The sequence below is a fragment of the Rhodopseudomonas sp. NSM genome, from assembly GCF_052445935.1.
Lineage (GTDB): Bacteria > Pseudomonadota > Alphaproteobacteria > Rhizobiales > Xanthobacteraceae > Rhodopseudomonas.
Map to the genome: position 1 here is coordinate 1 of NZ_JBQTCH010000012.1, position 55,830 is coordinate 55,830.

Annotated in this window: 53 protein-coding genes (1 of these 53 only partly in view); 18 read left to right on the forward strand and 35 right to left on the reverse strand. The window is 67.0% G+C overall.

All coding sequences use genetic code 11. From position 1 onward, the window contains the following. Positions 1–226: 226 nt before the first annotated feature. On the forward strand, positions 227–1,849 hold the full coding sequence (locus ACTZWT_RS23310; RefSeq protein ID WP_444772066.1) for an ABC-F family ATP-binding cassette domain-containing protein: 1,623 nt from the start codon (positions 227–229) through the stop codon (positions 1,847–1,849). Positions 1,850–2,072: 223 nt separating this feature from the next. Here ACTZWT_RS23310 and ACTZWT_RS23315 read toward each other — a convergent pair whose 3' ends face one another. Further along, positions 2,073–3,266: a DUF2125 domain-containing protein gene (locus ACTZWT_RS23315; RefSeq protein WP_444772067.1), complete on the reverse strand. Its 1,194-nt coding sequence runs from the start codon at positions 3,264–3,266 to the stop codon at positions 2,073–2,075. Positions 3,267–3,425: 159 nt separating this feature from the next. Between ACTZWT_RS23315 and ACTZWT_RS23320 the strand changes: the two genes are divergently transcribed. Continuing rightward, positions 3,426–4,004: a gamma-glutamylcyclotransferase gene (locus ACTZWT_RS23320; RefSeq protein WP_444772068.1), complete on the forward strand. Its 579-nt coding sequence runs from the start codon at positions 3,426–3,428 to the stop codon at positions 4,002–4,004. Between the two features lie 243 nt (positions 4,005–4,247). On the opposite strand, the gene ACTZWT_RS23325 is transcribed toward ACTZWT_RS23320, so the two are convergent. From ACTZWT_RS23325 to ftsE, 4 genes are all read right to left on the reverse strand, one after another. Then, positions 4,248–5,060, reverse strand: coding sequence for a lysophospholipid acyltransferase family protein (locus ACTZWT_RS23325; RefSeq protein WP_444772069.1), 813 nt, complete (start codon positions 5,058–5,060; stop codon positions 4,248–4,250). A 13-nt stretch (positions 5,061–5,073) separates the two neighbouring features. After that, on the reverse strand, positions 5,074–5,796 hold the full coding sequence (locus ACTZWT_RS23330; RefSeq protein ID WP_444772070.1) for a YdcF family protein: 723 nt from the start codon (positions 5,794–5,796) through the stop codon (positions 5,074–5,076). Between the two features lie 157 nt (positions 5,797–5,953). Beyond that, positions 5,954–6,934 carry a cell division protein FtsX gene (locus ACTZWT_RS23335; RefSeq protein ID WP_444772071.1) on the reverse strand — a complete coding sequence of 327 codons (981 nt, stop codon included), beginning with the start codon at positions 6,932–6,934 and terminating at the stop codon, positions 5,954–5,956. Further along, positions 6,927–7,586, reverse strand: coding sequence for a cell division ATP-binding protein FtsE (ftsE, locus tag ACTZWT_RS23340; protein ID WP_322514582.1), 660 nt, complete (start codon positions 7,584–7,586; stop codon positions 6,927–6,929). Before ftsE ends, ACTZWT_RS23335 begins: the two co-directional genes overlap by 8 nt. Positions 7,587–7,729: 143 nt before the next feature. Between ftsE and ACTZWT_RS23345 the strand changes: the two genes are divergently transcribed. Then, entirely contained in the window at positions 7,730–8,611 is an 882-nt protein-coding gene (locus ACTZWT_RS23345; protein ID WP_444772072.1) for an MJ0042-type zinc finger domain-containing protein, read from the forward strand. After that, positions 8,611–8,988, forward strand: coding sequence for a response regulator (locus tag ACTZWT_RS23350; RefSeq protein WP_444772150.1), 378 nt, complete (start codon positions 8,611–8,613; stop codon positions 8,986–8,988). Before ACTZWT_RS23345 ends, ACTZWT_RS23350 begins: the two co-directional genes overlap by 1 nt. A gap of 180 nt (positions 8,989–9,168) precedes the next feature. Here ACTZWT_RS23350 and ACTZWT_RS23355 read toward each other — a convergent pair whose 3' ends face one another. Beyond that, on the reverse strand, positions 9,169–11,715 hold the full coding sequence (locus tag ACTZWT_RS23355) for a TIGR02302 family protein (RefSeq protein WP_444772073.1): 2,547 nt from the start codon (positions 11,713–11,715) through the stop codon (positions 9,169–9,171). 155 nt (positions 11,716–11,870) lie between these two features. Between ACTZWT_RS23355 and ACTZWT_RS23360 the strand changes: the two genes are divergently transcribed. Next, positions 11,871–12,251: a carboxymuconolactone decarboxylase family protein gene (locus ACTZWT_RS23360; protein WP_444772074.1), complete on the forward strand. Its 381-nt coding sequence runs from the start codon at positions 11,871–11,873 to the stop codon at positions 12,249–12,251. Between the two features lie 17 nt (positions 12,252–12,268). On the opposite strand, the gene ACTZWT_RS23365 is transcribed toward ACTZWT_RS23360, so the two are convergent. The 4 genes from ACTZWT_RS23365 to argH all read right to left on the reverse strand — a co-directional run bounded on the left by ACTZWT_RS23365 (position 12,269) and on the right by argH (position 16,220). Next, a complete protein-coding gene (locus ACTZWT_RS23365) occupies positions 12,269–12,829 on the reverse strand; it encodes a cytochrome b (RefSeq protein ID WP_444772075.1) in 561 nt (186 codons plus the stop codon). A 377-nt stretch (positions 12,830–13,206) separates the two neighbouring features. Beyond that, positions 13,207–14,472 carry a diaminopimelate decarboxylase gene (gene lysA / locus ACTZWT_RS23370; RefSeq protein ID WP_444772076.1) on the reverse strand — a complete coding sequence of 422 codons (1,266 nt, stop codon included), beginning with the start codon at positions 14,470–14,472 and terminating at the stop codon, positions 13,207–13,209. Between the two features lie 6 nt (positions 14,473–14,478). Beyond that, complete coding sequence (gene lptM, locus ACTZWT_RS23375; protein ID WP_416221089.1) at positions 14,479–14,730, reverse strand: LPS translocon maturation chaperone LptM; 252 nt, start codon at positions 14,728–14,730, stop codon at positions 14,479–14,481. 92 nt (positions 14,731–14,822) lie between these two features. Next, positions 14,823–16,220: an argininosuccinate lyase gene (argH, locus tag ACTZWT_RS23380; RefSeq protein WP_444772077.1), complete on the reverse strand. Its 1,398-nt coding sequence runs from the start codon at positions 16,218–16,220 to the stop codon at positions 14,823–14,825. A 106-nt stretch (positions 16,221–16,326) separates the two neighbouring features. Here argH and tlpA point away from each other — a divergent pair, with 106 nt between their 5' ends. Further along, positions 16,327–16,992, forward strand: coding sequence for a thiol:disulfide interchange protein TlpA (gene tlpA / locus ACTZWT_RS23385; protein ID WP_444772078.1), 666 nt, complete (start codon positions 16,327–16,329; stop codon positions 16,990–16,992). A gap of 110 nt (positions 16,993–17,102) precedes the next feature. Then, positions 17,103–17,450, forward strand: a complete 348-nt coding sequence (locus ACTZWT_RS23390; protein ID WP_444772079.1) for a DUF1428 domain-containing protein — start codon at positions 17,103–17,105, stop codon at positions 17,448–17,450. Positions 17,451–17,465: 15 nt separating this feature from the next. Here the strand turns inward: ACTZWT_RS23390 and ACTZWT_RS23395 are convergent, their stop codons facing one another. Together ACTZWT_RS23395 and ACTZWT_RS23400 are read right to left on the reverse strand one after the other, a co-directional pair. After that, on the reverse strand, positions 17,466–17,666 hold the full coding sequence (locus ACTZWT_RS23395) for a hypothetical protein (protein WP_444772080.1): 201 nt from the start codon (positions 17,664–17,666) through the stop codon (positions 17,466–17,468). Positions 17,667–17,745: 79 nt separating this feature from the next. Then, a complete protein-coding gene (locus tag ACTZWT_RS23400) occupies positions 17,746–18,543 on the reverse strand; it encodes an NAD(P)H-dependent oxidoreductase (protein ID WP_444772081.1) in 798 nt (265 codons plus the stop codon). A gap of 93 nt (positions 18,544–18,636) precedes the next feature. Between ACTZWT_RS23400 and ACTZWT_RS23405 the strand changes: the two genes are divergently transcribed. Further along, positions 18,637–19,590: a LysR family transcriptional regulator gene (locus ACTZWT_RS23405; RefSeq protein ID WP_444772082.1), complete on the forward strand. Its 954-nt coding sequence runs from the start codon at positions 18,637–18,639 to the stop codon at positions 19,588–19,590. On the opposite strand, the gene ACTZWT_RS23410 is transcribed toward ACTZWT_RS23405, so the two are convergent. From ACTZWT_RS23410 to ACTZWT_RS23430, 5 genes are all read right to left on the reverse strand, one after another. Next, a complete protein-coding gene (locus ACTZWT_RS23410; RefSeq protein WP_444772083.1) occupies positions 19,557–20,438 on the reverse strand; it encodes a 3-hydroxybutyryl-CoA dehydrogenase in 882 nt (293 codons plus the stop codon). The genes ACTZWT_RS23405 and ACTZWT_RS23410 overlap by 34 nt on opposite strands. Positions 20,439–20,602: 164 nt before the next feature. Beyond that, positions 20,603–21,553 carry an electron transfer flavoprotein subunit alpha/FixB family protein gene (locus ACTZWT_RS23415; protein ID WP_444772084.1) on the reverse strand — a complete coding sequence of 317 codons (951 nt, stop codon included), beginning with the start codon at positions 21,551–21,553 and terminating at the stop codon, positions 20,603–20,605. Continuing rightward, positions 21,553–22,302: an electron transfer flavoprotein subunit beta/FixA family protein gene (locus ACTZWT_RS23420; RefSeq protein WP_444772085.1), complete on the reverse strand. Its 750-nt coding sequence runs from the start codon at positions 22,300–22,302 to the stop codon at positions 21,553–21,555. The genes ACTZWT_RS23415 and ACTZWT_RS23420 overlap by 1 nt, the downstream gene beginning before the upstream one ends. Before the next feature lie 124 nt (positions 22,303–22,426). Next, complete coding sequence (locus tag ACTZWT_RS23425; RefSeq protein WP_444772086.1) at positions 22,427–22,999, reverse strand: cob(I)yrinic acid a,c-diamide adenosyltransferase; 573 nt, start codon at positions 22,997–22,999, stop codon at positions 22,427–22,429. A gap of 57 nt (positions 23,000–23,056) precedes the next feature. Beyond that, entirely contained in the window at positions 23,057–23,251 is a 195-nt protein-coding gene (locus ACTZWT_RS23430) for a twin transmembrane helix small protein (RefSeq protein ID WP_444772087.1), read from the reverse strand. A gap of 126 nt (positions 23,252–23,377) precedes the next feature. Between ACTZWT_RS23430 and ACTZWT_RS23435 the strand changes: the two genes are divergently transcribed. Beyond that, entirely contained in the window at positions 23,378–24,271 is an 894-nt protein-coding gene (locus ACTZWT_RS23435; RefSeq protein WP_444772088.1) for a YihY/virulence factor BrkB family protein, read from the forward strand. Here the strand turns inward: ACTZWT_RS23435 and ACTZWT_RS23440 are convergent. Continuing rightward, positions 24,198–25,412 carry an ATP-binding protein gene (locus ACTZWT_RS23440; protein WP_444772089.1) on the reverse strand — a complete coding sequence of 405 codons (1,215 nt, stop codon included), beginning with the start codon at positions 25,410–25,412 and terminating at the stop codon, positions 24,198–24,200. The two genes, ACTZWT_RS23435 and ACTZWT_RS23440, sit on opposite strands and share 74 nt — an antisense overlap. Before the next feature lie 108 nt (positions 25,413–25,520). Further along, the gene (gene gluQRS / locus ACTZWT_RS23445) at positions 25,521–26,402 is read right to left on the reverse strand and encodes a tRNA glutamyl-Q(34) synthetase GluQRS (protein WP_444772090.1); all 882 of its coding nucleotides are present in this window, start codon (positions 26,400–26,402) and stop codon (positions 25,521–25,523) included. A gap of 123 nt (positions 26,403–26,525) precedes the next feature. On the opposite strand from gluQRS, the gene ACTZWT_RS23450 reads away from it, so the two are divergent. From ACTZWT_RS23450 to ACTZWT_RS23460, 3 genes are all read left to right on the forward strand, one after another. Further along, on the forward strand, positions 26,526–27,197 hold the full coding sequence (locus ACTZWT_RS23450; protein WP_444772091.1) for a DNA-3-methyladenine glycosylase family protein: 672 nt from the start codon (positions 26,526–26,528) through the stop codon (positions 27,195–27,197). A gap of 485 nt (positions 27,198–27,682) precedes the next feature. Then, entirely contained in the window at positions 27,683–28,036 is a 354-nt protein-coding gene (locus ACTZWT_RS23455; RefSeq protein ID WP_444772092.1) for a PRC-barrel domain-containing protein, read from the forward strand. A gap of 267 nt (positions 28,037–28,303) precedes the next feature. Next, a complete protein-coding gene (locus ACTZWT_RS23460; protein WP_444772093.1) occupies positions 28,304–29,611 on the forward strand; it encodes a TadE/TadG family type IV pilus assembly protein in 1,308 nt (435 codons plus the stop codon). A 369-nt stretch (positions 29,612–29,980) separates the two neighbouring features. On the opposite strand, the gene ACTZWT_RS23465 is transcribed toward ACTZWT_RS23460, so the two are convergent. After that, positions 29,981–31,597: an alpha-amylase family glycosyl hydrolase gene (locus ACTZWT_RS23465; protein WP_444772094.1), complete on the reverse strand. Its 1,617-nt coding sequence runs from the start codon at positions 31,595–31,597 to the stop codon at positions 29,981–29,983. Positions 31,598–32,260: 663 nt separating this feature from the next. Between ACTZWT_RS23465 and ACTZWT_RS23470 the strand changes: the two genes are divergently transcribed. Further along, positions 32,261–32,776 (forward strand): hypothetical protein, encoded by a 516-nt coding sequence (locus ACTZWT_RS23470; RefSeq protein WP_444772095.1) that lies wholly within the window; start codon positions 32,261–32,263, stop codon positions 32,774–32,776. 250 nt (positions 32,777–33,026) lie between these two features. Further along, the gene (locus ACTZWT_RS23475) at positions 33,027–33,464 is read left to right on the forward strand and encodes a hypothetical protein (RefSeq protein ID WP_444772096.1); all 438 of its coding nucleotides are present in this window, start codon (positions 33,027–33,029) and stop codon (positions 33,462–33,464) included. Positions 33,465–33,555: 91 nt separating this feature from the next. Here the strand turns inward: ACTZWT_RS23475 and ACTZWT_RS23480 are convergent, their stop codons facing one another. From ACTZWT_RS23480 to ACTZWT_RS23490, 3 genes are all read right to left on the reverse strand, one after another. After that, the gene (locus ACTZWT_RS23480) at positions 33,556–33,699 is read right to left on the reverse strand and encodes a hypothetical protein (RefSeq protein WP_444772097.1); all 144 of its coding nucleotides are present in this window, start codon (positions 33,697–33,699) and stop codon (positions 33,556–33,558) included. A 164-nt stretch (positions 33,700–33,863) separates the two neighbouring features. Then, the gene (locus tag ACTZWT_RS23485) at positions 33,864–36,407 is read right to left on the reverse strand and encodes an NAD-dependent epimerase/dehydratase family protein (RefSeq protein WP_444772098.1); all 2,544 of its coding nucleotides are present in this window, start codon (positions 36,405–36,407) and stop codon (positions 33,864–33,866) included. A gap of 457 nt (positions 36,408–36,864) precedes the next feature. Then, positions 36,865–37,359: a hypothetical protein gene (locus tag ACTZWT_RS23490; protein WP_444772099.1), complete on the reverse strand. Its 495-nt coding sequence runs from the start codon at positions 37,357–37,359 to the stop codon at positions 36,865–36,867. A gap of 534 nt (positions 37,360–37,893) precedes the next feature. On the opposite strand from ACTZWT_RS23490, the gene ACTZWT_RS23495 reads away from it, so the two are divergent. Then, the gene (locus ACTZWT_RS23495) at positions 37,894–40,278 is read left to right on the forward strand and encodes a polysaccharide biosynthesis tyrosine autokinase (RefSeq protein ID WP_444772100.1); all 2,385 of its coding nucleotides are present in this window, start codon (positions 37,894–37,896) and stop codon (positions 40,276–40,278) included. 131 nt (positions 40,279–40,409) lie between these two features. Here ACTZWT_RS23495 and ACTZWT_RS23500 read toward each other — a convergent pair whose 3' ends face one another. The 9 genes from ACTZWT_RS23500 to ACTZWT_RS23540 all read right to left on the reverse strand — a co-directional run bounded on the left by ACTZWT_RS23500 (position 40,410) and on the right by ACTZWT_RS23540 (position 51,364). Further along, on the reverse strand, positions 40,410–40,916 hold the full coding sequence (locus tag ACTZWT_RS23500) for a helix-turn-helix domain-containing protein (protein WP_444772101.1): 507 nt from the start codon (positions 40,914–40,916) through the stop codon (positions 40,410–40,412). Between the two features lie 276 nt (positions 40,917–41,192). Beyond that, on the reverse strand, positions 41,193–42,674 hold the full coding sequence (locus tag ACTZWT_RS23505) for an undecaprenyl-phosphate glucose phosphotransferase (RefSeq protein ID WP_444772102.1): 1,482 nt from the start codon (positions 42,672–42,674) through the stop codon (positions 41,193–41,195). Between the two features lie 154 nt (positions 42,675–42,828). Further along, on the reverse strand, positions 42,829–43,878 hold the full coding sequence (locus tag ACTZWT_RS23510; protein WP_444772103.1) for a peptidylprolyl isomerase: 1,050 nt from the start codon (positions 43,876–43,878) through the stop codon (positions 42,829–42,831). Next, a complete protein-coding gene (locus ACTZWT_RS23515; RefSeq protein WP_444772104.1) occupies positions 43,875–44,465 on the reverse strand; it encodes a hypothetical protein in 591 nt (196 codons plus the stop codon). Before ACTZWT_RS23515 ends, ACTZWT_RS23510 begins: the two co-directional genes overlap by 4 nt. 2 nt (positions 44,466–44,467) lie before the next feature. Next, positions 44,468–46,327, reverse strand: a complete 1,860-nt coding sequence (locus ACTZWT_RS23520; protein ID WP_444772105.1) for a putative porin — start codon at positions 46,325–46,327, stop codon at positions 44,468–44,470. A 65-nt stretch (positions 46,328–46,392) separates the two neighbouring features. Then, positions 46,393–47,124 carry a TonB C-terminal domain-containing protein gene (locus tag ACTZWT_RS23525; protein WP_444772106.1) on the reverse strand — a complete coding sequence of 244 codons (732 nt, stop codon included), beginning with the start codon at positions 47,122–47,124 and terminating at the stop codon, positions 46,393–46,395. Positions 47,125–47,143: 19 nt separating this feature from the next. Beyond that, positions 47,144–47,548 carry an ExbD/TolR family protein gene (locus ACTZWT_RS23530; RefSeq protein WP_444772107.1) on the reverse strand — a complete coding sequence of 135 codons (405 nt, stop codon included), beginning with the start codon at positions 47,546–47,548 and terminating at the stop codon, positions 47,144–47,146. A gap of 4 nt (positions 47,549–47,552) precedes the next feature. Further along, the gene (locus tag ACTZWT_RS23535; RefSeq protein WP_444772108.1) at positions 47,553–49,562 is read right to left on the reverse strand and encodes a DUF2341 domain-containing protein; all 2,010 of its coding nucleotides are present in this window, start codon (positions 49,560–49,562) and stop codon (positions 47,553–47,555) included. Continuing rightward, on the reverse strand, positions 49,562–51,364 hold the full coding sequence (locus ACTZWT_RS23540) for a ShlB/FhaC/HecB family hemolysin secretion/activation protein (protein WP_444772109.1): 1,803 nt from the start codon (positions 51,362–51,364) through the stop codon (positions 49,562–49,564). Before ACTZWT_RS23540 ends, ACTZWT_RS23535 begins: the two co-directional genes overlap by 1 nt. 372 nt (positions 51,365–51,736) lie before the next feature. Here ACTZWT_RS23540 and ACTZWT_RS23545 point away from each other — a divergent pair, with 372 nt between their 5' ends. Both ACTZWT_RS23545 and ACTZWT_RS23550 read left to right on the forward strand, forming a co-directional pair. After that, positions 51,737–52,390 (forward strand): RNA polymerase sigma factor, encoded by a 654-nt coding sequence (locus ACTZWT_RS23545; protein WP_444772110.1) that lies wholly within the window; start codon positions 51,737–51,739, stop codon positions 52,388–52,390. Beyond that, complete coding sequence (locus tag ACTZWT_RS23550) at positions 52,341–52,826, forward strand: FecR/PupR family sigma factor regulator (RefSeq protein WP_444772151.1); 486 nt, start codon at positions 52,341–52,343, stop codon at positions 52,824–52,826. The genes ACTZWT_RS23545 and ACTZWT_RS23550 overlap by 50 nt, the downstream gene beginning before the upstream one ends. A gap of 120 nt (positions 52,827–52,946) precedes the next feature. Here the strand turns inward: ACTZWT_RS23550 and ACTZWT_RS23555 are convergent, their stop codons facing one another. From ACTZWT_RS23555 to ACTZWT_RS23565, 3 genes are all read right to left on the reverse strand, one after another. Then, complete coding sequence (locus ACTZWT_RS23555) at positions 52,947–53,720, reverse strand: Hint domain-containing protein (protein ID WP_444772111.1); 774 nt, start codon at positions 53,718–53,720, stop codon at positions 52,947–52,949. 151 nt (positions 53,721–53,871) lie between these two features. After that, positions 53,872–54,747 (reverse strand): lytic transglycosylase domain-containing protein, encoded by an 876-nt coding sequence (locus tag ACTZWT_RS23560; RefSeq protein WP_444772112.1) that lies wholly within the window; start codon positions 54,745–54,747, stop codon positions 53,872–53,874. An 80-nt stretch (positions 54,748–54,827) separates the two neighbouring features. Next, positions 54,828–55,316, reverse strand: a complete 489-nt coding sequence (locus ACTZWT_RS23565) for a hypothetical protein (protein ID WP_444772113.1) — start codon at positions 55,314–55,316, stop codon at positions 54,828–54,830. A gap of 265 nt (positions 55,317–55,581) precedes the next feature. On the opposite strand from ACTZWT_RS23565, the gene ACTZWT_RS23570 reads away from it, so the two are divergent. Continuing rightward, positions 55,582–55,830 carry the 5' portion of a hypothetical protein gene (locus ACTZWT_RS23570; RefSeq protein ID WP_444772114.1) on the forward strand. Its footprint extends 60 nt past the window's final position, so 249 of the gene's 309 nt are visible here — the first part of the coding sequence; the start codon lies at positions 55,582–55,584; its stop codon lies off the right edge, out of view.

Below are 55,830 nucleotides of genomic sequence, written 5' to 3' on the forward strand. Positions count from 1 at the left end.
CCCCGCCGCCCCCCCCCCCCCCCCCCCCCCCCCCCCCGCCTCGACAAAGCCGAGCCGCTCAGACTCGCGGAGACGCCCCCTCACCCCAGCCCTCTCCCCGCGTTCGGGGAGAGGGAGCGCGCTGCACGGCGCTGGATTGCTTCGCTTCGCTCGCAATGACGGAGTCTGGCGCGCCCAGCCGGTTTCGGCTAAACGCGCCGCAGCATTTTCCTCGCTTTGTGAGCCCATGATCCGTCTCGACAACATCTCCAAGCAAAACGGCCACCAGATCCTCTACATCGAGGCCTCCGCGACGCTGCTGCGCGGCGAGAAGATCGGGCTGGTCGGGCCCAACGGCAGCGGCAAGACCACGCTGTTTCGGATGATCAAGGGCACCGAGACCCCCGACGAGGGCCAGGTCTCGGTCGATCGCGGCCTGACCATCGGCTATTTCAGCCAGGACGTCGGCGAGATGGCCGGGCGCAGCGCCGTCGCCGAGGTGATGGAGGGCGCCGGGCCGGTCAGCGAGGTCGCCACTGAATTGGCCGAACTCGAACACGCGCTGGCCGATCCCGACAGGGCCGACGAGATGGAGCAGATCCTCGAGCGCTACGGCGAGGTGCAGCACCGCTTCGAGGAACTCGACGGCTACGCGCTGGAGGGCCGCGCCCGCGAGGTGCTGGACGGCCTGTCCTTCACCCAGGAGATGATGGACGGCGACGTCGGCAAACTGTCCGGCGGCTGGAAGATGCGCGTGGCGCTGGCGCGGATTCTGTTGATGCGCCCCGACGTGATGCTGCTCGACGAGCCCAGCAACCATCTCGACATCGAAAGCCTGATCTGGCTCGAACAATTCCTGCGCGGCTTCGAGGGCGCGCTGCTGATGACGTCGCATGACCGCGAGTTCATGAACCGCATCGTCAACAAGATCATCGAGATCGATGCCGGCACGCTGACCAGCTATTCGGGCAATTACGAATTCTACGAACAGCAGCGCGCGCTCGCCGACAAGCAGCAGCAGGCGCAGTTCGAGCGCCAGCAGGCGATGCTGGCCAAGGAAGTCGCCTTCATCGAGCGCTTCAAGGCGCGCGCCTCGCACGCCGCGCAGGTGCAGAGCCGGGTCAAGAAGCTCGACAAGATCGAGAAGGTCGAGCCGCCGCGCCGCCGCCAGACCATCGCGTTCGACTTCCTGCCGGCGCCGCGCTCCGGCGAGGACGTGGTCAGCTTGAAGCGCGTATCCAAGCGCTACGGCAGCCGCGTGATCTATGACGGGCTCGACTTCCAGATCCAGCGCCGCGAGCGCTGGTGCGTGATGGGCATCAACGGCGCCGGCAAGTCGACGCTGTTGAAGCTCGTCACCGGATCGACGCCGCCCGACGACGGCAGCGTCGCGCTCGGCGGCAGCGTCAAGCTCGGCTACTTCGCCCAGCACGCGATGGACCTGATCGACGGCGAACTCACCGTGTTCGCCTCGCTGGAAGAGTGGTTTCCGCAAGCCGGACAAGGCTCATTGCGCGCGCTCGCCGGCTGCTTCGGCTTCTCCGGCGACGACGTCGAGAAGAAGTGCCGGGTGTTGAGCGGCGGCGAGAAGGCGCGGCTGGTGATGGCGAAGATGCTGTACGACCCGCCGAACTTCCTGGTGCTCGACGAGCCGACCAACCATCTCGACATCGCCACCAAGGAAATGCTGATCAAGGCGCTCGCCGAGTACGAGGGCACCATGCTGTTCGTCTCGCACGACCGGCATTTTCTCGGCGCGCTGTCGAACCGCGTACTGGAGCTGACCCCCGACGGCATCCACAAATACGGCGGCGGCTACACGGAATACGTGGCGAGGACGGGCCACGAGGCGCCGGGGCTGCATGGTTAGTCGTCAGCGAGCTGATTAGTTGGGCGCGAGGCGGCGCGTTGGGCACCTCTCCCGCTTGCGGGAGAGGTCGGATCGCGCAGCGATCCGGGTGAGGGCACTCCTCTCCGAGCTTGCTGAGTCAGTGCCTGGGGCGCCCTCACCCCAGCCCTCTCCCGCAAGCGGGAGAGGGGGCGCACTGCGACGAGGGGAGACGCTTACTTCAAACAATCAGCGCCATACGTCCTCAGAACAGCGGCTTCATCTGCGCGACCTTGATCGGCCCCAGCATCACCGCGCCGTCGACGAAGCGCAGCGGGAAGGCGCGGGCGGGGCGGCCTTCGAGGGTGGCCTCCTGGCCGAGCGCGCTGATGCCGGCGGCGACGCCGACATTGGCGTTCTGGCGGACCACGCGGCCGAGGCCGGGAATGGCGCGGTCGAGCGCGCCGAGCACGTTGTTGACGTCGTTCGCACGCACGCCGGGCGCGAGGCGATCGAGCGTGGACTGCGACACGCCTTCTTCCAGCACCTTGTCGATGCCGAGCTTCGGGATCACCTTGTCGAGCCCCGCGACCACCATCTGCAATTCACCGTCGACATTCCCCGTCGGCGTCAGCCCGAGCGCGCCGATCGCGGTCGCGATCATCTCGCCCTGCTGGATGCGGGCCTCCCGAAACTCGATCCTGCCGCCGGCCGCCTGCAACTCACGGAAACGCTCCGGCCACGGCTTCGGCCGGAAATCCTTCAGTCCGCTCAGCACCACGCGCAGATGCGCGTCGAACAGCTCCGCGAGCAGCGGATGCACGTCCTGAATGCTGGCGCCTTCGAAGCGGAAATCCGTCTCGATCCGCGGCTGCCCCGGCGTCGGTCCCTCGACCTGGCGCGCGTGCATCTCGGCCTGGCGGGCGCGGGCGAGCGGCACCTGCGTGGCGCCGTCGACGCGGTCGAGCGCCGGGGCATCGAACACCAGCGCGATACGCTGCGGCGGCCCGGGCAGGCCGGCGACGCTGCTGCGCGCGGTGGCCCAGTTCAGCACCATCGAGGTCGGCTGGCCGCGATCGGCGAAGCTTGCCGGGCCCTTGAATTCGGCGATCAGCAGCCTCGGATCGTAGATCTGCGACACCACCAGGATCTCGGCGAGCTTCGCCGTCACCGGCGTCCGGCTCGCCACCTGCTCGGCGGTCTGCGAGGTCAGCGCGACGCTGGCGTCGGTGCAGCGCACTTCGAGGCGGAACGGGAAGCCCGCGACCGAACGGTCGCCGCAATCATAGACCCGGCCGGCGGCGGCCTCGCGCGCCCGCCATGCGTCGACGATGCGGTCGACCTGCGACGCGGAAATGAACCAGAACAGGCTCCAGCCGATCGCGGCGATCAGCAGCAGCGCCGGCATCAGGAACAGCGGCCACAGCCGGCGGCGGGGGGGCAGCGGGAGGTTTGTCATCGAGCCTACTTAGAGTGTGCGCCTGAAAAGGCAAATCGGGGCAACCCCGGCGGCGGCGCCATGCCGGAACCGCGCAGCGGATCAGCGGCGAAATCGCTGACATCCGCATGGCTCTTGGGGTACAGACGGAATTTGTCATTAGAGCGATAGCCCGCCGTCATGTCCGCCAAGACCCTGTCCGATTCCGAGCTGTCCGACGGCGATTTGTGGGTGTTCGGCTATGGTTCACTGATGTGGAGCCCCGGCTTCACCTTCGTCGAGCAGGTGCCGGCGCGGCTGATCGGCGAGCACCGGGCGCTGTGCGTGTATTCGTTCGTGCATCGCGGCACGCCGGAACAGCCGGGGCTGGTGCTCGGGCTCGACCGCGGCGGCGCCTGCCGCGGCATCGCCTTCCGGGTCGCCGACGAACACCGGATGCAGACGGTGGCGTACTTACGCGAGCGCGAGCAGGTCACCAGCGTGTATCGCGAGGTCAAGCGCTCGGTCTGGCTCGAGGACGACGCGCGACGGCGGATCAGCGCGCTGGCCTATGTGGTCGATCGCGGCCACGCCCAATATGCCGGCCGCCTGACGCCGGCCGAGCAGCTCCGGCTGGTCCGGCAGGGACACGGCCGCTCCGGGGCCAACCGCGACTACGTGCTGTCGACGGTGCATTCGCTCGAAGCCCAGGGCTGCCGCGACCCGCATCTGCACCGCATCGCCGAGGGCCTGCGCGACGAAACGCCGCCGCATCGCTGACCAGCAACCGGCAAGGCGCAACCTCTCCCGCTTGCGGGGGAGGTCGGATCGCGCAAGCGATCCGGGTGGGGGAAGGGCTCTCGGCGAATCGCAAAGACAGTGCTCGGCTCGCCCTCACGCCAGCCCTCTCCCGCAAGCGGGAGAGGGAGCAGTCGGCGGACGACGCAAACTCAGTGCTCGGCGCGCCCTCACCCCGGCCCTCTCCCGCGAGCGGGAGAAGGCTGCGATCAGTTGAACCTGGCTTTACTGATTGCCGATTTCGCGCTTGGCGACTGCCGGGGCGGACGGCTGGGCGTTCGGTGCGCTCGGCACCCGGCCGAACAGCGCTTCCTGCTCCTTGCGGCCGGCTTCGATCAGCCGGTTGCTCGCGGACTCGATCAGTTCGCTGACGGTGTCGATGAATTCCCGTCGCGACAGGCCGACCGGCAGCGGATCGAGAAATTCGACGACGATCGTGCCCGGGTAGCGCATGAACTGGCGGCGCGGCCAGAACAGCCCGGAATTCAGCGCCACCGGCAGACACGGCACGTCGCAGTCGACATAGATCTGCGCGACGCCGGCCTTGTAGTGCGGCGGCGCGCCGACCGCCGTGCGGGTGCCTTCCGGGAAGATGATCAGTTGCCGGCCGCGGTTGACTTCCTCGCTGGCGCGCCGCGCCATCTCCATCAGGATGCGGCCGCCCTTGCGGCGATTGATCGCGATCATGTCGGCCTTGATCAGAAACCAGCCGAAGAACGGGATCCAGGTCAGCTCGCGCTTCAGGATGTACAGCGGCGCGTCGAAGAACTGCAGCAGCGCGAAGGTCTCCCACATCGACTGATGCTTCGGCGCGACGATCAGCGGGCCTTGCGGAATCTTCTCGAGGCCGCGGAATTCGACCTTGGTATTGCAGACGACACGCATCAGCCAGATGCTGCTGCGGCCCCACAGCTTGGCGACCCCGATCAGCGCCTGGCGCGGCAGCACGAAGGTCGGCACCGCGACCAGAATCCAGAACACCAGCAGCAGATAGAACAGCACGTTGAAAATCAACGAACGGACGAAAATGCTCGTCATCGAAACGATCCGGTCAGTTGGCGAGCGCCGTCGCGGGTTTGTGGGCCACCGACTCGGGCGACTGCTCCGCGGCTTCGGGCACGATGTCGATGCCCAGTCGCGCCAGCCGCACCCGCGCTTCGACGGCGACGTATTTGGCGTATTCGGATAGCAGCAGCCGCAGCGTCGCGCCACTGCTCCACCACGCCTCGTCGCGCCACTTCTCGCCGATCACCGAGAACGGGATCAGCTCGACGTCCGGCATTGCGTGCGACATTTCGGCGATCGCGCGCGGCATGTGGTAATTGGAGGTGACGACGATCAGCGAGCGGAAGCCGCGCTCGTGCGCCCAGCGCCTTGTTTCGGCGGCGTTGCTGCGGGTATTGACCGCCGAGCGGTCGAGATCGACGCAGCAGCCGAGCCAGTCCTTGCTGTCCGGCACCGAGCGCGAGATGTCGCTGGCGCCGTTGGTCCGGTGCACGCCGGAGATCAGCAGTCGCTTGCCGTAGCCGGAGGCGAGCAGCTCGACGGCGTCCGACACCCGCGACGAGCCGCCGGTCAGCACCACGATGCCGTCCGCGGCGCGGGCCGGCCTGGCCTCCTCGACCCGCAACTGCAGCAGGAAGGCGACGAAGCCCCCGACCCCGAGCACGCCGAGCCCGAGCACGGCCGCGAAGGCCGCGCGCAGCAGCCCGAACCGGCGAATCGGTCTGGCCTGGCGCTGGTCGGGCGGAAACTGGGCAGAGCGCGGATCCATCGGATGCCGATATACCTCGATTGCGGGCCGCCGGTGCGGCTTCTTTCGGCGGACCTCGCTGGGCGAAAGACGACCGGACTCTAGTGCGTTTTCAGGCGAAAGGGAGTCCGGCGGGCGTCCGAATTGGGTCCGGCCGGCCGCGGCTGTGGCGGCGGCGTCAATCGATCGCATTCAGCGTGCTGAACAGCGTGCGGCGCGACGCCAGCGCGGTGATCGCCGCGATCAGCGCCGCCTGCCCCGCCAGCGCCAGATAGCCCGTGGGGCGCAGCGAGAAGGTTCCGAGCAGCGCCGCGAACTGGTCGCCGACCGGCGTGCCGGAGAACCAGGTCGCGACCGATTCTGAGAAGCCGAACACGAACACCGCCGCGCCGCCGCCGATCAGCCCGCCCTGCAGGCCGAGCATCAGGAAGTGACGGAAGAAGCGGTCGGCGATGAAGCGGTCGCTGGCGCCGACGAAATGCAGCACCTCGACGATCGGCTTGTTGGCCGCCATCGCGCCGCGGGTCGCGAACGACACCGAGATGATGGTGGCGACGATCACCAGCGCCAGCACGCCGATGCCGGCGAACACCGTGGCGCCGGTCATCGAGCGCATCCGCTCGATCCAGGCGCGGTGATCGTCGACGGTGGCGCCCGGCGCCGCCTGAGCGATGCGGCCGCGCAGACCGGCGAGATCGAGCGCGGTGCCCGGCGCGATCCGCGCCACGATCACCCGCGGCACCGGCAGATCGTCGAGCGACAGCCCGGTGCCGAGCCACGGCTCCAGCAGTTTGGCGGATTCTTCCTTCGTGAACGGTCGCACCTCGACGATGCCGGGCTGGTTGCGCACCACCTCGGCGACGGTGGCGACGTCGCGCTCCAGGCTGCGGCCCTGCACCGAGCGGACCTGAACGGTGATCTCGCTGGATACGTCGGACTGCCATTCCGCCGCCGATGCGCTGACCAGCAGCACGACGCCGGTGGTCATCGAGGCGAGGAACGTCATGATCGCCACCACGGCGACCAAGGCGCGGCCGGCGATCGAGGCCCGCGGCACGATCGGCGACTGGTTGCGCGCCCGCGCCGGCACCTGCGGGCGCTCGTCGCCGAGATCGACCAATACGTCGCGCGGATCGCCCTGTCGCGGTTGCCTATTCATAGATGTGCAGCCGCCCCTGATGCAGAACCATGCGGCGCGCCTCGTACTGATCCATCAGGTTGATGTCATGAGTCGCGATCACCACCGCGGTGCCGGATTTGTTGAGTTCGATGAACAGCCGCAGCAGGCGGCGGCCCAATGTCGGATCGACGTTACCCGTGGGCTCGTCGGCCAGCAGCAATTGCGGCCGGCCGATCACCGCGCGGGCGATCGCGGCGCGCTGCTTCTCGCCGCCGGACAGCACCGGCGGCAGCGCATCCATCCGCTCGCCGAGCCCGACCCATTTCAGGAGATCGATGACCTCCTTGCGATAGCTGGATTCGTCGCGGCCGGTGACGCGGAACGGCAGCGCGACGTTCTCGTAGGTGGTCATGTGGTCGAGCAGGCGGAAGTCCTGCAGCACGATGCCGATCCGCTGCCGCAGCGCCGAGACCTCGTCCTTGGTCAACAGCGAGACGTCGTTGCCGAACAGATTGACCAGCCCGCGGGTCGGACGCAGCGACAGGAACAACAGCCGCAGCAGCGAGGTCTTGCCCGCGCCCGAGGGGCCGGTCAGGAACTGGAAGGAATGCGCCGGGATCGCGAAATTGAGATCGCGCAGGATCTCCGGACCGAGCCCATAGCGCAGGCCGACATTTTCGAAGCGGACCAAATTCAGCTCCGATCGCGATCGGCGCAGCGGGAAAGGGCACGCCACGCCAAATGCCCGTGCCTCGGTTGTGGGGCGGTTATGGTTTCCGGTTCGTTAACGGACGCCGGCTAGGATCGGGCGAGGACCATAGCCAGCGATTCGTCATGCATATCGTCTGCCCCCATTGTACGACATCCTATGCGATCAATCCGGCAAAACTGGGTGACACCGGCCGGACCGTGCGCTGCTCCCGCTGCAAGGAAGTCTGGCTGGCGCGTCCGGAGGACGTGATCCAGAGCGAGGCGCGCGTCGCGGCGATGACGGCCGAGGACAAGCAGCCGACCGACGATCTCGCCGCCGACGCCGGCTGGGGTCTGACCGACGACGACCAGGACACGCCGGTCGTCGACAGCCCGCCGATCGCGGCCGAACTGCCGACGGTCGAGGATCGCACGCCGCCCGAACCGGAGCCCGATGCAGATGCGGAGGCCCTGCCGCGAGCGGGCCGCAAGCGCAGCAAACGCTCGTTCGGATCCCGCCGCCCGAAAGGGCTGAAGGCGCGGCTCACGCCGCTCAGACAGGACCCGGTCGGCACGATCAAATCGGTGTTGACCGCCTCGACCGCCTGCGCCGCGTTCGGCGCGCTGGCGCTGGGGCTGCTGATCTGGCGCACCGACGTGGTGCGGCTGATGCCGCAGACCGGGGCATTCTACCGACTGGTCGGCTTCGAGGTGAATCTGCGCTCGCTGGCGATCAAGGACGTCAAGATCAGCCGCGAGACGGTGGAGTCCAAGCCGGTGCTGGTGATCGAAGGCATGATCATGGGGCTCGGCCGCAAGCCGGCGGATCTGCCGCGGCTGCGCTTCGTGGTCCGCGACGAGCGCGGCACCGAGATCTACGCCTGGAACGCGGTGCTGGAGCAGACCGTGCTGCGGCCCGGCGAACAGGCCTGGTTCCGGTCGCGGCTGGCGTCGCCGCCCGCCGAAGCCCGCTTCATCGACGTGCGCTTCTTCAACCGGCGCGATCTCATGACAGGCGGCGCATGATGGCGCGAATCCTGATCGCCGACGACGAGGAATCGATGCGCCTGCTGGTGGCGCGCGCCATCGGCATGGACGGCCACGAGACCGTCACCGCCCAGGACGGCAGCGAGGCGCTGGAAATCCTGATCGAGAACGCCGGCCGGTTCGACCTGCTGCTGACCGACATCAAGATGCCGATCATGGACGGCATCGCGCTGGCGCTGGCGGCGGCGCGCGATTTCCCCGACCTCACCATCCTGCTGATGACCGGCTTCGCCGATCAGCGCGAACGCGCCTCCGGGCTCGACGCCCTGATCCACGACGTCATCACCAAGCCGTTCTCGGTGGCCGATATCCGCAACGCGGTGGCCGACGCGCTGGCGGCGAAGAAGACCGGCTGATCGCCAGCGCCGGACCGCAGCGCGCCCCCTCTCCCGCTTGCGGGAGAGGGGGGGGTGAGGGCGCCCCAGGCAGAGAGTCAGCGACTCGCGGAGCGGAGTGCCCTCACCCGGATCGCTGCGCGATCCGACCTCTCCCGCAGGCGGGAGAGGTTGCGCCATGCTCGGCGTTAGCTAATCGCCCTAGTAATCCTTCAGCAGCCGCTCGATGTAATCGAGTTCGATCTGCGGCCGCGCCGAATCGCCGAGGCGGCGGCGCAGCTCTTCTAGGATGCGGCGGACGCGCTGGACGTCGATCTCGCCGGGAATCTTCACCGTGAGATCGTCGCCGAATTCGCGGCCGCGCAACGGCCGGCCGAGCGGATCGGTGTTGGCGCCGCTGCTCTGCTGGCGGCCGGGACGGTTGCCCTGGCCTTCGCCCTGGCCTTCGCCCTGCTGCATCGCCTCGGCGAGCTTCTGCGCGCCCTTGCGCAGCGCGTCGAGCGCGCGGCCCTGCGAGTCGACGGCGCCGCTGGCATTGCCTTCGCCGAGCCGGCCTTCGGCGTCGCCCATCGCCGACTCCGCCTGACCGAGACCACCCTCGCCCTGCTCGCCCTGTTCGCCTTGCTGACCCTGGCCCTGCTCGCCCTGCTGGCCGCGCGGGCTCTGACCGAGCCCCCGCTTGGCGAGCTCCTGCTGCAATTTGCGCAACCGCTCCTGCAGGTTCTGCTGATCCTGCTGCAGGTCGCCGAGGCTCTGCTCGCCGTTCTGGCCGCGCATCCGGTCGCGGCGCTGATCCTGGCCTTCCTTGAAGGTCTTGTCGCGCAACTGCTGCTGCTTGCGGATCATGTCGCCGAGTTCGTTCATCGACTGCTGCAGATCGTCGTCGCCGCCCTGGCCGGGCTGCGCCATCTGCAGATTCTCGAGCATCTGGGCGAGCTGTTCGAGCAATTGCCTGGCGGCATCCTTGTCGCCGGAGCGCGACAGCCGCTCCATCCGCTCGATCATGTTGTTGAGGTCCTGCTGCCGCATCACCTTGGTGTTCGGATCGAGCGGGCGGGCGAGCTGCTGCGGATTGTTCTTCATCTGCTCGGCGAGCTGGCGCATGAAATTGTCGAGCGCGGCGCGCAGGTTCTCGGTGAGCTTCTTGATCTCCTCGTCGGAGGCGCCGCGTTCCAGCGCCTGCTTCAACGCGTCCTGCGCGGCGCGCAATGCCTTCTCGACGTCGGACGTATCGCCGTCCTCGATCGCCAGCGCGAGCGACCACATGCTGGCGACCACCTCGCGCAGCGCGTCGTCGGTGCGGGCGCGTTCGAGCTGGTCGGCTACGGTGTAGAGGCCGAGATACTGGCCGGCGTCCGGCGTGAACGCTTCCGGCGCGATCATCAGCGCGTCGATCGCGGTGTAGACCTGCGCGTTCCTGGTGGCATCGAGCGCCAGGATGCGGCGCTGCTCGATCAGCGCGCGCGCCAGCGGCTTGGTGAACAGCCGCTCCGGCAGCCGCATCTTGTGCGGCTCGCTGCGGCCTTCATTGCCGGCCTCGTCCTTCGCGGTCAGCGTCAGCGTCACTTCGGCGCCCGCATAGGGATCCTCGCTGAGATCCTTCACGGTCTGGCCTACGCCGGCGCGGGTCCGCGCATTCGGCAGCATCAGTGCGAATTCCGGCGGCTCGTACAACGGCCGCGGCGTGTCGCTGCTCTGCTCGGCCGTCGATGGCGCCTTGCTGATCAGCGCGTGCGCTTCGGTGACGCCGTAATCGTCCTCGAGCTTGTAGGACAATTGCAGCGAGCCGCGCGCCTGCCGCTCCGGCTCCTTGGCCAGAGCGATCGACGGCGGATGATCGGCCGTCACTTTGAACGCCCATTGCGGCTGGCCGGACGGGGCGCGGACATGCGCGGTGCCGTCGCCGGTGATCTTGAAATGCCGCTCGCTGGTGCCCGTCGGCGCCTCGCCCTCGGGCTTCGACTCGGCGATGCCACCCGTCACCGCGACGTCGAGATCGCCGCCGCTGGAACGCACCAGCAGGGTCGAACCGGCCGGCACCGGCAGCGCGGCCTGGTTCTGCGCGGCGAGGTCCCTGTTGGCGGCCGACAGGATGATCGGCGGCTTGTTGGTGTAGACCGGTGGCGTCACCCAGGCGTCGACCCGGACGTTCGGCGCGGCCAGCGCGCCGTTCCAGTCGAATGCCGCGGCGACGCGCGAGGTCCGTTCCTCGCCGGCGGCAATGAAGGTGGCGACCAGCAGCACCGCGACCAAGGCGCGCAGCGCCCATGGATCGTGCTTCGCCAGCCGCGGCGCCGGCAGCCCGGCGCGAATCCCCTGCAGCGCCGCCAGCGTGCGCTCGCGCTGCGCCCGCCACAGCGCCTGCGCCACCGGATCGCTCGACGCCAGCGTATCGGTCAGCGCGGTCGCGGGGCGATGCTTGAGCCCGGTGTTGCGATCGAGCCGGGACAGCGCCTCGTCGCGGCTCGGCCAGCGGAACCTGATGACCGGATAAAGCGCAGCAAGCGCCAGCGCCGCAAACAGAACCAGGCCGACGATGCGCCCGGTGAACGGCAGCGCCAGCCACAGCCCGGCCCAGGACGCCGCCAGGAACAGGCCGACGACGCTCAGCAGCCGGACCAGCAGCGGCCAGCTCCGCTCCCAGGCGATCGCGATCGTTGCGCGCTGCAGCGCCGTGGCCAGCCGCAGCCGCGCGGTCGCGTCTGGATCGCGCGGGGGCTGCGAAGGGTCGGGACTGCGTCCGCTCAACTATCTCTCCGGGTTGAAACCAGAACAGCCTACCACGACGGCGGCAACGAGGCACCTCGGAGCGTCGCGGCTGGCCCGGCCTGACCTCACACGAATGCGTGACGGCGCCGGCGGCAATCCGTAACGTCCGCGCCATTGCAACAAGAGGACCCACGATGGACAAGACGACGCACGACAAGGGGCTCGAGATCCGCAAGGCGGTGCTGGGCGAAGCCTATGTCGAAAACGCGCTGAAGAACGCCGACGACTTCAACAAGCCGTTCCAGGAAATGGTCACCGAATATTGCTGGGGCGCGATCTGGGGCCGCGAGGAACTGCCGCGCAAGACCCGCAGCATGCTCAATCTGGCGATGATCGCGATCCTGAACCGGCCGCACGAACTGCGCGTGCACATCAAGGGCGCGCTGACCAACGGCGTCAGCCGCGACGAGATCCGCGAGATCTTCATGCAGGTCGCCTGCTACGCGGGGGTCCCCGCGGGCGTCGACAGCTTCCGCATCGCCCGCGAGGTGTTCGCGGAGGTCGACAAGGGCTGACGCGCCGCAGCGCCGCGCTACAACATCCGCGGCAGCACGTCGGCCTTCGGATTGGCGTCGAAGAAGCGGTGCTTCAGCGCGCCGAGTACGTGGAGGCCGACCAGCGCCAGCAGCGTATAGGCCAGCGTCTTGTGCAGGAACTGGAAGATCCGGAACCAGGAATCGTTCTTCGGCAGCAACTCGGGAAGGTGAATGCCGAAGAACGTCACGCCGTCGCTCTGCGTGAAGCTGCTGGACATCGCATAGCCCATCAGCGGCACGATCAGCAGCAGCGCGTAGATCGCCACATGCACGACATGCGAAAGCACGCGCTCGTGCGCCGGCAGTTCGGCCGGCCCCGGCAGGCGCGACATCGCCCGGATGCCGAGCTGCACCAGCACGACGAGGAAGACCAGCACGCCGAAGGATTTGTGCAGCGGATAGAGCTGCTCGAATTTCGCGGCGGTCTCGTCGTCGAGCGACGTCATCGTCCAGCCCGCCGCGATCAATCCGAGGATCAGCAGCGCGCGCAGCCAGTGCAGGATGCGGAGCGTCGCGGGATATTTGTCCACGACATCGTCGTGCGCGGCCTGGCTCATGTCCCGATTGTCCTGGATCGACGTGGATGCGGGCGCGGGCCCGGCCGGCGATGGCGGCAGCGGTGTTGAGCGGTCCGCTGATGGCGAATGTAAGGCTCGCGCATGACGTGCAGCCGCATCGGTCCCGCTTTGCGGTACCGTGAACCGACCAGCCGCCGCCGGCGCGCCGCGTTAAGGTTGATCGGTTAGGTTAAGCGGCGGTTTGCATTGCTGCGGCGCGGCGGATCGATACGGTCACCGCGTCGCGCGAACTGGCCGGCGACGCCGCAATCCCGGCCACGATTGCAATGCGCGATCCGGGACCGCCAGCTTTTGTTCACCGCGTTCTGGCGGTCCCACCCCTTGCTTCCAGCATCAGCGAAGGGGAAGGCCGCGCCTCACAGCCACGGCGCCGGCCGGTCCAGCGCGATCAGTTGCTCGACCTCGATGCGCGGGCGAACCACCGCGTACTGATCGTCCTTGACCAGCACTTCGGGCACCAGCGCGCGGGTGTTGTAGGTACACGCCTGCACCGCGCCATAGGCGCCCGCCGTCATGATGGCGATCAGGTCGCCGGATTTCAATTCCGGCAGCTGGCGGTCGAGCGCCAGGTAATCGCCGGTCTCGCAGACCGGGCCGACGACGTCGGCGGTGATCGTCTTGCTTCCCGGCGCGGGTTCGAAGACCGGCAGGATCTCGTGATAGGCCTCGTACAGCGTCGGCCGGATCAGATCGTTCATCGCCGCATCGATGATCACGAAGGTCTTGCCGTCGCCGTGCTTCACATAGATCACCTGCGCGACCAGGATGCCGGCATTGCCGACGATCATCCGGCCGGGCTCGAACAGCAGCGCGCAGCCGAGATTGTGGGTGACGCGCTTGACCATCTGCGCATAGGCGAACGGCTCCGGCGGCGCGTCACGATCCTCGTAGTAAGGAATGCCGAGGCCGCCGCCGAAATCGACGTGACTGATCGTGTGACCATCGCTGCGCAACTGGTGCACGAATTCGGCGACGAGGCGGAACGCGGCTTCCATCGGCGCCAGATCGATGATCTGGCTGCCGATATGGACGTCGACGCCGCTGATCTGAATGCCGGGTAGCTTCGCCGCGCGGGCATAGACGTCGCGGGCGTGCGCCAGCGGAATGCCGAACTTGTTCTCCGACTTGCCGGTCGAGATCTTGGCGTGGGTGCCGGAGTCCACATCCGGATTGACCCGGATCGAAATCCGCGCAATGCGGCCGGTCTCGACCGCGAGCCGCGACAGCAGTTCGAGTTCGGGCTCGGATTCGACGTTGAGGCATTTGATGTCGTGCGCCAGCGCGGCGCGTAGTTCGGCTTCGGTCTTGCCGACGCCGGAGAACACGATCTTGCTCGCCGGGATGCCGGCGGCCAGCGCGCGCTGCAATTCACCGCCGGAGACCACATCGGCGCCGGCGCCGAGCTTGGCCAGCGTGCGCAGCACCGACTGGTTGGAATTGGCCTTCATCGCGTAGCACACCAGCGCGTCGGTGCCGGCGAAGGCCTCGCTGAACACGCGGTAGTGCCGCTCCAGCGTCGCGGTGGAGTAGCAATAGAACGGGGTGCCGACCGCACGCGCGATCGAGGCGAGGCCGACGCCTTCGGCATGGAGGGCGCCGTCGCGGTAGTCGAAATGACGCATCGCGGATCAGTCCAGCAGCGGGTCGAGGATGATGCGCTTCTTCTGGCCCTTGGCGGCGACCGGCGGCGCGTTGGTGCCGTAGGACGAATCGAACACGTCGCCCTTCGCGGCCGGTGCGGAGGAAGGCGCGGACGACGACGTCTCGGCGGCGCCGGACGGCAGGTCCAGCCCGCCTTTGCGGCCGCAGCCCGCGAGGGCCAGCGTCGCCACGGCAATCACAACAAGCGCCCATCGCGATGGGCCGGCAGTGCGGTTCACGTCGAAATCCCCAATTGCGGCCGTATCCTACAGAGATTGCCGCGGTCTGGCGAGACCCGGCGCCGCAGAGAATTATTCCGCGGCTTCCCGGTTCAGCCCAATTTTCGCTCTTTTTCCAGTCGCTTGAGCCAGGCCTTGGCCTGGGCGCGGACGTTCTTCGGCGCCGTGCCGCCGTAAGAGGTGCGGCTCTTCACCGAGGATTCGACGCTGAGAACGGCCAGCGCATCCCTCGTGATGCGCTTTTCCACCGCCTGCATCTCGGCGAGCGGGAGTTCGTGCAGCGCCAGGCCCTGCTTGGCGGCGAGGCCGACGATCCGGCCGGTGACGTGGTGCGCGTCGCGGAACGGCATTTTCAGCGTCCGCACCAGCCAGTCGGCGAGGTCCGTCGCGGTGGCGTAGCCCTCGCCGGCCGCCGCGCGCATCCGGTCGTGCTCCGGCACGAGGTCGCGGACCATGCCGGTCATCGCCCGGATCGCCAGCGACAGCGCCGCGAAGCCCTCCATCGCGCCCTGTTTGTCTTCCTGCATGTCCTTTTGGTAAGCGAGCGGCAGGCCCTTCATCACGATCAACAGGCCGTTGAGCGCGCCGATCACCCGGCCGGTCTTGGCGCGGACCAGCTCGGCGGCGTCCGGATTGCGCTTCTGCGGCATGATCGAGGAGCCGGTGGTGAACTTGTCCGACAGCCGGATCAGGCCGACCAGCGGCGAGGTCCAGATCACGATCTCCTCGGCGAATCGCGACAGATGCACCGCGCAGATCGACGCCGCCGACAGCGTCTCCAGCACGAAATCGCGGTCCGACACCGCATCCAGCGAATTCGCCATCGGCCGGTCGAAGCCGAGCTTCTGCGCGGTGGCGTGGCGGTCGATCGGGAACGAGGTGCCGGCCAGGGCCGCGGCGCCGAGCGGGCTTTCGTTGAGCCGCTTGCGGGCATCCTGGAAACGGCCGCGATCCCGCGCCGCCATCTCCACATAGGCCATCAGATGGTGGCCGAAAGTCACCGGCTGGGCGGTCTGCAGATGGGTGAAGCCCGGCATCACGGTGTCGGCCTGCTCCAGCGCCCGCTCCGCCAGCGCGAATTGAAACGCCGCCAGCGCCGCATCGGTCTCGTCGAGCACGTCGCGAACGTAGAGCCGGAAATCGGTCGCGACCTGGTCGTTGCGAGAGCGCGCGGTGTGCAGCCGTCCGGCGGCGGGGCCGATCAGCTCGGCGAGCCGGCTCTCGACGTTCATATGGATATCTTCGAGCGCGCGCTTGAAGGTGAATTTACCGGCGCCGATCTCTGACAGAATCGTGTCTAGACCCTTGCCGATATTTTTCGCATCGTTCGCGGTGATGATGCCCTGCGCGGCGAGCATGGCGGCATGGGCCTTGGACGCCGCGATGTCCTGGGCGTAAAGGTGCCGATCGACGTCGATCGAGACGTTGATCTCTTCCATGATCGCGTCGGGGCGATCCGTGAACCGGCCGCCCCACATCTTGTTGCTCATCTTTCGCCGCTCACTGTCCGCCGCTCACGATCATGCTCGCCTCTGAATCTTTCGAACCACACGTGACCGCCTGCGAGCCCGCGGCGCGTCCCTGTCCCGAGTGCCGATGACCGAGACCCAGCCCTCTTCCACCCCGCCGCGCCGCGCCGGCCGCCGCACCATCATTCTGGCCGCGATCGCCGTGCTCGTCGTCGCCGGAGCAGCGGGGGTATACGGGATCGGCGGGCTGCAGCGCAATGCAGGCGATCCCACCTGCCGGCCGGCGGTGGCGCTGGCGCAACAGCTCAAGCCGCTGGCGCGCGGCGAGGTCGCGGCGGTGACGATGGCGTCGGCGCCGCTGAAGCTGCCCGACCTCGCTTTCCAGGACGGCGCCGGCCAGCCCAAGAAACTGTCCGACTTCCGCGGCAAGACCCTGCTGGTGAACCTGTGGGCGACCTGGTGCGTGCCCTGCCGCAAGGAAATGCCCGCGCTCGACAATCTGCAGGCCAAGCTCGGCAGCAAGGATTTCGAGGTGGTGGCGATCAATATCGACACCCGCGACCCGGCCAAGCCGAAGAAGTTTCTCGACGACGAGAAGCTGACCCGGCTGAGCTACTTCACCGACGCCTCGGCCCGGGTGTTCCAGGACCTCAAGAGCGTCGGCCGCGCGCTGGGGATGCCGACCTCGGTGCTGGTCGACGGTCAGGGCTGCGAGATCGCCACCATCGCCGGCCCCGCCGAATGGGACAGCGCCGACGCGCTGGCGCTGGTCAAGGGCGCGCTGCCGAAATAGCCGCCGCGACAAAAGGACCCGGCGCCGGGTTGTCGGACAGTTCTCGCTTCGATCGTCCTGCGACCGGCCCCATGCTGCTGCGGACGCAGACAGATCGGGGAGGAGAACGGATGTCCTATGTCGACGGGTTCGTCGTGCCGGTGCCGAAAGCCAAGCTGGCGGACTACACCAAGCTGGCGCGCAAGGCCGAGAAGGTGTTTCGCGAACATGGCGCGATCGACTATCGCGAGTGGGTCGCCGACGACGTGTCGCCGGGAAAGACGACGTCGTTTCCGCGCAGCGTGAAGCTGAAGCCGGACGAGATCGTGGTGTTTTCCTACATCGTCTACAAATCGCGCAAGCAGCGCGACCGGGTGATGGCGAAAGCCATGCAGGACCCGCGGCTCGACATGGACCACGCGACGATGCCGTTCGACACCAAGCGGATGTTCTTCGGCGGCTTCAAGAAGCTGGTGTAGCGGTCGGCCGGCGGATCAGGCGGTGACGTTGAGATTGCCGCCGACGCCGGCGCCGACATTGGCGAGCGAGGGCGAACCGCCCTGCCCGATGCCGAGCAGCGTCTGCACCGTGTCGCGCTCCATGCGCGCGTTCGACGCCTGGATCGTCGTCGCGATCTGCATCTGCGTGCTGCTGGCCTGCATGCCGAGCGCGGCGGTGATCATGCTCATGTCCATGGCCGGACTCTAACAGGAAAGCGTTAACAGTCTTTAGCGTCGGCGCGTGCACGCGATCAGCGGGGCGGCACCGCATCCGCTACCGCCTTGTCTGCTCGTCTCTGAGGTGGAGCGCAAAACCATTTGCGCCGGGCCCGCCCAACCCGGGGCGCAGCTCCATGCTGGGGATCAGGTAATCGCCGCCGTTCTGGCGTCGGTAGGGAATCGGCGGGGTGGTCGCGAGCGTGCGCATCCGCTCGCGCAGATGCTCGGCCGCGGCCTCGAATCCGGCCTGGTCGAGACGGCCCGCCTGATACACGACGAACGGCGGCAGCACGTCGTAGCCCGGATAGAACAGAATGCCGTGATGGATCGGAAACAGCAGGTCGTCGATCGGCCCGTTGACGCCGCGGGCGCCGTAGTGCTGCTCCCAACCGCCGATGGTCACCATCAGCATCGCGCGCTTGCCGGCCAGAACGCCTTCGCCGTAGCGATTGCCCCACCGCTTGTCGCTGTGCTCGCCGACCCCATAGGCGAAGCCGCAGGCGAACACCCGCTCGACCCAGCCTTTCAGAATTGCCGGCATGCTGAACCACCACAGCGGAAATTGCAGGATCAGGACGTCCGCCCAGAGCAGCTTGTCGATCTCGGCGCGGACGTCCGGCGTCAGCGCGCCGGCGTCGAACGCCGCCTTGGAGGCGGCGGTCGGCAGCAGCCGCTCCTCGGAGGCCAGTCCCGGAAAGTCCGAGCGGTCGACCGCGGGCTTCCAGTTCTGGGCATAGAGATCGGACACCTGCACCTCGTGGCCCTGGCGACGAAGCTCCGCGACCGCGACGTCGCGCAAGGCGCCGTTCAATGAGCGCGGCTCGGGATGGGCGAACACCAGAAGGATTTTCACGGCAGGGCTCCCTGAATGATGACCAGGGCCTTCGGGTAGACCGGCAGCAACTATTCCGGTAGACGTCGAAATTCGATATGATTGTTCTGAAAAATGGATAAATCGGCCGTCACGATCGAACGGATCCGGACCTTCGTGCGCATCGCCGAGCGGGGAAGCCTGTCGGCGGTCGCCCGCGACCTGAACGTCGGCCAATCCACCGTGACTCGGCAGTTGCAGGAGCTCGAAGCCGCGATCGGAGCGCCGCTGCTGAGCCGCACCACGCGCCGGGTGACGCTGACCGACGAAGGCAGCCGCTATTACGCCCGCAGCGTCCAGATCCTGCGGCTGCTCGAGCAGGCGGGCGACGAAGCACTCGGCGCTTCGGGAGCCCCCGCCGGCACGATCCGGATCTCCTGCACGGCGTCGTTCGGCGTTCTGCATGCGAGCCGACTGATCTTCGCGTTTCAGGATCGCTATCCGGAGATCGGGGTCGACTTCGGTCTCACCGATCAGCGCGTCGATCTGGTCCGCGAGGGCGTCGATTTGGCGATCCGGCTGGCGCCGCTCACCGACAGCTCGCTGAAATTGCGCACGCTCGGCCACAGCCAGCGCCTGCTGGTGGCCTCCCCGGACTATCTGTCAGCCCACGGCAGACTCACGACGCCGCAGGATCTGTCCCGTCATCAGGGCATCCGCATGATGAACGTCGCGGGCAGCGACATGCTGATCCTGCAGGGGCCGGATCAGCAGACCCACCGGGTGCCGTTCGGCGGCAGGCTCAGAGTCGATCATGGACTCGCCGCCCGCGAAGCGATGATCGCCGGGCGCGGCATTGCGGCCACCCATCGCTGGCTGGTCGACGACCTGTTGGCCGCAGGCCGCCTCGAAGTCCTCCTGCCGGAGTATCGACTGGCAGCGGTGCCGCTCAACTTGCTGATCGTGCCGGAGCGCGCGGGCATCGCGCGCGTCCGGTTGCTGATCGACTTTCTCGTCGAGCAGATCGGGAGTGTGCCGGGAATCGAGCGCGGCGCTCAGCGCGTCGGGACCGGCTTGTCGCCGCGATAGTCGTAGAAACCGCGCTGGGTCTTGCGGCCGAGCCAGCCGGCTTCGACGTATTTCACCAGCAGCGGACAGGGCCGGTACTTGGAGTCGGCCAGGCCCTCGTGCAGCACCTGCATGATCGACAGGCAGGTATCGAGGCCGATGAAATCCGCCAGTTCCAGCGGCCCCATCGGATGATGCGCGCCGAGCTTCATCGCCATGTCGATGGCTTCGACATTGCCGACGCCTTCGTACAGCGTGTAGATCGCCTCGTTGATCATCGGCAGCAGGATGCGGTTGACGATGAAGGCCGGGAAATCCTCCGACACCGCGATCTGCTTGCCGAGCCTGGTGACGAAGGCTTTCGACGTCTCGAAGGTCGCGTCGTCGGTGGCGATGCCGCGGATCAGCTCCACCAGCTCCATCACCGGCACCGGATTCATGAAATGAATGCCGATGAAGCGCTCCGGCCGGTCGGTCGAGGCGGCGAGCCGCGTGATCGAGATCGACGAGGTGTTGGAGGCGACGATCGCCTCCGGCTTCAGCGTGGCGCAGAGATCGTGGAAGATCTTGCGCTTGACCTCTTCCTTCTCGACCGCGGTCTCGATCACCAGATCGCAATCGGCAAGTCCCTCGAGCTTTTCGGTGGCGGTGATGTTGGCGAGCGCCTTCTTGCGGGCGTCCTCGGTGATGACCTTCTTGGCGAGCTGGCGCGACAGATTGCCGTTGATGGTGGCCATCGCCGATTTCAGCCGGTCGGCCGAGACGTCGTTCAGCACCACCGCGAAGCCGCCGAGTGCGGCGACATGCGCGATGCCATTGCCCATCTGACCCGAGCCGATTACGCCGACCTTCTTGATTGCTGCCGCCATCTCGTCATCTCGTTGGGAGTCCGGCCGCGCGATGCGCCGGCCGGTCAGTCTCGCATATTTCCGCGCCGAAGTCCGTTGCACCGGCGCGGGCGACCGTATCACGGCAAAAATGAAAGCTTTGGCAACGGACCCGGCCGCGGCCGGGTCCGTCCGCAAGCCGCAGCTTACTTGCCGAGCTTGCCCAGTTCCTCGGTCAGTTCCGGCACCGCCTGATAGAGGTCGGCGACCAGACCGTAATCGGCGACCTGGAAGATCGGCGCGTCTTCGTCCTTGTTGATCGCGACGATCACCTTGGAGTCCTTCATGCCGGCGAGATGCTGGATCGCACCGGAAATGCCGATCGCGATGTACAGCTCCGGCGCCACCACCTTGCCGGTCTGGCCGACCTGCCAGTCGTTCGGCGCGTAGCCGGCATCGACCGCGGCGCGCGAGGCGCCGACGCCGGCGCCGAGCTTGTCGGCGAGCGGCTCGATGTATTTGGTGAAGTTCTCGCGGCTCTGCATCGCGCGGCCGCCGGAGACGATGATCTTGGCCGAGGCCAGTTCCGGACGATCGCTCTTGGCGACTTCCTCGCCGACGAAGCTCGACAGAGCCGGATCGGCCGCCGCCGCGACGGTCTCGATCGCGGCGCTGCCGCCCTCGCCGGTGGCCTGGAAGGTCGAGGTGCGGACGGTGATCACCTTCTTGGCGTCCTTCGACTTCACGGTCTGGATCGCGTTGCCGGCATAGATCGGCCGCTCGAACGTGTCGGGCGCCACCACCTTGATGATTTCCGACACCTGCATCACGTCGAGCAGAGCGGCGACGCGCGGCATCACGTTCTTGAAGCGCGAGGTCGCGGGCGCGACGATCGCGTCGTAGTTCGGCGCCAGCGACACCACCAGCGCGGCCAGCGGCTCGGCGAGGTCGTGCTCGTACAGCGGCGCATCGGCCAGCAGCACCTTGGCGACGCCCTGCAGCTTGGCGGCGGCTTCGGCGGCGGCCTTGGTGCCCTCGCCGCCACCGGCGACCAGGACGTGAACCTCGGCGCCGAGCGCGGTGGCCGCGGTCAGCGCCTTGTTGGTGGCGTCCTTGAGCTGGGCGTGGTCGTGTTCGGCAATCAGCAGCGTGGCCATCAGATAACACCCGCTTCGTTCTTGAGTTTGGAGACCAGTTCGGCGACGTCCTTGACCTTGACGCCGGCCTTGCGGCCGCTCGGCTCGACGGTCTTGAGGACTTCCAGGCGCGGCGTGAGGTCGACGCCGTACTGGTCCGCGGTCTTCTCTGCGATCGGCTTCTTCTTCGCCTTCATGATGTTGGGCAGGCTGGCGTAGCGCGGCTCGTTCAGCCGCAGGTCGGTGGTGACGATCGCCGGGCCCTTCAGCTTCACGGTCTGCGAGCCGCCGTCGACTTCGCGCGACACCTGGAAGTCGGAACCGTCGACCTCGAGCTTGGAGGCGAAGGTGGCCTGCGACCAGCCGAGCAGCGCGGCCAGCATCTGGCCGGTCTGGTTGGAGTCGTCGTCGATCGCCTGCTTGCCGAGAATGATCAGGCCGGGCTGCTCCTCGTCGGCGATCGCCTTCAGGATCTTGGCCACCGCCAGCGGCTCGACGCTGCCCTCGACCTTGACCAGGATGCCGCGGTCGGCGCCCATCGCGAGCCCGGTGCGCAGCGTTTCCGAAGCCTGCGCCGGTCCGATCGACACCACCACGATTTCGGTCGCCTTGCCGGCCTCTTTCAGGCGCAGGGCTTCCTCGACCGCGATCTCGTCGAAGGGATTCATCGACATCTTGACGTTGGCGAGCTCAACGCCAGATCCGTCGCTCTTGACCCTGATCTTTACGTTGTAGTCGACCACCCGCTTGACCGGCACCAGAACCTTCATCGATCCTCTTTCGTGTTGCGCTGGGTTTATCTTGTCGTCTTAGTCGTGGCGGCGGAACCTAAAGCGCCTGCTATCGCCGGTCAACGCGCGAAAAGCCAAAACCGCCCATTCGAAACCGCCTATTCTAGCGGTTCTGGCCGGGAACCCAGAGAACGTCGCCGGCCCCGTCGTCGTTCACCGCGCGGCTGGCGACGAACAGGAAGTCCGACAGCCGGTTGACGTATTGCACCGCCGCCGTGGTGATCTTCTCCTCCGGCTTCGCCGCGAGTTCCGCGATCACGCGTTCTGCGCGGCGGCATATTGTCCGCGCCAGATGCAGGTAGGCGGCGCCGGGTCGGCCGCCGGGAAGAACGAACGACGTCAACGGCGCGAGACACTCGTTGAGCTGATCGATCTCGCGCTCGAGCCGCTCGACCTGGGTCGACAGCACCCGCAGCCGCTCGGCCTTGCCCTCGCGCGCCGGCACCGCGAGGTCGGCGCCGAGATCGAACAGATCATTCTGGATCCGTCCCAGCATCGCGTCGATCTGCGGGTGATCGGCCAGATGCAGCCGCGCCACGCCGAGCGCGGCATTGGTCTCGTCGACCGTCCCATAGGCGCTGATCCGCAGATCGTATTTCGGCCGACGCTCGCCGGTGCCGAGCGCGGTCGAGCCGTCGTCACCGGTCCTGGTGTAGATTCGATTGAGGACGACCATCGCGCAGGAACCTCGCAGCACGGAACGGGCATGGCGGAGAGCGGACGTTTCCCGTGGCTAGCGGCCCAGCGCCCAGACCGCAAGCATGGCCACGACGATCGCGACGAACTGCAGCAGCACCCGCCAGCGCATCAGCGTCTGCGACCGGTTCGGCGATCCGCCCCGCATCATGTTGATCAGGCCGAGCAGCAGAACCAGCGCGACGGCGCCCAGGGCGATGGGCAGGAGAAACGTACTGAGGAACGTTGCCATTCAGGTCTCATAACACCACCAGCCGGGGTGCGCTATCCCGGGAAACGCCGCCGCGGCAACGAAGTCGGTTTGAGCAGGTTGGTAGCGATGCTAGAGTCGGACCCGCAACATCAGTCAGGGTGACCAGTGAGGCAGATCCGCTACGGCTATGCGGTCGCGATGGATGCGTTCTATACGTTTCTGGCCGATGACGGGTGGGCGATCGCGAGCCATATCGCGCTGTCCTCGCTGATGGCGCTGTTTCCGTTCCTGATCGTGCTGACCTCGGTGGCGGGCTTTTTCGGCTCCAAGGACCTCGCCGATCAAGCCGCGACTCTGATGCTCGACATCTGGCCGGCCCAGGTCGCCAGCACGCTGTCGGGCGAGATCCACGACGTGCTGACCACCACCCGCGGCGACGCGCTGACGATCGGCCTGCTGCTGGCGCTGTATTTCGCCTCCAACGGCATCGAGAGCCTGCGGGTGGCGCTGAACCGCGCCTATGCGGTGATCGAGGTGCGGCCATGGTACATGCTGCGGCTGGAATCGATCGGCTACACGCTGGTCGCGGCCTTCACCGCGCTGGCAATGGCGTTCCTGATCGTGCTCGGCCCGCTGATCCTCGCGACCGCCCGCCACTACGTGCCGCTGCTGGTCGAAGACAACCAGACGCTGCTGACGGTCGCGCGCTACGGCATCACCATCGGCGCGCTGGTGCTCGCGCTGTTCATCCTGCACGCGCGGCTGCCGGCCGGGCACCGGACGGCACGGCAGATCATGCCCGGAATCGCCTTCACCATCGTGGCGTCGCTGGCCTCCGGCATCGGTTTCGGCATGTATCTGGCGCGCTTCGCCAACAACTACGTCACGATGTATGCCGGGCTTGCTTCGGTGATCATCGCGCTGGTGTTTCTGTATTTCATCGCGGCGATTTTCGTCTATGGCGGCGAACTCAACGCCGCGATCATCAAGTCGCGGCTGCCGGACGGCGTGACGCTGCAAGCAGCGCAGTTGCGAGCGCGCGGGGAGAAACCGGCTTGAGCAGAAAGGCGTCGGCGCCCGCCTGACGCGCCGCGGCCTCGTCCTGATCACGGCCGGAGACGCCGATGATCGGAACCGCGCCGAGCGGCGCCTCGAGCGCGCGGATGGTCTGGATCGCCTCGGGCCCGCTGATGCCGGGCAGCACCATGTCCATCAGCACGGCGTCGAAACCGCCTTGCGCCAGCCGATCGGGGGCGAGTTCGCCGCTGCCGACGAATTCGGTGTGATGACCGAGTTCGGTGAGGATGGCGTTGAGCACGACGCGGCCGAACGGATTGTCCTCGACGCTGAGCAGCCGCATCGGACGGGTGGACATTCCTTCCGCACAGTGCGCCGGCACAGCCGGTTGCGGCGGTTTCGCCCGTGTCAGCCTGACGGTGAGGGTGAACACCGCGCCGCCCTTCGGCCCCTGCGTCACCGCGACATCGCCCTGCATCGCGCGGGCGATCTGCCGCACCGAGGACAGGCCGAGGCCGGCGCCGCCGAAGCGCGACGCGATGCTGACATTGGCCTGCGAGAACGGCTTGAAAAGCCTACGGATTTCCGCGAGCGTCAGGCCGATGCCGCTGTCGGACACTTCGAAACTCACATCGGCCTGGTCCCGGCCGGCCGCCGCCGAGGTGACCTTGAGCGCGACGTCGCCGCGCTCGGTGAACTTCACCGCATTGTCGATCAGGTTTTCCAGCGCCGCGCGCAGCCGCACCATGTCGCCGACCACGAAGGCCGGCAACCGCGGCGTGATCGTCACTTTGGCGCGCAGGCCCTTGGCGGCGGCGCGGCCGGACAGCGAGTCGCCGGCATTGCGCGCCAGCGCGCGGAGATCGAAGAACTCGCTGCGGACCCCCAGGCCGGTCGAGCCGAGTCGCGCGGCATCGACGAAAAGCGTAGCCAAACCAGAGAGATGCTCGGCACCGGCCTTGATGGTGTCGACCCAGCGGCGCTCGCGCTCGCCGAGATCGGAGGTCGCCAGAAGATCGCTGACGGCGAGGATTCCGGTGAGCGGCGTGCGGACTTCATGCGCGAACGCCGCCAGCGCCGTTTCGACCATGCCGGGCGTTTCGACCTTCCTGCGGGCGCGCTTGACCGGCGACCGCTTGACCTGCGTCCGTCCGCTGCGCAGGGCGCGCGACTTCACTGCCATGGTTCCCCCGACCCCAACGCCGGGCACCATGCCATGGCGGACTTAACGGAGTCATCGGGAAATCGAGTTTCAGGAGGCTCCAGGCTTGCGGCAAAGTTCGGGCAAACTTCAGGCAGGCGCCGCGAGCCCGATCATGCGTCGAACCTCCTGCGGGCCGACCCCCGCCGCCCGTAATTCGCGCAGCCCGGTCGCGCCGGTCGACTTCGACAGCTTGCGCCCCTCGGCGTCGCGCAGCAGCGAATGGTGCCGATATACCGGCGCCCGCAAATCGAGCAAAGTCTGGAGCAGACGGTGCACGCTGGTCGACCAGAACAGGTCGGCGCCGCGGACCACCTCGGTCACCCCCTGCAGCGCGTCGTCGATCACCACCGAGAGGTGATAGCTGGTGGGCGTCTCCTTGCGGGCGATCACGACGTCGCCCCAGGCTTCGGGCCGCGCCGCGACCGTGCCGGTCTCGCCGTCGGGGCCGTGGCCGCGTTCATGCCATGCGAGATCGCCGGCGAGCGCGATCGCGGCGTCCATATCGAGCCGCAGCGCATAGGGCGCGCCGGACTGCATCAGTTGCGCGCGTTCGTCGGCATCGAGCTGCTTGCCGAAGCCGGGATAGAGCGGCGCGCCGTCGGGATCGCGCGGCCAGGGCGCGGTCGCGTCCTTCGCGGCGACCAGCCGCGCAATCTCGGCGCGGCTGTCGAACGCCGGATACACCAGCCCGCGCGCCGCGAGGCGATCGACCGCGTCGCGATACAGCGCCAGGTGATCGGACTGCCGCCGCACCTCCGGTTCCCAGGCGATGCCGAGCCATGACAAGTCTTCGTAGATCGCCGCCTCGTATTCCGGCCGGCAGCGCGTGGCGTCGATGTCCTCGATCCGCAGCAGCAACTTGCCGCCGCTGGCGCGCGCCAGATCGGCATTCAGCAACGCCGAATAAGCATGGCCGAGGTGCAGATAGCCGTTCGGGCTCGGGGCAAATCGGAAAACGGGTGGCGGCATCGAAACCCCGGCGTCATTGCCGGACTTGATCCGGCAATCCATCGGATGACAGACTCTTCTTACGATAGCGGATGGATGCGCGGGTCAAGCCCGCGCATGACGCCGCGGAAAAGCGCAGGCCCGATGACCATCCATCTCGACACCCAGGCCGACCTCGAGGCCGCGATCACCACGCTGGTGAAGCAGGACAAGCGGCTGCAGCCGGTGCTGCAGACCGCCGGGATGCCGGCGCTGCGCCGGCGCGATCCCGGCTTCAGGGGCCTCGCGGCGATCGTCTGCGGCCAGCAATTGTCGGTGGCCAGTGCTGCGGCGATCTGGGGTCGGGTCGATGCCGCGTTCGATCCGTTCGACCATGCGGCGATCAAGCGCGCGCGCGCCGACCGGCTCGGCCGGCTCGGCCTGTCGGCGGCGAAGATCAAGACGCTGAAGGCGCTGGCGAAGGAACTGCACGCTGAGCGGCTCAATCTCGACGTGCTCGCCAATGAGGACGCCGACGTCGCCCACGCCACGCTCACCGCGCTGCACGGCATCGGGCCGTGGACCGCGGACATCTATCTGTTGTTCTGCCTCGGCCACGGCGACGCCTGGCCGGCCGGCGATCTCGCCGTGCAGGAGGCAATGCGGATCGGCCTCGGCCTGAAGGCGCGGCCGACCGTGAAACAGATGGCGCCGCTCGCCGAACCCTGGCGCCCGCTCCGCGGCGCCGCGGCGCATCTGTGGTGGGCGTACTACCACGCGGTGAAGAAGCGCGAGGGGGTGATCGGAGGGAAGGCGAAGACGGCGACGAAAGCGTAGTTCAGACAACCTGTCTGTAACGACTCGTCATGCCCGGCCTCGTGCCGGGCATCCACGTCCTGCAGCACCCACGGCAAAGACGTGGATGGCCGGGACGAGCCCGGCCATGACGACGTCGGAGTTGAGACGCGGGGAATGGCGTCCCTCACACGGGACTACTCATCGCACCGCTCCCTCGTCCCCAAACGACAAGGCGCGCCGGCGTTGCCGCCGACGCGCCCCTCGTAAACTCGCTGGTTCCCAGGCGCCGGGGCGCCCTGGCCGAGCGGACCTTGATCAGGTCAGATCAGCGGGCGGCCCCAACGAGGTGACAGCGTTTCGAGTGAGACACTGGATCACCTCCTTTCGTTGTTTCAGGAACTGAAAGAATAGGAATGATTCTCTCGATTGAAAAGCCCCCTGCTGCGACGTTTTCGCGCCGGGGGAAATCGCGGAACGGGCGCCGCGATCGGCCGTTGTTTCTGCTCACAGGGAGAGAGATCACCATGAACCCGGAACAGAGCGAAACCGTCAGCCTGATCGGCAGCGACAAGGTGCAGGGAACCGCGGTGTACGGCGCCGACGGCGAGAAGATCGGCAGCATCGAGCGCGTGATGATCGAGAAGGTCAGCGGCAAGGTGTCCTACGCGGTGCTGAGCTTCGGCGGATTCCTCGGCATCGGCGACGATCACTATCCGCTGCCCTGGCCGTCGCTGAAGTACAATGTCGAGCTCGGCGGCTATCAGACCATGATCACCGCCGACCAGCTCGAGAGCGCGCCGAAATACGACCGCGAGGCGGAATATGACTGGCGCGGCGCCCGCAAGGTCGACGATTACTACGGCGTGGCGCTGTCGTAGCGCCGCAGCCGATCGCCGGATGCCGCGCGCATCCGGCCGCGTATTGAAGGCGGGTCGCAGATGCGGCCCGCTTTTTTTCAGGTCGCGCCCCGCCGCTCCCCGGGCCCGCGATCCCGACTCACCGGCGCGTCCCCGCCGCGCCGGCCGGCCGGGCGCCGATGGTTACCACCCGTTTCGATGTCGGTGTTTACCCGGTCTTAGTTCCCGATCGTCAAACTAACGGCCGGCATCAGCGCGAGAGAATTCGCGATCCTGCGGGGGCTGGATATGCAGAAGCTACTTGAAACCCGTCACGCAGGGCGCGCCCTGCGCCGTTTCGGGCGCGATCGCTCGGGCAATATCGCCGTGATCTTCGCGATTGCGCTGCTACCGATCCTCGGCTTTGTCGGCGCGGCGATCGACTACGCGATGGCGAACCGGATCCGCACCAAGCTGCAGTCGGCGCAGGACGCGGCGGTGCTGCTGGCGGTCAGTCATTCGTCGATCAACCGCTCGACCGCGCAGGCCAAGGCCGACGCGGTCCAGTTCTTCAACGCCACGCTCGACGCCTACGGGCTGAGCGCCACGATCAATCTCGACGTCACCGAGAGCAACGGCACGCGCAGCGCGAGCTCGGAGTTCACCTCGACGGTGAACACCCAGTTCCTCAACCTGATCGGCTATCCGACGTTGACGATCGGCAACCGCTCGACCTCCACGGTGTCGCGGCCGGTCTATCAGGACTTCTATCTGCTGCTCGACAATTCGCCGTCGATGGGCGTGGCCGCCACCACGGCCGACATCGCCACCATGGTCAACAACACCTCGGACAAATGTGCGTTCGCCTGTCACGACCTGTCGAACTCGAACGATTACTACAAACTCGCCAAGAAGCTCGGCGTCAAGATGCGGATCGACGTGGTCCGGCAGGCGGTACAGCAGCTCACCACCACGGCGACGCTGATGACCGCGGTGAACAACCAGTTCCGGATGGCGGTCTACACCTTCGGAAGCTCCTGCACCTCGCTCGGGCTGACGACGATCGCCAGCCTGTCGTCGAGCATGTCGAGCGTGCAGACCTCCGCCAGCGCGATCGACCTGATGACGATCCCGAAGCAGAACTACAACAACGACCAGTGCACCGATTTCGACAACACGCTGGCGGCGATGAATACGACGATCCCGTCGTCCGGCACGGGGACCGCGGAGCAGCCGCAGAAATGGCTGTTCTTCGTCTCCGACGGCGTCGCCGACGCCTATTATCCGTCGACCTGCACCCGCCCCACCGTGAGCGGCGGCCGCTGCCAGGAGCCGCTGACGGTCGCGCAATGCAAGGCGATGAAGGACCGCGGCATCCAGATCGCGGTGCTGTACACCACCTATCTGGCGCTGCCGACCAACGACTGGTACAACCAGCACATCGCGCCGTTCAATCCGGGGCCCTACGGCCCCTCGACCAACAGCCAGATCGCCGCCAAAATGAAGAGCTGCGCGTCGCCGGACTTCTATTTCGAGGTCAGCCCGACCCAGGGCATCTCGGAGGCGATGGACGCGCTGTTCAAGAAGGCGGTGGCGAAAGCGCGACTGAGCAGCTAGCGAAACCCACGCGACGGACGGCCTTCGGACGGTAGGGTGGGCAAAGGCGCTGTTGCGCCGTGCCCACGCGTGACACAAAACGACGCGTCGACGTCGGCGTGGGCACGGCGCTGCGCGCCTTTGCCAACCCTACGAAGTCCTATCGCATATGAGCTTCCGCCTGGTTTCGATGGCATTTGAGCGTCGCCTATCCGCATGTCGTCCCCGCGCAGGCGGGGACCCATACGCCGCAGCATCTCGATTGAAGCCCTGTGGCAGAGGGCTTCCTTTACTCTGGAAGCCAGGGGTTATGGGTCCCCGCCTGCGCGGGGACGACTCGTTGCGGATGCCGCGGCTGAACATCTGATCCTCGCTGCGGCCGTCGCAAAACTACACCACCGGCTCCGGCGCGCGGCCGACGATGACGCCTTCGTGGCCGCGCAAATCGAGCGTGGCGCCGACGCGTTCGCCGGTGCGATCCATCGCGGTCGACAGCAGCACCTCGCCGTCGAGCCCGAACGCATCGGAGCCCGCCGATACCGGCGCGGCGCCGAGATTGAGCGCGATCAGCACCGACTCGCCCTGATGATATCGGCGATACAGCAACAGATCGCCCTGCACCGCGAGCGGCTGATAATCGCCGAGCGACAATTGCGGCCTGGCGTGGCGCAGCCGCAGCAGCGCGCGATAGAGATTGAGGATCGACTGCGCGGCGGCGCGCAGATTGGCGACGTTGTCCTGCGCCGCGTCGGGCGCCAGCGGCAGCCACGGTTTCGCGTCGGAAAAGCCGGCATTCGGCGACGCGTCCCACGGCATCGGCGTGCGGCAGCCGTCACGGCCGACGCCGATGCCCGGCACGTTCTTCTCGAACGGGTCCTGCACGTCCTGCGGCGCGATCTCGACCTGCTCCATGCCGAGCTCGTCGCCGTAATACAGCGTCGGCGTGCCGCGCAGCGTCAGCAGCAGCATCGCCGCGACGCGGGCCTGCGCGGGGCCGACCCGGCTCGCCACCCGGGGCCGATCGTGGTTGCCGAGCACCCAGTTCGGCCACGCGCCCGCGGGTAGCGCCGCCTCGTAACGCGCGATCAGCGCGGCGATGTCCTGCGCGCGCCACGGCGTCGACAGCAGCGCGAAGTTGAACGGCAGATGCGCGCCGTTGAGGCCGGGCCCGTAATAAGCGACCAGCCGCTCGATCGGCAGATAGATCTCGCCGATCAAGAGACGCTGATCGAATTCGTCGCACACCGCGCGCATCTCGGCGACGATCTCCAGCGTCTCCGGCCGGTCGGCCGAATACACCGGCAGCAACGCCGCGTGCGGCGGCATGCCGGGCCTGAAATCCGTGTTGGGCGGGTTGTCGCGCACCTGATCGTCCTTGATCAGGTGCCAGATCACGTCGACGCGGAAGCCGTCGACGCCCTTCTTCAGCCAGAACCGCATCGCGTCATAGATCGCGGCGCGGACCTGCGGATTGCGCCAGTTCAGATCCGGCTGCTGCCTGAGAAACGCGTGGTAGTAGTACTGGCCGGTGGTTTCGTCGAACTCCCAGCCGCTGCCGCCGAATTCCGACAGCCAGTTGGTCGGCGGGCCGCCGTCCGGCCCGGGATCGCGCCACAGATACCAGTCGCGTTTCGGATTGTCGCGCGAGGCACGGCTTTCGACGAACCACGGGTGCTGGTCGGACGAATGATTCGGCACCAGATCGAGGATCACCTTGAGCCCGCGCGCATGCGCGATCAGCACCAGCGCGTCGAAATCCTCCATCGTGCCGAAGATCGGATCGATCCCCACATAGTCGGCGACGTCGTAGCCGAAATCCGCCATCGGCGAGGGAAACACCGGCGACAGCCAGAGCGCGTCGACGCCGAGGTCGGACAGATGATCGAGCCGATCGATGATGCCGCGCAGATCGCCGATGCCGTCGGCATTGCTGTCCTGAAACGAGCGCGGATAGATCTGGTACAGCACGCCGGCCGTCCACCAGGACGGGGTGGTCACATCGGTCATCGGTTGTCCTTCTCGGGTCTCGCGTTCACAGACGCCCGAAGCCGCCAGCTTGTTCCGGCGGCGGCTGGTTTCATTCGCACAAGCATGCGTCAGCGCCGTGAAGGCGGAGGCGGCGTTTCAGCTCTCCCTTGGGGAGACGATCGCATCGGGCGTTCGAAGGTCGGGGCAATGAGCGATTCGGCCTTGCCTGTCCGCATGTCGTCCCCGCGCAGGCCGGGGACCCATACGCCGCAGCGTCTCGATTGGAATCCGGTGTCAGAGGCCTTGCTCCGCTCGGGAAGCCAGGGGCTATGGTCCCCGCCTGCGCGGGGACGACGCGTGGCGGAGGCAGCGGCCGAACATTTGATCCATATCCGGTCGCCCCGCAGCGACTCGCGTCGCCCTGTCCTGCCCGCGACCCGCCGCCGCCGAGCGCCGCTCTGTATCAATCTACCGTTCGCGGCGATCGCGTGCTGATCGGCGGCAAATCATCGCGCTTTCACTGGCGATCGTTCACCGACCACTTACTTAGTCATTGTGCGACGCGTTGTCGCCGGTAAGTCGATGCCTGAATTGGCTTGCCGCAGCGCGAAAATGTGCGAGATTGGAACCGGGCCGGGGCCGTCGAATTGTCAAAAATACTGAGATTCTTCCGCCAGCCCATTATGATCGAGGAAGGTAAGCATGACGCAAATTGCTAAAGTGTACGACGACGCGAAGAAGGCCCAGGCGGCGGTCGCCGAGCTCAAGGCTGCCTCATTCGACAACGTCGAACTCGTGACCAACAAAGACGGTAGCGTGGTAAGCATCGACCCGCCCTTCGGCAAGGGCGGCCAGGCCGAAGCGATCCTCAATCGCCATGGTCCGACCCGATCGGCCACCGGCTATGCCGCGACGTCGTCCTCGGCCAACCTGACCGGCGCACCGCGTCTGACCGACTCCCGCACCACGCTGGGCGGAATCTTCCCCGAACTGACCAGCCCGAACTTCTTCCTGTCGTCGATGTTCGGCCCGTTGCTGTCGGCCTCGCAGAAGCCGTTCTCGTCGCTGGCGTCGAGCCAGAAGCCGTGGTCGTCGCTCACCTCCAGCCAGAAGCCGTTCTCGCAGCTCGCGGCCAATCAGAACGGTTCGGCCAATCTGATCAACGATCCGACGCCGTTCTCCTCGATGCTCGGCCTGCCGGTGCTGCTCGGCCGCTGAACCATCTGCTGTAAATACGAACCGATCATCAGCGCCGGGCCCCTCGCCCGGCGCTTTTGTCTGGCGCCGACCGGGCCGTGACCAGAATCCGCTTGCGAGTGCCCCCCGCTTGCGGAATCAATCGGCCAGGGGGTGAAGATGCGCGTTGCTCCTGCCGAGCGGTCCGGGCCGACAGAATGGCTGGTCACAGCCGGTCGCCGGATTCGGCCGCGACAGCGGCGCAGCCCCTGGTTCGCATCGGCGGCCGCCGATGTTTGAGCTCAGCATCTTCGCCGTGATTGTGCTCGCGATCATCTACTGGATGGCGCTGTGGCTGATGGGCCGGCGTGAGGACGTGCTGTACGGTTCGTTCGTCTCGCCGCCGCAGGGCGCCGCGGCGGACCAGCACGCCGAGCCGGGCGGCCCGATGCTGTCGCCGCCGATGCCGTCGCCACCGATACTGTCGTCGCCGATACTGTCGTCGCCGATACTGTCGCCGCAATGGCCGCCGGAATTGCCGCGCCGCCGACGCGCTCCACAGGCGCCGGCCGCGCCGCGCCCGGCCGATCCCGCCGCGCTGCAGCACACCACATCCGCATCCGCAGCTCGCGCCACGGCCGGGCCGCCGCGATCCGACGTGCTGGCGTCGCTGCTGGAGACCATCAAGCGCGACCTCGACGACGCGGCCGGCAGGGAGCCGCTCAAGTAACTACGCGGGGCATCGCCCGGCCGAAGCCTGACCTGGTCCCGGATCCGGACCCGTCAGACGGGCCGGATCAGATCTTCATCAGTTGACGCTGTCAGGTCGTGCCGTGCGGCTGCTGCGGCCCGGCGCTGACGTGCCGGTGTGCATCCTCGTGGCCGGCGAAGATCACCACGCCGAACAGGATCACAACGGTGGACAGTGCGGCGGCAGCCAGCAGCAGAATGTCGTAGGTCATCATGGTCGTATTCCCCCTGCACCCGATGCAGTGGGACAGCATCACGCCGCCTTCGGAGCGCAGCGTTGATGCCGATCAATTCGGCGTCACTTTCGCTGCGACGCCCGGGCGCCGCCTCGCCGCCGATTCCGCGCCCGGCGATCATCGGCTTTGCCGCGGCGAAGTCGTCAGATGATCGCCCGGTCCCAGCCGCCATAATGCTGATCGCTGCGCGCGCCGCGCGGCAGGCTGAGACCGATCAGCGCCAGACCGATCGCGATCTGGACGATGCCGCCCGCCATTCCGCCGTCGAGCAGGAACGGCGCGGCGACGAGCCACGCACCGAGCCCGACATTGAGGAAGCGCACCGGGCGCACAACCTCGGCGAGCGCGGTGACGGCGATCAGCACGACCAGGCAGCCGGTGATGTGATCGCTGAAGGACAGCGGCGGCCGGGTGGCAAGGAGCTGCGGCGATGCGACCAGCACGACGCCGAGACCGATACTGGCGAGCAGCGTCCACGGGAACGTCACGCCGCCGAACACGAAGTCCTTCAGCATCTCCCCGACCGGACGGTCGAGATCGGGCGCGGGCGTCTGGTCCTGCGACAACGCCGGGCCGCCCATCCAGAAGGTGCGCCAGAACGGCTCGCCGGCCCTGGTGGCGCGCCAGAGATACTGCACGCTCGCCAGCACCTCGTCGATCGAATAGGGAATCAGCATCACGGTGACGACGGCCTGAATGATGCAGAGCGTGCACAGCGCGCCGATCAGCGGCGGCTGGATGATGATGAAGGTGACGCTGACCACGCCGAGCGGAATGATCAGCAGGCCGAACAGAACCACCATCCAGGGCATGGTGCGCCAGCGGCGGCGGTCGCCGATCGAGCCGGCGAAAATGTCGAGCGCGTAGGCGAAGGCGCCGAGGCCGGCATCCGCGATCGGGAAGCCCTTCGACACCCACGACGTCACCACCGCTTCGCTGCCGTTGCGAACCGGCGCGTCGCCTGGTCCGAAGAACGGGTCCCACAGGGTGTCGATGTGGCCCATCTGATAAGCGGCCAGATAGCGCGAGACGAACAGGCCGACGAACGCCAGCGCGACGATCGGAATGCGCTGGGTGAAGGTCGACGGCGAGTAGCTCCAGCCGAGCGGGCGATCGTCATCGGCGGCCAGCGCCCGCCGGCTGACGCCGGCCGGCGGCGGGATCAGCACCGCGAGGGCGACCACCAGCATGCCGACCAGCGTGTCGAGGCCGTAGGCGGCGGCGCTGGTCGTCCAGAACAGCAGCGGCGCCAACATCACCCAGAGCCCGACCGCCGCGGTCGCCCATTGCATCCAGCGCCGCTCGCGGGCGAGGCCCGCGAGCGCCATCACGGTGATCAGCAGCCCGGACACGATCTCGCTGACGCCGAGCCTGGCGTTGCGGGTCTGGGCGTCCGCCACCTCGTGGCCGAGCGCGGGCGGCGGGGCCGCCGCGACGGGGTCGAACAGGCCGAGCGTCATCGGCGACGTGATCAGCCACAGCCCGAGCGCGGCATTCGTCAGCGGCGCCCACAGCGTCCAGGCGCGGTGCCGTTCGACGGCTTCGTCGACCTGCGCCGGGCTCAGCTCGAGCGGCTGCTTCAGCCGCTCCTGCGCCTGGTCGAGTTCCGGCTCCGACGCGGCCACGGCCGGCGCTTCGAGCTTGTTGATCTCGTACCAGCGGGTCGGATCCCGTTTCAGCCCGCGGATCATCTCCGGCAGCGTGTCGACCAGCCGGTGCGCCGGCTTCCAGCCGAGCAGCGCGCGGGCGCGCGACGCGTCGATCTCGTAGTGATCGTCGGAATTCTCGATCATCCAGGGCTTGATGTCGGTGTCCTGATCGAGCACCTCGGTCTGCACCCAGGCGCCCGCTTTGGTGAGGCCCTTGTTCAGGCTGAGCGTGCGCCATTCCTCGTCGTGAACGAGGCGGCCGATGCGCTTCTGCATCTCCTGATAAGACGGCGTCTCCTCCTCGCCGATCAGCAGCGTCGTCTCGTCCGGAAGATCGCAGCGGCGATCGACCGTGCGCACGATCGCGTCGACCAGATCGTCCCTGTGCAGATAGGGCTGTCCGGCGGAGAGATCGCCGGTGAACAGATAGGCGGTCGGCAGCCGCTCGAAGATGCGGGAGATCTGCTGCGCGATGAACGCCGCGCGGCAATCCTCGTCGTAGACACCGGCCAGCCGCAGGATCACGCTCCGGATATCGCCGCGTTGCTGCGCGATCAGCCGTTCGGTGTCGGCCTTGGATTGCGGATAGGCCCAGGCGGGGCGGATCGGCGAATTCTCGTCGATGCGCACGCCCTTGTCGGGGCTCGGCGCATGCACCAGCAAGGTGCTGGAGAAGATGAATTGCCCGGCGCCGACCGTCTTCAACGCGCGCAGAAGCCGCGCCGTGCCCTCGACCGTGACCGACTGATATCTGGGATCGTCCTCGCCGGTCGTGTCGTAGTAAGCGGCGAGATGCACCACCGAGGCGATGGTCCCGCCCGCCCGCTTCGTCGCCTCATTCACGGCGCTGTCGACGCTCTCGTCCGAGGTGAGGTCGATCTCGACGGTCTCCATCCCCTCGACGGGATGCTTCGGCGGCATCAGGTCCAGACCGATCACGCGGTAGCGTTTCTGCAGGCCCCTGGCGATGGCCTGACCGAGAAACCCGCTGCTGCCGGTGATGAGGACGGTGGGGCGCTTGGAGGAATCCTTCGGCATCGGCATCCTTCGGACGGACGGAGGGTGTCGTTCGATGCCGACTCCGGAGCTGGCGATGCCGACATCGGCCATCGGCGCGTTGCGACGCGACGCGCAATCGCGTCGTGGCCTTCCGCAGGGCAAGCACCGATCTCCGCATCCGTTCCGGGGTGCGGTTTTTGATCGCAGATGAAGCGAGACGACGGATCGGGAAAGGACGGATCGGGAGGGAGACCCGGGGCGACGGCCTGATCGCCGCACGCGCGGTCGCGTCGCTCGACTGCGCGGCGCAATGCCGGGGCTGTCGCGGAGGCCGGGTTGATCCCGCACTCCCTGCGTCTTCAGGCTCGAAGCCGCTCCGCGGCGGAGCTGGCCGAACGATCGCGAAGACGAGGATGGGCCGGGGTACTCTGGTTCACGCCGGTCAAGGCGACGTGCACCACTTTCATTCGCGCCGCAGTTCGGGGCGCGTCGATTCTCAGCGCGCCGCCGACGCAGACGCCGATACGCGCAGCGGCGCGGAGCCGGTGCTCAGCCCCAGCTTTCCGGACTCCGCCAGCTCGCGCAGGCGATGGCGCGCCCACACGCGCATCGCCCGGTCCGAGCGAAGATCGACGCGACTGCTCTGATCGATCTGTTCGACCCGGTCCGACCTGTCCGACTCATGGTGATTGTTCCGACCCGCCATCAACTTTCCTCCTCTGTGAATCCGGCTCATCGCCGCGCGTCGCGCAACACGCCCGTCGTGTCGGGACCCTGCAACTGCGACCGACTCCTTGCACTGATTCACGATGAAGTGGCGGTATTTTTCAAAGGCGGCCGTCCTGAATAATTCCAAACTGCGAACTAACTCGAATGCAATGCCGATGGACCGTCGATCGTCGCGAAGGCTGCGATCACAGAGCACCAACTGATTGCCGGCGACTGCTGGAAATTTGATCTGGGCCAATGCGCGCGGGATCGATTTGATCAAGCCGGCGTGCGGGTCCCACCGCTCTCATCACGCCCACGGCGTGCGGTCGCAACCCTATGTCAGCAACAGGCGCGCGGCCCGACGATCGAGCCTCTGATCGGCATCGGCCTGATCACGGGGGCCACATCATTCCGATGTCGCGTTACGCGAGCCAACCCCATCTGTTACAATTCCGTATTGTTTCTACGATAGATTGATACGTGCTGGTTTGATCTGTCACATACGTTCGGCGACATTGGTATTTCGGCGACATTGGTGTTCGGCAACATGAGTTGGCGCGATGATGCTTCGCGCTCGTAGCATGGACGCCGGGACGATGCGGTGCTCGCCATCGGCGGTCGTGGCCATTCTGCTGCCGGAGCGCCGATGCGATGTCGCGCAGTGTGATGTCGCGCAGTGTGGTATCTGGCGGTGCGGTGTCTCACGGTAGCGGTGTGTGGCGGTCGATGTCTGACGGTTGCGAGATCATGATGCCGCTGTTTCCGGCTTGCGAGCAGCTCGCGCACTGAGCGCTCGGCCAGGATGTCGTCACCAATGGATATGCTGTCGCGCAGAGCGGGCCCGGGTTTTGCCGATCAAGGCGCGCCGCATGACGAATCCCCTGTCGCGCACGCGGCGGCTTTGATCGAGCAACTGACCGGGTTCGTCCGCCGCCAGCTGCTGGTGTTCGTGGTGGTCCCGGCCGCGGCGCTCGCCGTCGGCTTCGGCTATCTGCTGGCCACGCCGGCGGAATATACCGCCACCACAACGCTGATGATCGACAGCAGCAAGCTGCGGATTTTCCAGAACCAGTTGCAGTCGTCGGGCGATATGCCGCTCGATACGATCCAGGTCGGCTCGCAGGTCGAAATCCTCGCATCCGGGCGGATCGCCCTCGCCGTCGTGCGGCAGCTCAAACTCGCTGACGATCCGGAATTCGTCACCAAGGGCGGCGCACTCGGCTGGATCGCGCGGCTGGTGGTGCCGTCATCCTCCGAACAGACCGACGAGGCCGGCCGCGAGCGGCGGGCTGTCGAGGAGCTTCTCAGCCGTCGCACCATCTCTCGGATCGAGCGCACCTATGCGCTCAATATCGCCTATGCCGCACGCGATCCGGGCCTCGCCGCCAGGATCGCCAACGCGATCGCAGAGACCTATATCGACGACCAGCTCAACGCCAAATACGAAACCACGCGCCGCGCGAGCACGTGGCTTCAGGATCGCATCAACGAACTCAAGTCGAAGGCGAGCGCCGCCGACAAGGCGGTGCTCGAGTTCAAGGAGAAGAACAAAATCGTCGATTTCGGCGGCGGCGGCTACGCCACCCCCGCGACGGGCGGCCAGAGCAGGCTGATCGGCGAACAGCAATTGTTCGATCTGAGCGCCCAGCTCTCGATCGCGCGCGGCGCCACCACCGAGGCCAAAGCGCGTCTCGACCGGATCGAGCAGATCCGGAAGATGGACGTCAGCGAGGCCGCGGTGTCCGACCTGCTCAAGAACGACGTCGTGACGCGGCTGCGCAACAATTATCTCGACCTGTCGGCGCGCCAGGCCAACCTCTCGGCGCGCTACGGCGCCGACCACGCGGCCAGCACCAATCTCCTCGAGCAGATGCAGGAGCTGAGCCGCAACATCTCGGCGGAGCTCGGGCGGATCGCGGCGAGCTATCAAAGCGACTATGAGATCGCGAGAACCCGGGAAAAGCAGCTCGAGGCCGAACTGGCGAATCTGGTGCTGGAAGGCCAGAGCACCAACCGAGACCGGATCGGGCTCACCGAACTGCAGAGTTCCGCCAAGGCCTATCACACCATCTATGACAGCTTTCTCCAGCGCTATGCGGAAGCGATCCAGCAGGAGTCGTTTCCGATCACCGAGGCCCGGGTGATCAACGCGGCGTCGCCACCCACGCGCAAGAGCAAGCCGGTCGGCTCTCTGGTTCTCGCGATTTCCGGAGCGATGGGGATCATTCTCAGCTTCGGGATCGCGATGCTGCGCGAAGCGATCGACGGCACATTCCGCACCCGGCAGCAGGCCGAACAGGCGCTGCGGGTGAAGTGCCTTGCGGTGATTCCGCTGGCGAAGCGATCCGCGGCAAGCCATGGCGACACCGCCCCTCCCGGCGGCCGCTGGAGCCAGCGCCGGACCGGCGCGCAGGGCGAACGGGAGCGGCGCGCGGACGCCGGAACGGCGGCCGAAGCGCCCCCCCTCGCAATCGCCGAGCCGCTGATGCGGCGTTCGGTCGATGAACCGCTCTCGATCTTCACCGAGGCGTTCCGGGCCATCAAGGTGACCGCCGAGCTGCGCCCTGCGATCCGCAACAACAAGGTCATCGGCGTGACCTCGACGCTGCCGGGCGAAGGCAAATCGACCGTCGCCTGCAATCTCGCGATGCTGATGGCCGACGCCGGCAAGCGGGTGATCCTGCTGGACCTCGATCTGCGCAGTCCGACGCTGGTACGGTGTCTCGCGCCTCCCCCCACCGCCGGGCTGCTCGAGGTACTGGACGGCAAGGCCAGTCTCGAACAGGCGATCGGCCGGGAGCCGACCACGGGGCTGGCGCTGCTGCCGCTGCTGACCTCGGGCCATCCGGCGCATTGCGACGAGATCCTGTCGTCCGCCGCCTTCACGGATCTGATCGGCCAGCTCCGGGAGAGCTACGACTACGTCATCATCGACCTTCCGCCGATTGCGCCGGTGATCGATGTCCGCGCCACCCTGCCGCTGATCGACTGGGTCGTGTTCGTCGTGGAGTGGGGAAAGACGCCGATCCGCACCGTTCAGCATCATCTGCAGGCCTGGCCCGAGCTGCACGATCACATGCTCGGCGTGGTGCTGAACAAGGTCGATCTCAGGGCGCTCGAGCGATTCCAGCAGCCGGGACTTTACCACAGCGGCTATTACGAGCCGGCGGCTGCCCGGCCCCAGCGTGCTTCGGCCTAGCGTGTCCGGCATGACGAACCATCGCCACGATCAGCGCCGGCTGCGATGGACGCGGAGAGCGGTGCTTCGGAGAGGGATGTCTGCGAGACCGGATGTCTGCGGGAACGTGCGGGAAGCGAGTCGGCGCGAGCCTATTTGGTCTTTTCCGGCCGCCGCAGCCGCGCCTGGTAGCGATCCCGCAGATCTTCTTCCAGGCCGATCTTCTCGAGCAGCAGGTCGGTCACCAGCTTCCGCAAGCGGGAATTCTCGAGCTCGAGGTGCGCGACCAGATCGGCCGGATGCAGAGCCCCGTAGTGTCGCCCGTCATCGTGAGCCGCGTCATTGTACGCAATCGGACCGGAGGTCCTCGAGCCGGAATTCGCGCCCGAATGCGCTGAACCGGAAGTCATTGAGCCGGAAGTCATTTGGCCGGAGGTCATTTGGCCGGAGGACATTTGCCCGGAGGTCATCGAGCCGGATCCGGCATTCGCTGAACCGGAGGTTGTCGAGACCGGCATCTTCTTCCATCGGTGATACGTCATGACGCTCACCCCGAGCGCCTTCGATATTTCCCGCTGGGTCTTGCCCTTGGCCGCCAGTTCGTCGGCTTGCGCCAGTTTGCTCGCAATTTCCTCAGAGGCGTGTCGCCTGCCGACCATCTCATCGCCTCCCGACGAATCTCGCTAAAGAACGCATGCGAGCGATTCTAGTAAACGTGATTCACCAAAGTTTTCAATAGAGCCCCGACAATTTTGATGACGCCGGATGGTGGCGCGACGATGGCGTTTGGCAACGACGAGAGCTTCTCACATCAACACCGATCGACCATCGCACACTCCGCACCATGATCGATGTCCTAATCAGGGACACTCCTCGGATGATGAGAATCGGAATGCGAGCAATGTTCAGCCCGCGCGCGATTCAACGCACGATATTCAATATGCGTTGCGCCGCCTGATCAGTTCGAAGCAGGTCTTCAGCATGATGTGGATATCGAGCGCGAGACTCCAGTTGTCGATATACCAAAGGTCGAGCGCGACCCTGCGCTCCATCAGCTCCAGCCGCGGAGTGCCGCCCCGGCACCCCTGAACCTGCGCCCAGCCGGTGATCCCGGGCTTGACGTGGTGCCGGAAGGCGTAGCTTTCGATCAGCCGGCCGTATTCGTGATCGTGCACCAGCGCGTGCGGACGCGGCCCGACGATCGACATATTGCCCTGCAGGACGTTCACCAGTTGCGGCAATTCGTCGATGCTGCTTTCGCGCAGGATGCGCCCGACCCGGGTCACGCGCGGGTCCTGCCGGGCGGCCTGGACCACCGCCTGGCCATCCTCCTGCACCCGCATCGAGCGCAGCTTGTAGATCAGGAACGGCTTGCCGTTGAAGCCGTGGCGGCGCTGCCGGAAGATCACCGGACCGCTGGATTCGAGTTTGATGGCGATCGCCGCCATCAGCAGCACCGGCGACAGCAGCACCAGCGCGGTGGCGGCGACCGTCACGTCCAGCAGACGCTTGGCCGAGCGCTCCAGCGCCGTCAGCGGCGGACGCTGCAGCTCGACCATATAGAGATGGGACACCGCCGCGTTCTGCCGATCCAGAACAGCCGACACCGAACAATCCGGCAGCAGCCGCACCGGCAGCGGAAACACGCGGAGACGGTCCAGCAACAGTTCGAGATCGGCCGTATTCGACCACGCCAGCGCGAGCACGATTTCTTCCGCCGCGGATTCGCGGATCCGCCGGGTCACGGCCTCGAACCGCTGCGAGAGCCGCTCGGGTGCGACAGCGCCCGCCTCAGTGCGCGGCAACGCCACGCGATCGACCTCGTCCAGCCCGAAATCGCACAGCAGATCGCTGCGCGAGAACCGCGCCATCTCGGCCTGCGTTCCGACCACGAAGGCCCGCCGGCCGGCGATCGCTCCCGCCGCCAGCGCCGCGCGCAGGCGGCGCTTGGCGAACCGCCGCGCCCACAGCAGACCGCAACAGCCGAGGACGAACATGCAGACGATGGCGCCGCGCGACACCTCGTTGCCGGATTTCAGCATGAACAGGATGACCGCCAGCACCAGGATGGCAAAACACCAGGCCGCCCCGACGCGGCCGTGGCCCGGCTGGCGCTCGAGCAGCCCGTTGACCTTGTAGAGCCCGAGCCGGTGCGCAGCGAGCACATGGACCAGGCTCGCCACCAGCCCGAGGCCGGCATAGACCCCGATCTGGGCGTCGCCGCCGATCGCCTGCTGATACAGCGAGCCGCCGAGCGCACCCGCCGCCACGATGATCAGGCTGTCGGCCAGCGCCAGCGCCGGACCGATGATCCCGAACGGAAGCGTGAGACGCGGCCTGGCGGCAATGTCCGAGCCCGCAGCCGGCCGATCCGCGTCGAGCCGGTCGGCGTCGATCAAATGGATTGCGTCGGTCAAGTCGCACCCGCACCGCAGCATGTCGATGCAGATCGAGTATCATACCAATGTGATGGTTTAACTAAACATTAACGCAATACGTTATGCCACGACGCGGCCGGGGCCGCGGCGCCCCGCGCGGCGGGGGCACATCCGCGCGGGGCACGTCGCGCGCTCAGCGCGACGCCGCGACCGGTCGTGCGTCGAGCAATCTCGACAACGCGATCTCGTTGAGAACCGGCGGCGACTGCTTCAACAGCTCGTTCATGTAGGCGCGGCGGTTGGCCTCGATCTTTTCGGCCCGCATTCTCTGCACCAGCCCGTCACGAACTTCGGCCAGCGTTCGCGTCCGCGACGCCTCGGTGTCGAGCAGCTTGATGATGTGCCAGCCATCGTCGAGGCGCACCGGGTCGGCGATGCTCCCCTTGCCGAGCCCGGTGACCTGGCTGCGGATCTCGGGCCGCAGGTCCGGCTCGGCGATCCAGCCGAGATCGCCGTCGCGCTCCGCCGAGGCGGTATCCTCGGACAGGCTCTTCGCCAGCTTGCCGAACTCGGCGCCCGGCGCCTTCAGCTTCTTCAGCGCTTCGGCGAGCTTCTTGCGCGCGGCTTCCTCGGCGTCCTTGTCGGCATCCTTGGGCAGCGAGATCACCACCTGGGCGAGCTGAAACCGGCGCGGCACCAGCAGCGCGCTGGCGTTGGCATCGTAGACCGCCTTGAGCTCGGCTTCGCTCGGATAGCTGTCCGGCGGCGTCGTCACCGATTTGAGATAGCTTTCGACGATCACGCTCTCGCGGACGCGTTCGATCTGCGCCTTTACTGCGGCCTGCTCGTTCCATTTCTTCGTCAGCGCCTCCTTGAACGCCAGACGATTGGCGAGCACCGCACGCACGGTCTGGCTGAGCAGCGCCGGATCGCGCGCCAGCGCCGCCTGCTGACGCGGATCGAGAAACCCGATCGCGGCGCGCACTTCGCTCGCGGTGACGTCGCTGTCGCCGATCCGGGCGACGACGTCGCCGTCCTTCACCGCCGGCGAAGCGTCCGCGACCGGCTGCTGGGCGCCGCCGCGAGCAGGCTGCGGCGCCGCCGCCTGCTGCGCCGGTTGCGGCTGGGCCGGCTGCTGCTGGGCCGGCTGCGGCGCCGGGCGCTGCTGCGCCGACGCCTCGGGCAGCGCGATTGCCAGGGTGATCGCGGCGAGTATCCCGGTGGTGATGACGGCATTGGTCATGGCTTGGCTTTCTGATCGAGGATCTTGTCGCGGAATTCCTGGGCCTGGTTCTGATGCTGGACGCGCTGCAACCCGAAGACCGGATCGTGATCGAGAACCTTCTCGAGCGGATCCATCGCCTCATATCTGGTGACGACGTCATTGCTGATCTTGACGAGCTGGCCGTTCTTGGCCTCGCAGGATCTGGTGCTGGCCTTGAAGGCCTTCGCCTCGCCTTCGAATTTGGCGCGCTCGGCGTCCTTGGTGCGGGCGACCGACGCCGCCTCGGCATAGGCGCTCTTCCATTTCTCCAGCGTGTCGTCGCGTTCGGCGAGCCGGTCGTTGAAGTCCTTGACGGCCTGCCGATAGGCCTGCTCGGCCTCCTTGACCTGGGCCCGCAGCGCGGTGTTCTGCTTCTTCGCGGTTTCGCGCTCCTGCTCGGTCGTCGTCAGCTTGGCCTGAATCGCGGCACGCTGATCCTCGAGCGAGCGAACCTGGGCGGTCGCCGAGCGCAACGCCTCGCGCAGCCGCGCGGTTTCGTCGGCTTGGGCCGGACCGACCAGAACGACGGCCAGGCCGAGCCCGGCAACAAAACAGCGTCCGCGCATGATCAGAACCTCGCGTTGAGATCGAGCTGGAAGATGTCGACGGCGTAGGGCGCGCCCGCGACCTGGTTGGCGCTCAACCAGCGCGCCGTGCTCCAGACGTTCGGCCCGAGGCCGAGGCTGCCGCCGACGAAGTAACCCTTGAGGTTGGTACCGCCGAGGCCGAAATCGGAATCCGCGAAGGCGTCGAGCACGGCGTCGGATTCCAGATATTTGTAGCCGACGAAGGCGCTCCAGTCCCACAACTGCCGGACCTCGCGATGACCGACGGTCAGCCGTCCGAGCCAGCCCTGATTGCCGCCGGCATAGACCTGCGTGCAATTCTCCGTCGATGCGCAGCCGGCGATCGCGCCGGCCGGCAGCGGGTTGGCCGCCACCTTGGCGGCGATGTCGGTGGCGTCCCAGGCGAGGTTGCGGACGTACTCGCCGTCGATCACGACGTGAACCGGATGGAATTGGCCGAGGTCGAGCCGCGCGCTGATCACCAGTTCGCGGAATTCCGAGGCGAGGCCGAAATACTGGTACTGCGGCAGCAGGTTGAGGGTGCCCTCTTCCTGCTGCGGAATGATGTTGCGCAGCGCCATGTAGGTGTTGCCGCGCTGGGCGAAGGACGGCCGGGTCAGGTCGGTGCTGCAGAAATCCGAAACCGTCGCGACCAGGCAGCCGCTCGACAGCTTGCCCTGGACGTTGGTGAAATCGAAATAGGCGGCGCCGAATTTCAGGCTGACATCCGGCGCGAATTCGGCCCGCGCGCCGATCTGGCCGCCGAACATGTATTTGTCGCGGCTCGGGGCCTTGCCCGGCAGCACGTCCTTGTTGCTGAAATCCAGGCTGGTGCCGACGTCGAGGCCGGTATTGAAGATCGGAAACGCGCCGGCGACCACGAACGGCTCCAGGCCCGGGCTGATCTCGTATTTCGCCTGCGCGGCGACGCCGTCGAAGCCGAGATCGCGGTGGAACACCAGGTCGGTCGCGGCGAAGAACGGATTGTCGAAGCGCCCGGCGCTCAGCGCGATATCGCTCCACGGCGAGTATCTGATGAAGGCGCGGTCGAGCCAGATGCTGTATTTGCTGAAATTGCCGCCGGAGCCGCCGAGCGTCTGGTTGAACGACACCGGCGCGTTGCTTTCGCCGGTGGCGATCCGCATCCCGGCGTAGAAGCCGTCGAACAGGTCGGCTTCCATGCCGAGCCGGGCCCGCAGCCGCTGGCGCTGGCGATCCTGGTCGACATTGTAGGTCGGCCAGAAATAGTCGTTCGCGTACGAGCCGTCGCCCAGCACGTTGTAGGGATTGCCGGTGTTGATGGCGTTGTAGTTCACCGTGTAGGGGTAGTTGCCGGACGGGTGGAACACGCTTTCGTGGCGGACGCGGACGTCGCCGTAGAAGCGGATGCGCTGCGCCCATTCCGGATATTTGCCGGGCGACGCCCAGTTCTCCTGCTCCGCCTTGGCCATCACGTCGCGCCTGATCTCGTCGCGGAGCTGCTTCTTGACGATTTCGGGCACGTAGGTGACGCGTCTGGTGCCGGCCGGCGAGGTCGCCTCGGCGGCCGTTGCGGCGGTCTTCTCGGCGCCCTCCGCTTTGGCGGCGGCGTCGCGCACCGCCTGCCGCGCCACATAGGCCTCGTCGTCGGCCTGCTTGACCAGGGCTGCGGCCTGCTCGTCGGTGAGCACGCCCTGCTTCACCAGGAGGTTGATCAGGTTCACGGTCGCATTCGACGACGGCGGCGCGGTCCGCGACACTTTCGGCAGCTTGATCGCCCCGGCGGGATCCGCCTTGTCCTGGGCCGCCGCCGGATCGATGAGCGCCACCAGCGCGACCCCGAGCGGCGCCATCCTCCAACCCATCATCCCGGAACGGCGCATCACAACACTCCCTGTTACTTCACTCGATGACTCTGCCGGCACCGGCCGGCGACGCAGTAGGCGGCTCACGACGGGCTCCGTGCAGTCACCCGCGTGATGATCGGCATCGGCATGTCTTTCGGCGGCGGCTCGCGCAGCGTCATGCCGCCGAGCACCTGATCGCGCACCACGGAGTCGAGATCGCTGTTGCCGGTCGACGACACCAGTTGCACCCTGCTGACCCGGCCGGTCGTGTCGGCCCACAGCCTGACCTGAATCCGCATCACCGCATGACGGGTCTTCTCGTTGGAGCGCAGCGCCGATTCGATCTGCGCCTGCACGATGCTGGCGTACCAGCCCCAACGCGTGCCGCCGCCGCCACCGCCACCACCACTGCCGCTGCCGATCAGGCCGCGGCCGCCCTTGCGGCCGAGCAGTTCGCCCGGCCCGTCGCCGTCGGCGTCCAGCGCCGGCGGCCCGTCCGGCGGCGCGTCGCTCGGATCCGGCGGCGCATCCTTGGGGATGTCGACCGCCTTCTCCTCGATGATCTCCTGCTTCACCGGGGTCTGCTCGACCACCTTCTGCTCGGGCTCGGGCTCCCGCGGCGGCGGCGGCGGAGGCGGAGGCGGTGGCGGCGGCAGAATCGTGACGATGGTCGGCTCGTTGACCTTGCGCGGCGGCTCCTGATCTCCGCTCAGCATGAACACCACCCCGATAACGAGGACGCCGAGCACGACCACGCCGGTGCCGATCGACAGCAGCGTGCGGCGCCACGACGGCCCGTCCTCGTCATCATCGGCTTCATCGCGCCAGTCCATCGGCCATCCGCCTCCGCGCTCATCTCACGAGCGGCTTGGTCGCCATTCCGACCTGGGTGAAATTCAGCCGGCCGAGCAGGTCCAGCACGTCGACGACATTCTGGTACTGGGTCTGGCTGTCGCCGCGCACCACGATCGGAAATTCCGGCGTCAGCGCGCGCTGCTGGATCAGCCGCTGCTCCAGTTCGGACAGCGTCACCGGGATGGTGTCGAGGAAGATCTTGCCATCGTTGGTGACGGTGACCGCCTTGGTGGTCTGCTGCGCCAGACTCGGCGCGGTACTGGCCTTCGGCAGATTCACCTTCATGCCCTGCACCGTGGCCGTGGTCATGATGATGAAGATCACCAGCAGCACATACGCCAGGTCGAGCATCGGCGTGATGTTGATGTCGTCGTACGGCTTGCTGTCGGACTGGACCTGCATCGTCTTACTCCGCCGCCTGTCGCCGGGGACTGCCGGGCTGCTGGTGATAGGACTCGGCCATCTTCGTGACGAGCTCGTCGACGAAGACGTGCATGTCGTTGGTGGAGTCCTTGATGCGGATGGTCAGGTAGTTGTAACCGAACAGCGCCGGGATCGCGACGGCGAGGCCGGCCACCGTCGCGACCAGCGCCGCGGCGATGCCGGGCGCGATCGCGTTGACGTTGACGTCGCCGGAGGCGGCGATCGCCGCGAAGGTGATCATGACGCCGACCACGGTGCCGAGCAGGCCGAGGAACGGGCCGCCGGAAATCGCGATGGTCAACATCACCATCATCTTGTTGAGGCGCTGCGCCTCGTGGATCAGGCCGCTGTCGAGCACCGCGCGGATCGACTGGATCGCCTGCGGCGACAGCGACCGCGAACCGCCATTGCTGGAGAAGCGGCGGCGGATTTCCTGAGCGCCGATGTGGAACAGCCGATACAGCGGCGCGGCGTGGATCACCTTGTACTGCTTCGCATCGCCGCCACTGCCCAGGCTGGGATCGCTCTCCTCGCGGTCGAGCTGCAGGACTCCCTCGAGGTCGGTCGCCGACTCGCGGAAGTGTTTCAGGAACGCTCTGTTCCCCTTGGTGACCCGGTTCAGATACGAGATCCGGTCGACCATCACGATCCAACTGATCACCATCATGACCGCGAGAATGCCGATCACCACCCAGCCGTCGAGCGTGACCGACTTCAGGATCACGGCGAAGTAGCCGCTGAGCCAGCTCGCGGTTTCCTCGTCGACGCTGAACGTGGTCAGCTTCGCCTGGTCCGGGCCCTGCCCGATCGCCGCCGCCTTGATGAAGCCGGCCGGGCGCGCGACCTTGGCGATATGCAGCTCGTCGATGTCGCCGGCGAACCCGACCAGCGGCGCGGCGCCGGCCGCAGCTTCCGGCGCGGCCGCTGCGTCTGCGGGCGTCGCCGGCGCGGCTGCCGCGTCGGGGGAAGCCGCGGGTGTTGCCGCTGCGTCGCCACCTGGCGGCGCCGGCGTTGCGGCAGGCTCGGCGCTGGCCGGCGCCGCGGCGGGCGCGTCCTGGCCGACATAGGCGACGCCGGTCAGGGTCGGCACAGCCGCCGCGAGCGTGCCGGACTGAGTGCCGTCGACATAGATGGAGATCTGGCCGGCCTTCGCAGTGACGGCGAGGTGATGCCAGGTCGCGGCCGGGATCGCCGCGCCGGCGGCAGAGCGCTGGGTGACGCCGCCATTGGTGACCTCGACGAAGGGCACGCCGTTGTCGAGGCCGATGATCAGCGCGTTGGCGCCTTCGCGCCGCGCATAGAGCACTGCGCGCGGCTGCGGCGCGGTGCTCTTGAGCCACAGCGACCATGTCATCTCGCCGCCGTCGGCGAGCGCCAGCGAGGCTCCGGCGGGGATCGTCAGCGCCGTCTGGCCGTCGAACCGCGCGCCCTGGCCGATGATCGCGCCTTCAGCGGCGGCAACGGTGTTCTGAGCCGAGTTTGCCCACGCCGTCGAATCCTGCGGCGACGCCCCGCGCTCGGCGAAGTGATACACCAGCAGCGTATTGGGATCGTAGGTGCCCTTGGCGTCGACCGCGGCGGGCACTTTTTCGTTGCCGTAATAGAGCCAGATCTCGTTCTTGGTGCCCGGCTTCAGATCCGGCACCGCGACCCAGACCAGCGCCTCGCCGATCAGGGAATCGTACTTCTCGACGTGGTACTTCAGCGGCGTCTTGTCGTCCGCCGCGACGAAGCGAAGGTCCCCGCCGTCCTCCTTGGCCGAACCGAAGCGGAAATTGCCGACATGCAGCCGCACCAGCATCGGGGTCGTGCCGATCGCGTCGCTGATGCCCGCGCCGGATGCGCCGGTGTCGAACACGATCTTCTTGCGCATGCTCCATTCGTCGTTCCACCACGCCGAGGCGTGCTGCGGCCACAGCACGGCGACGACGACCAGCGCGGCCAGAGCCTGCGCGGTCCATGCGTGAAAGCCCTTGCGGATCCCGAGCGTCATCAGAATTCTCCCCACACTCGAAAGCTCACCCGCGGATGGTTCGAGATCGTGACCTGCTGGCTCGTCAGCGGCATGCCGACGAACACCATGGCGTTGAGATGGTCGAGCGTCTTCATCCGCATGCCGGCGCCGTAGCTCGCCAGATCGAACTGATATTGCTGATCCGGCAGCGGATCGTGGATCCGCGCGTAGCCCGCATCGGCGAAGGCGAAGAACCGCCAGTCGTTGAACACGTTGAGCTTGACCGGCTTGCCGCCGGGAATGTCGTGCGTCTGCTCCATGTACGGCGCGATGTTCGGCGTGCGCAGTTCGACGGTGCCGACCACGCCGTAGTCGCCGAGCACTTCGGATTCGAGATAGCCGCGAACGGTGTCCTGGCCGCCGAGACTGAGCTGTTCGCTCGACACCAGCGGCTGATCTGCGGCCTGGCCCTGCACCTTGCCGAACACCTGCAGGCCGCCGGGCAGATCGTGCGTATGCGAGACGTCGCCCCGCAGAGTGATGAAGCTCGCCGTCGCCTTGTAGCGTTTGACGTCGAACTGGTTCGGATCGCTGCCGATGCCGCGGAGACCGCCGGTGAAGGTCGCATTGAGCTGGGTCAGGCGACCGTCGCCCTGGAAACTCGCGGTGTAGGCCGCCACCAGCGGCACGTAGCGGACCGGCGAGTCGAAGGAATCGCTGCCGAGCGCCAGCGTCTGCTGGAAATCCTTGTAGTCGGCGCCGATCGACAAGGTGTGGAACAACTCGCCCCTGGGCGGCAGGGTGATGACGTTGCGGAAGCCGATCACATGGCCGGGGCCGACGACATTGGCGCCGCCGACCGTCGCCACCGAACTGTCCGACTTCAGCCCGTAGATCAGCACGTTGAGCCATTCGTAGTCGGTCCGCGCCATGTACGAGCCGGAGAACACGGTGGCGTCCTTCGGATTGAGCGGTGCGGTCTGGAAGGTGAACGTGGCCGAATGGCCGAGCTGCCACAGATTGTCGTAACGCGCCGACAGGCTGAGGCGCTGCGGAGTGGTGCTCGGGCTCTGCCGGTTGTTGAGCTCGACGCTGCCGTGCAGCGGATAGGTGTCCTCGACATTGAGGTCGACGTCGACGGTGCCCGGCGTCACGCCGGCCCGCAGCGCGGGCGTCACGCGCCGGTCGGGCCAGCGGTTGAGCGCGACGATGTCCTTGGTGACTTCCTTGAAGTCCGGCAGCGTCCCTTCCTTGAGCGAGGAGGCGCGCTGCTTGATGTTGCCGAGATCGAAATAGCGCGAGCCCTTGACCCGCAGCCGGCCGACCTTGTTCTCGGTCACCCTGAGCACGATGAAGCCGCGCTGCGCGTCCTGCTGCGGCACCGCGACGCCGACGGTCTGCAGGCCCTTGTCGTGATACGCCTTCTCGAGCGCGGCGCGGGCCTTCTCGACGTCATCGGCGGTGCGGCGCGGCCCGAGAAACGGATACACCGCTTCCTCGACTTCGATCTGCGGAAGGTGATCGGCACCCTCGACGCGAAACTCGTCGATATCGAAACGGACCGGCGGGCCCGACGCCGCTGGCTTGGCCGCGTCCGAAGCCCTGCCTTCCGAAGCCCTGCCTTCCGAAGCCTTGCCTTCCGAAGTCTTGCCTTCCGCGTCGTCACTCTTCGCCGCGGTCCCGCCGCTGCGCTTGCTCGACGACGACCCGTTTGCCGGCGTCGCCTGGCCGCGACGGCCGGAAGCCGCCGCATCCGATTCCTTGTCCGTGGCCTTCGCCTCGGCAGCGGCGGACGACGCACCGAGCGCCAGCATCGCAACGCCGCAGAGAGCGGACGACAATAACCATCCCGCTCCACCGATCATGGAGCAGGTGACACCCGCCGAACCCCGCCGCCCCTTTTCGGGCGACCAAGCTCGGCCGCGGATACGATAAGAATTCACACCCGGCCCTCGATATGCTCGCTGGTCGTCATCCAATCATGTGACGAAGGCGAGCCGCGCGGTCGGCGCTGACGTTACCCTCGTCCCTCTAGGTAGACGTGGCTGACCCGAACACCCCGAAAACAAACAGGTGCGACATCTTTGATAACATCGCATCAGGCGGCAACACGCCGCGTCGCAATATGTTATTCTTGCGTCACAATAACGTTGCCCCGGCTGAATATGTTCGCCATGAATGTGGGGGCTCCCGTCGAGGGGGTGGGTAGAGTTATGAGTACCACGACGGCAGAGGCGCTACGCGAGTTGCTTATCGCCAAATATGACGAGTTTGGTCGGCGCTTGACCCGTCGGCTCGGTTCCGCGGATCTCGCTTCCGACGTGCTGCAGGAGACCTATCTGCGGCTGGAGCGCATCAGCGACATCGGCCCGGTCCGCAGTCCGGGGGCGTATCTGTTCAAGATTGCATTGAACATTGCGCTGGATCGCCACCGCGCCGAGCAGCGCCGCCTCACCGTCGACGAGGTCGATGCCCTGCTCACAATTCCCGATGACCGCCCCGACGCGGCGCGTGTGATCGAGGACCGTTCCGAGATCAATCTGCTGCGCAGGGCGATCGCCGAACTCCCCGAGCGCCGCCGCCGTGTGCTGCTGCTGTCCCGCATCGACGGATTGCCGCATCGGGAGATCGCCGAGCGCCTGTCGGTGACGGTGCGCACGGTCGAGACCGACCTCAAACAGGCCGTCGAGCACTGCGCCGAGCGGCTCAAGCGCCATGTGCCCGCCAAATTCGGATTCCCGTGCCCCGGATCGTCTTACGATCAGAGACGCAGCAGCCGCCGTCTGGCAGCCGGCATCCGAGGGAAAGCGCTTGATCGTGGCAAAACCAACCATCCCCACCGAGCCCTTGGATCCGTTGATCCGTGAAGCCCTCGGTTGGATCCTCCGTCTGACATCCGGAGACGCGACGTCGGCCGACTCCGATCGGTTGTCGGCCTGGCGAACCAGCGCGCCCGAACGCGAGCGGGCTTTCCGGGAGGCGGTGAAGTGCTGGCGGGCGCTGGCCCCCGCACTGCGCGAGAGTCGCATGAGCCAAGCCCCCCTGAGGCAAGTCCCCCTGGGCCAAGTCCCCCTGGGCCAAGCCCCTTTGGGCCAAGCCCCCCTGAGCCAAGCCACCTCCAGCCAAACTAGCTCGAGCCAAACTACCTCGAGCCAGGCTCCATCGGGCCAGGCTCCATCGGGCCAGAACTCTGGAATTCGAAACCCGGGGAGCCGAGACAGGCCCGACCAAGATGGCATCGACCAGGCCAATTGCGATGAAGACGGGTGTGGCTGCCATCACGACATGGCCGGCCGTCGCTGAACTTGTCCAGCGCGCACTCGAGCCGCGTCTCGAACGAGACACAGCTCATCGTGTCGGGCACGGGCGCCGTCGCCGACCGGCTGCGCGGCAGCCCGTCCTTTGTCTCTGGCGGCGACCGGCCTAGATCGCGGCCGCGGTCTCGGCGAGGCGGGCGCGGATCAGATCGAGCTTCTGCGGCCCGAGCACGGGCGACAACATACTCCGGATGCGCGACCGGATTTCACCCGTGGTGCCGTTGTAGAGAACCGGCGCGCAGCTCTCCTGTTCGCGCGCGGCAACAGTGCCCTGCGCCTGCGGATCGTAGCCGGCCGAGGCGGCCGGGACGCGCCGCAGCGTCTCGCAGGTTGCGCCTTCCGCGAAGACGACACCGTGGCCAGGAAGCTTGATGTGGAAATATTCGAGCTCCGCAAACTGCTCGCCGGAGTCGAGCACGATGGTGGTGCCATTGACCAGGCTGCCGGCGGTCACCAGAACGCCATCGATATACAGGGCATGACCCTGCGACACGTAGAGGTCCGTGTGCGGCACGTTCGGGCCCAGCGCCGACCGGGCGATCCGCACCGGTTTCGCGAATGACGGCCAGGTTTCGCGCGACGACTTGCTGTGCCGCCAGCTTCCGATCCACTCGATCGGCTGCACCGCGGCAAGCGCCGTCGGCAGCCGGTCGCCGACCGACAATTGCTCGATCGGGCGCTCGCCATCGAGCGTCCTGATCCTTGTGCCCTTGAGGAAGCACGGCGGCCGAACCACCGCATGAGCCGGCGTCACGCGGGTCAGAGCCGCGATCAGCGCTCCCGCGGCGATGCCGACAACCACCTTCGCATTGCCAGCGATCATTGCGCGGCGGGTGGTATCGCCCGGCGCACGGGAAACTTCATGGTTGTCTTCAATCATAGCGCTCTCCGAACCTGCTGAAGAACTCAACTTGGACCATCAATTGATAACATGTTATCTTTATAATATGAATTCCATTGAACGCAACGATGACTAGAATTATTATCGCAGCGCGATCCCCGCGCGCGCTGGCGCCGGCCCGATCGAGCCTTCACTTACCCGGGACCCGTTCGGTCAGGCTGCGCAGACGCGTGTTCAGTTCGGCCAGATTCACCGAACCCACCGACATCAGCCGCCCCGCTGGCCGACCGCCGGTTGCGGTGCGGGCGCCGAATGTCGGCTTCGGGATTTCGCCGCTGACCGTTACACCGCGCGCCGCGAGGTGGTTGCGGACCCGGATGCAGTATTCGACGGACAGAACCGAGAACCGCGTCTCGCCATGTCCGGCGCGATACTTCATCGCGGCGGTACACACATCCTCCTTAGCCAGCCGCCACGCGCCGGCGAGATATCGCGCCCCATAATGTATGTTGATATCCGGGTTCGCGAGATCCGCATTGGAGCCTGTGAAGCCCATCATCCGGGCGGTCGCGGGCATCAGCTGCATGAGACCGATTTCGCCGTCCATTCCGACAACGCCGGGATTGTAGCTGCTCTCGACCGCCATGACCGCATCGAGCAGCGCCGGAGGCAGGCGGAACGACGCCGCCTCGCGCTCGACGATCGGGCGATAGACGTCTCTGCCCGCGCGCCACTCGCGGCTGAACGACGCCGTGAGACGCCGCGAGACCGAGTTGCTTCCAGCTCCGCCTCCGAGCAGCACGTTGGCGGGCGGCAGATCCGCAGGCGACAACGCCCTCGCAGCGACACGTTCGAAGACGAGCAGAGGTAACGGTTCAATCCCCTCGCCACCGTCCGCGGTCTCACCCGGCACGGGCTCCGCGGCTTCGGCGGGGCCGGATTCGGCGGGGCCGGATTCGAAGGCACCGGTCTCGGCAACGCCGATTGCAACTGCGGCGCGGCGCTCCGCCGGCGGAAGCCCGGCCTCGGCGCGGGCGCTGGCGGGCAGCAACAGGCCGATCAGCAACGCCGCCGACGTTCGGCCCGACAGACGTCGGCGCAACGCAAGCGGGCCGCGCGCAGCCGCGGCGGGCGGAGCGGCGGACATCAACGGCCCGGCACGAAATAGACCGGCGGAGGCGGCCGGAACGGGATGACCGAGCGACCGTAATTGGCGCCATATTGCTGCCTGACAGCGGCCTCGTTGACATTGCCGACGCGGACATCGGCCGATCGCGCATCCAGCGGCGGCAGGTTGAACTTCGGATTGACCTTGTCGACCTCGCGCTTCAATTTCTGATTGAGACAGCCGAGCGCGCTGGCGCCGCCGATTTCCACTTCAACGCAGCGATCGATCGAAGGCGCCGCGTGCTGCCCGCCGCCGATCATGATCGACCCTTGCCTCGCCGCCGACGGAGGCGCCGCGCCGGACGCCTGCGCCCAGGCCGACGCCGTCAATGCATGCGCAAATCCGACAACAATGGCCAATTCGCAAACCGACCGGTGCAATCCGGCGCTCATAAGGATCCTCCGAGTCAAACGCCCAAGCGAGTCAAACGCCCAAGCGAGGCAAACGCCAAGCGAGGCAAACGCCAAGCGAGGGAATCTCCACGCGACGCACTGTCCCGGCGAGGGCTCGTCCCCGCGAGGGCACATCCCGGCGCGGGCACGTCCCCGCGAGGCATCCACGGCCGGCGACTGATCTCAGCCGCGTTATGTGAATGATCGCCGTGACGTCGCGATGACCATGCGGGATACCATTTAATCCATCGATATTCTGGAACACATCGTCAACTCGGTCAACATGTTAACGCCAACGCAACGATTGCGGTGAATTGTCGGGGCGCAAGGAGCCCGGCGTATGGTAGCACTTCTCGGCATTCTGTTCGGCGCAGTACTCGGCACCCGATACAAGGTATTCATTCTGATACCGACCGCGATGCTGGGCCTCGCCGCCATCGCGGTCCATGGCATCGTCGCGCAAGGGTCGCTCGGCGTCACGCTGCAGACCATGCTCGGCCTCATTCTCGGGCTGCAGATCGGATATGTCTTCGGGCTGGCCGTCCGCGCGACGACCGCCGCGGCGAGGCTGCGGGTGGCGCCGGCCGAG

Coding starts and splice junctions, on each gene's coding strand:
- ACTZWT_RS23450 (WP_444772091.1), top strand. CDS start 26,526: ATGACCATCCATCTCGACACCCAGGCCGACCTCGAGGCCGCGATCACC.
- ACTZWT_RS23530 (WP_444772107.1), bottom strand. CDS start 47,548: ATGCAGGTCCAGTCCGACAGCAAGCCGTACGACGACATCAACATCACG.
- ACTZWT_RS23420 (WP_444772085.1), bottom strand. CDS start 22,302: ATGAAGGTTCTGGTGCCGGTCAAGCGGGTGGTCGACTACAACGTAAAG.
- ACTZWT_RS23555 (WP_444772111.1), bottom strand. CDS start 53,720: ATGATTGAAGACAACCATGAAGTTTCCCGTGCGCCGGGCGATACCACC.
- ACTZWT_RS23405 (WP_444772082.1), top strand. CDS start 18,637: ATGGATAAATCGGCCGTCACGATCGAACGGATCCGGACCTTCGTGCGC.
- ACTZWT_RS23410 (WP_444772083.1), bottom strand. CDS start 20,438: ATGGCGGCAGCAATCAAGAAGGTCGGCGTAATCGGCTCGGGTCAGATG.
- ACTZWT_RS23390 (WP_444772079.1), top strand. CDS start 17,103: ATGTCCTATGTCGACGGGTTCGTCGTGCCGGTGCCGAAAGCCAAGCTG.
- ACTZWT_RS23510 (WP_444772103.1), bottom strand. CDS start 43,878: ATGACCAATGCCGTCATCACCACCGGGATACTCGCCGCGATCACCCTG.
- ACTZWT_RS23455 (WP_444772092.1), top strand. CDS start 27,683: ATGAACCCGGAACAGAGCGAAACCGTCAGCCTGATCGGCAGCGACAAG.
- ACTZWT_RS23330 (WP_444772070.1), bottom strand. CDS start 5,796: ATGGATCCGCGCTCTGCCCAGTTTCCGCCCGACCAGCGCCAGGCCAGA.
- ACTZWT_RS23520 (WP_444772105.1), bottom strand. CDS start 46,327: ATGCGCCGTTCCGGGATGATGGGTTGGAGGATGGCGCCGCTCGGGGTC.
- ACTZWT_RS23415 (WP_444772084.1), bottom strand. CDS start 21,553: ATGGCCACGCTGCTGATTGCCGAACACGACCACGCCCAGCTCAAGGAC.
- ACTZWT_RS23440 (WP_444772089.1), bottom strand. CDS start 25,412: ATGGCAGTGAAGTCGCGCGCCCTGCGCAGCGGACGGACGCAGGTCAAG.
- ACTZWT_RS23495 (WP_444772100.1), top strand. CDS start 37,894: ATGGATATGCTGTCGCGCAGAGCGGGCCCGGGTTTTGCCGATCAAGGC.
- ACTZWT_RS23470 (WP_444772095.1), top strand. CDS start 32,261: ATGACGCAAATTGCTAAAGTGTACGACGACGCGAAGAAGGCCCAGGCG.
- ACTZWT_RS23365 (WP_444772075.1), bottom strand. CDS start 12,829: ATGAGCCAGGCCGCGCACGACGATGTCGTGGACAAATATCCCGCGACG.
- ACTZWT_RS23465 (WP_444772094.1), bottom strand. CDS start 31,597: ATGACCGATGTGACCACCCCGTCCTGGTGGACGGCCGGCGTGCTGTAC.
- ACTZWT_RS23395 (WP_444772080.1), bottom strand. CDS start 17,666: ATGGACATGAGCATGATCACCGCCGCGCTCGGCATGCAGGCCAGCAGC.
- ACTZWT_RS23545 (WP_444772110.1), top strand. CDS start 51,737: ATGAGTACCACGACGGCAGAGGCGCTACGCGAGTTGCTTATCGCCAAA.
- ACTZWT_RS23535 (WP_444772108.1), bottom strand. CDS start 49,562: ATGACGCTCGGGATCCGCAAGGGCTTTCACGCATGGACCGCGCAGGCT.
- ACTZWT_RS23345 (WP_444772072.1), top strand. CDS start 7,730: ATGCATATCGTCTGCCCCCATTGTACGACATCCTATGCGATCAATCCG.
- ACTZWT_RS23350 (WP_444772150.1), top strand. CDS start 8,611: ATGGCGCGAATCCTGATCGCCGACGACGAGGAATCGATGCGCCTGCTG.
- tlpA (WP_444772078.1), top strand. CDS start 16,327: ATGACCGAGACCCAGCCCTCTTCCACCCCGCCGCGCCGCGCCGGCCGC.
- ACTZWT_RS23325 (WP_444772069.1), bottom strand. CDS start 5,060: ATGACGAGCATTTTCGTCCGTTCGTTGATTTTCAACGTGCTGTTCTAT.
- ACTZWT_RS23480 (WP_444772097.1), bottom strand. CDS start 33,699: ATGATGACCTACGACATTCTGCTGCTGGCTGCCGCCGCACTGTCCACC.
- ACTZWT_RS23500 (WP_444772101.1), bottom strand. CDS start 40,916: ATGGTCGGCAGGCGACACGCCTCTGAGGAAATTGCGAGCAAACTGGCG.
- ACTZWT_RS23485 (WP_444772098.1), bottom strand. CDS start 36,407: ATGCCGAAGGATTCCTCCAAGCGCCCCACCGTCCTCATCACCGGCAGC.
- ACTZWT_RS23310 (WP_444772066.1), top strand. CDS start 227: ATGATCCGTCTCGACAACATCTCCAAGCAAAACGGCCACCAGATCCTC.
- ACTZWT_RS23320 (WP_444772068.1), top strand. CDS start 3,426: ATGTCCGCCAAGACCCTGTCCGATTCCGAGCTGTCCGACGGCGATTTG.
- ACTZWT_RS23525 (WP_444772106.1), bottom strand. CDS start 47,124: ATGGACTGGCGCGATGAAGCCGATGATGACGAGGACGGGCCGTCGTGG.
- ACTZWT_RS23315 (WP_444772067.1), bottom strand. CDS start 3,266: ATGACAAACCTCCCGCTGCCCCCCCGCCGCCGGCTGTGGCCGCTGTTC.
- ACTZWT_RS23425 (WP_444772086.1), bottom strand. CDS start 22,999: ATGGTCGTCCTCAATCGAATCTACACCAGGACCGGTGACGACGGCTCG.
- gluQRS (WP_444772090.1), bottom strand. CDS start 26,402: ATGCCGCCACCCGTTTTCCGATTTGCCCCGAGCCCGAACGGCTATCTG.
- ACTZWT_RS23360 (WP_444772074.1), top strand. CDS start 11,871: ATGGACAAGACGACGCACGACAAGGGGCTCGAGATCCGCAAGGCGGTG.
- argH (WP_444772077.1), bottom strand. CDS start 16,220: ATGAGCAACAAGATGTGGGGCGGCCGGTTCACGGATCGCCCCGACGCG.
- lysA (WP_444772076.1), bottom strand. CDS start 14,472: ATGCGTCATTTCGACTACCGCGACGGCGCCCTCCATGCCGAAGGCGTC.
- ACTZWT_RS23430 (WP_444772087.1), bottom strand. CDS start 23,251: ATGGCAACGTTCCTCAGTACGTTTCTCCTGCCCATCGCCCTGGGCGCC.
- ACTZWT_RS23475 (WP_444772096.1), top strand. CDS start 33,027: ATGTTTGAGCTCAGCATCTTCGCCGTGATTGTGCTCGCGATCATCTAC.
- ACTZWT_RS23515 (WP_444772104.1), bottom strand. CDS start 44,465: ATGCGCGGACGCTGTTTTGTTGCCGGGCTCGGCCTGGCCGTCGTTCTG.
- ACTZWT_RS23335 (WP_444772071.1), bottom strand. CDS start 6,934: ATGAATAGGCAACCGCGACAGGGCGATCCGCGCGACGTATTGGTCGAT.
- ACTZWT_RS23460 (WP_444772093.1), top strand. CDS start 28,304: ATGCAGAAGCTACTTGAAACCCGTCACGCAGGGCGCGCCCTGCGCCGT.